Raw genomic sequence first — 56,157 nt, forward strand, 5'->3', positions numbered from 1 at the left:
GCGTCACATAGACGCTCTGCGTGCCGGACCCCCGCACCCGCACATTTTCCGCATCACTTTGCATTCGGATACCCCTCGCAGCCAAGGCTCCAATATTGCCTTTTCACATGCCCCGGCAAGGCCGGCCACCACTTGTTAAACTTTCATGCCACGCTTCTTGAGCTTTGTCGACAGTTTGTATATAAGACCTTCATCTCCAATGAGGATCGAACGATGACGACAGGATGGAAGGGCGTATTTCCCGCCGTAACGACGCAATTCAAGGAAGATCTTTCCGTTGATATCCCCGAAACGCAGCGCGTTCAGGACGCGCTCGTCAACGATGGCGTCAACGGCTTGATCGTCATGGGAACATGCGGCGAGAACAATTCGCTCGACCCGGAGGAAAAGCGCACCATCCTCAAGGCCGCCGTCGAGGTGGTCAACGGTCGGGTGCCTGTGGTCACGGGCGTCTCCGAACTCGATACGCGCCGGGCCGTCGCCTACGCCCGCGATGCCGAGAAGCTCGGCGCCGACGGCCTGATGCTGCTGCCGGCAATGGTCTATGTGCCGAAGCCTGAAGAACTGATCGCGCATTTCCGCGCTGTTGCGCAAGCGACCTCGCTGCCGATCATGCTCTACAACAATCCGCCCGCCTACCGCGTCAACATCGGCGCCGATGTGCTGCAGGCGCTTGCCGACGTGCCGAACATCAAGGCCGTCAAGGAGAGCGCGCCGGATCCGCGCCGCTTCACGGATCTCATTAATGCTTTCGGTGATCGCTTTGATATCTTTGCAGGTTTGGACGATGTCGCGCTTGAGGGCCTGATGCTCGGCGCCAAGGGCTGGGTCTCCGGCCTGACGAGCGCCTTCCCGCAGGAATCGGTGCAACTGGTTGCCGCCGCCGAACGTGGCGATTGGCAGGAAGCACGCAAGATCTATCGCTGGTTCATGCCGCTCCTGCATCTCGATGCCGAGCATGATCTAGTGCAGTCCATCAAGCTTGCCGAGCAGATCATGGGCCGTGGCTCGGAGCGCGTCCGTATGCCGCGCCTGCCGCTTTCCGGAGCCCGTCGCGCCGAGGTTACCGCGATGGTCGAAAAGGCAGCAGCCACCCGCCCGTCGAAGGTTCGTACCGCCGCCTGATTTTAAACGCCGGCGACCGCTGCGACAGCGGTTGCCGGCTGCCTCCCCCTGCGGCGACACGATCGGCCCTGTTCGATCGCTAAATTATCTGACAGCGCGGACGCCGCGGGAGTGGTTGATTGCCTCCATCGAAACCAACGGTGGAGGATCACCATGCAAAGCCCCAGCATCACAATTTCATCCGCGCGCATTCGTGTCGGCCTCAAGGTTCGGCGCACGCCCCTCTCTGCCATTGCAGCCGTCGCGCGGTTGCTGATGCACAAGATGAATGAACGGCGCAATCGAAACGCACTTCTGGAGCTCTCCGACGATCAGCTGAAGGATATCGGGCTTTCGCGCGGTCAAGCGGGAAGCGACGTTCATGTTTACAGCCGCTACTAAAAAGCCGGCGCGAGATGTGTTAGGCTCCGGCAGCGGAGCCCTACGGCTCGATGGGGATTGCGGTATGTCACAAATTTCGACGGCTCTACTGCTGAAGACGAAAACCGTCATGATCCGCGATGTCGTCTGCAATGTCGAATGCCGCCACAAGAGCGACGAGGAATGCGCTCACAAGACAAGCCTCGTCTATCCCTATCGCGGCGTCTTCAAGCGGCATGTCGGCCAGAATGACGTTGTCGCCGAGGCCAATCAGGTCATCTTCTTCAACGGCGGACAGGACTACAGGATCAGTCACCCGGTCGAGGGTGGCGATTCCTGTCTCGATCTGGCGATCGACGAGGCTGTACTCCAAGAGCTTGCGCCGAAGGAACAGGTGCAGGCCGGCGAAGGCGTCGTCTTCCGCCGCCAACGCCGTCGCGTCGACCCGCGCGCGCAGGCGCTCGTCGCCCTTCTTCGCCACGGCCTGAGCCGCAACATAGCCGAAAGCCTCGAGGGCGAGACCTTGGCACTGACCCTGGTGCGCCGCTCGCTCGGCGAGCGCACATCACATGCGGCCGGCGCCAGCTTTGGCCGGCAGAAGCTTGTCGATCGGGCGAAGCTCGTCCTGTCTTCCGATCTCGCCCGGCGATGGACGCTCGCAGAGATCGCCAAGGAGGTCGGTGTCTCGCCGGTTTACCTCACGCAGGTCTTCCAGCAGGTCGAAGCCATGCCGCTCTATCGCTATCAATTGCGGCTGCGGCTGGCCCGCGCGCTCGACCTTCTTGGCCGGTACGACGACCTGACGATGCTCGGCCTCGATCTCGGCTTTTCCAGCCACAGCCATTTCAGCGCCGCCTTCAAGCAGACCTATGGCCTGACACCCGCCGAATTCCAGCGCTCGGCGCAGCTGAAACCGAAGCGCTACATCAGTCGCTAAAGATTCCGACAGCGCCGATAGGGCCAACGGTGCTCTCATGACCCTGCCCCGATCGGGGGATCATTCAGGAAAGGGTTATGAGATGAAGAGAACCACATGCGCCGCTTGCGACTGCGAATTGGGTGCAGAGACCATCAAGGTCAACCTCGGCGGCAAGTCGGTCGAGGTCTGCTGCGAGGAGTGCGCCGCCGCACTCAGGGAAGCCGATCAGTCAACCTCGGCTGCGTTGAGCAGCAAGGAATAGAGACGGGACCGAAGCGGCTCGAGCCGCGCTTTCATCGGGCCATTATCATGGAAAGAGCCGCGCCCAAGGCGCGGCTCTTTCCATGATGATTCAAAGGAAAATATTGGCACCAGGCGCGACGGACCGCAGATTTCGCCCTTCTGCGTGTCCAACGCAGGAAAGTGGTAAAGAATTGTTGCCACGGCGCTCCCAGCAAACTTCGTTCGCAACATTCCTTCGCCAAGAAACATTCGGAAATATCGGGACCTATTGCATTCATACGGCCTCGCTAGCCTCAGCATCAGTAAATCGTAATGAAGGTACTGATCATGAGGCAACGACACATCGTCGCAACTTTGTTGATAACAGCCATCGGCGGCGTTGCCGTTTCCGCGCTCGCCGCCGAGCCGGCTGCCACGCCCGATACGCAGAAGCCCCCAGGCATCGAGGCGGCGCAACCCATGCCGGGCCGCATGGTGCCGGGCGGCTGGCCCTGCCCGGGCCCGCATCCCGAAGGGCCGATGATGGCCTTCGGCGCCGGCATGCCCATGCCGCCAAACGAGCCGCCCGGCGGCTTCCATCATGGGCCGGATCCGGCTCTCGAGCTTGCGGGCAAGCTGTCGGCCATGGAAACGCTGATCGGCATTCACAGCGCCCAGCTCGATGCCTGGCGGGACTACACCAGCGCGCTGTCGGATTTTCTGGCTTTTCCGAAACATCGTCCACCCGGCCCGCCGCTCCCGGATGACGCTGCTGCGTCGCAGCCCGATCACGACGCCGACAAGCAGAAGGAACTCTTTGGCGAACTCGTCGCCGATCACGCGCTGGATCGCGCCGCCAAGGCAACCGTCCTCAAGGACAAGGCCGTCGCCCTGCGCAACGTCCTGACCGCCGATCAACTTGCAAAGCTTGAGGATGCGGAACGATCCCTCGTTCCAGGCCCTCACGCATTCCGCTGATAGATGATCGAGGATTCGACCAGGGAACATCCGACTGCATAGTCACAACAGACCATTTCCTCTCCGCCTCCAACCGATCGAGATTCCCCCCGGACGCCCTCGTCGATTGGAAGGAGCGGCCCCTCAAAGGGCCGAATGGTCCGGGAACGCCCCGCCCGGCGTTCCCGGACCAATGACGCGTGAGCTTCATCGTCCCTTCCCGCAGAAGGAAAGCCGATTGCCTCCTCAAATGGTCCGCCTTCCGTCCGAGCCAGAACCGAGGCCGGCGCACATGATCCATGAACAGGGATAGACATCTTGCCGATATGTTCGCCTTCAAACACAGGGTTGTCGAATATTGCTGCTGCCATCGCACTCGCCGTGACGTTGACAAGCTGTGTCGTTGGCCCGGACTACCGCACGCCTGGCCTTGCCGTGCCGTCGCACTGGGGCAGCAAGGCCGGAACCAAGCCTGCGAAGGCGCCGCAATTGTCCCAATGGTGGAAGCAGCTCAAGGACCCAACGCTCGATGCACTGATCGAGGAGGCGATAGCCGGCAATCTCGACGTCGCGACTGCCAAGGCAAAGATCCGCGAAGCGCGCGCCACCTATCGCGAGCAGAGAGGCGCTTTGCTGCCGACAGCCGAGGGAACCGCATCGGCAACTCGCACGCGCACGTCAGCCGCGGCAGGCGGCGCGACCGATGCTACCTTCTCCACGTTATATGATGGAGGTTTCGACGCCAGCTGGGAGCTCGATCTCTTCGGTGGCAACAAGCGCGCAGCCGAAGCGGCAAAATATGGCGTCGATGCAGCCGACGAGGAGTTGCGCGACACGATGCTGACCCTTATCGGCGATGTCGCTTCCTATTATGTGCAGGCACGCGAATATCAGGCGCTGCGCGATCTGGCCAAGCGCACCGCCGTCTCGCAGCGCAAGAGCGCCGCCCTCACCCATGCCGAATATCTGGCGGGCAGTGCCACCGCTGTCGACACCGCCAAGGCAGACGCTCTGGCGAGCAGCACCGAAGCCGATATTCCGGCCTACGAAATCTCCTACGCCCAAGCTGTTCATCGTCTCGGCGTACTGCTGGGTAGGCCGCCGGCGGCACTTGAGGAGAGGCTCAAGGCCAGCGCTCCCATTCCCAGCCCCAAGATGAGCGTCTCGACGGGCATTCCCGCCGATATCCTCGTCTCACGACCCGACGTCCGGCTGGCCGAACGGCAACTTGCGCAATATACGGCCAAGATCGGCAAGGCCGAGGCCAATCGCTATCCATCCATTTCGCTGACGGGAGACATCTCCTCGTCCGCCGCCAGCGTCGGCGACCTTGCCAAGAGATCCTCCATCGGATGGTCGCTCGGTCCTTCGCTGACCGTGCCGATCTTCCAGGGCGGCCAGCTCAAAGCGGCGGTCGACGTCGCCAAGGCCGAGCGCGATCAATATTTCATCGCCTACCAATCAGCCGTGCTTTCGGCGATGGAAGACGTCGAGAATGCCGTCGTATCGCTCACCCAGGAGCGATTGAAATACGGCAAGCTCGTCTCCTCCAGCAGCTCCTACAACCGTGCTTCGGATTTGTCGCGTACACTCAACAAGGCTGGCGTTACCGACTTTCTCGACGTGCTCGACGCCGAACGCTCGCTCTACAGCGCCGAGGAAGCCGTCATTCAGAGTCGTGCATCGATCGCCACCGACTATATCTCGCTCAACAAGGCGCTCGGCGGCGGCTGGGACGGTGATGTCGACGTCTCCAAACCCGCGGTGGTCGATACCGACACCGGTCCACATTTGACGATGGCCAAATAATCACATGCTGAACACCCTAGACCGAGAAGCACCGGCGACCATCAATCCGAAACAAACCGCAGAAGCAGTCCCTGCGAGATCCCCCTCACGCCGAGGCTTCAAACCGATGCGGCTGGCATTTGTGATTTTGCTCCTGCTCGCCGCTATTGGCCTCATCCTCTTCTGGTACGGCTTTTTCGACCGGCAGACATCATCCGCCATTACCGCACCGGTGACACGCGGCGATGTCGAAGAAGCCGTGCTTGCCTCCGGCACGTTCAAGCCAGTCAAGCTGGTCGCAGTCGGCGCGCAGGTCTCGGGGCGCATTACCGCGCTCGATGTGAAGCTCGGCGATGCCGTGAAGAAGGACACATTGATCGCCGAGATCGACTCGACGACGCAGAGCAACGACCTCAAAATCGCGCAGGCCTCGCTTGCCAACGTCAGGGCGCAGCGTCAGGAGAGCGAGGCCGACCTTGCCAATGCGCGGCTGACCCTCATCCGCCAGCAGACCGTCTTTCGCAACCAGGCCGGCTCCAAGGCCGATCTGGACAGCGCGGAAGCCAGCGTTAAGAAGATCACGGCGCAGATCGCCGCTCTCGATGCGCAGATCACCTCGGCGGAGGTAGCGGTGGAAACGGCGCAGGCCAACCTCTCCTATACGCGCATAACCGCGCCGATGGACGGCACCGTGCTCGCGATCGTCAATCAGCAGGGCCAGACGGTGAATGCGGCGCAATCGGCGCCGACCATCGTCATTCTCGGACAACTCGATACAATGATCGTTCGCACCGAGATATCGGAAGCCGATGTCGTCAAGGTCAAGGTCGGGCAGCCGGTCTATTTCACCATTCTCGGCGATCCCGTCACCCGCCACGACGCCGTGCTGCAATCGATCGAACCGGCGCCGGAATCGATCACCAGCGATAGCAGCGTCACATCCTCTTCCACCACGACATCGTCTAGCAGCAGCACGACGTCATCCTCGTCGTCTTCGGCGATCTACTACAACGGCGTCTTCGCCGTGCCGAACCACGACAATCATTTCCGCACCTATATGTCCGCCGAAGTGCACATCGTCCTCGGCCAGGCCAGGAGCGTGCTGACCATTCCATCCTCCGCGCTCGGTGCAAGGCTGGCCGACGGTTCCTACAGCGTTCAGGTCGTCGATCAAAATGGCAAGCAGAATTCCAGAAAGGTTATGGTCGGCCTCAACAATAATGTCACGGCCGAGATCCAGTCCGGCCTGTCGGAGGGCGAGAGCGTCGTGATCGGCGAGGCCATCGCTGCGACGACGACGAACAGCAACAATGGCGGGCCGCCGCCGATGGGGTTCTGAACCATGGCTTTCCCGATCATAGAACTGCAGGGCGTGCGCCGGGAATACCAGTCGGGCGAGCGCACCATCGCCGTATTGCAGGACATCGATCTGTCCATCGACGAAGGTGAGATGGTGGCTATCGTCGGCCCTTCCGGTTCCGGCAAATCGACATTGATGAACATCATCGGCCTGCTCGATCGCCCGACCGACGGAACCTATGCGATCGCCGGCGCGCAGACGCATCGCCTCGACAACGACGCGCTTTCCAGGCTGCGGCGAGAGCATTTCGGCTTCATCTTCCAGCGCTATCATCTGCTTTCGGAGTTGACCGCGATCGGCAATATCGAAGTGCCGGCAATCTATGCCGGGCAACCGGGCGAGGCGAGACGGGTGCGCGCGGCCGCACTTCTCGAACGCCTGGGCATGGCCGAAAGGGCAGGACATCGGCCAGGCCAGCTTTCCGGTGGCCAGCAGCAGCGCGTCTCGATAGCGCGCGCGCTGATGAACAACGGCAATGTCATTCTCGCCGACGAGCCGACCGGGGCGCTGGACCGACAAAGCGGCGAAGAGGTACTGCGCATCCTTGGCGAGCTGCACGCCGAAGGCCATACGGTCGTGATCGTCACCCACGACATGAATGTGGCCGCCCGCGCCGATCGCATCATCGAAATCTCCGATGGCCGGATCGTTGCCGATAGGCGCACGCGGGAGGAAACTCCCCGGCTTCGCACAGCGGTCGCCAAGGCCGGTTTCGGCAAATCCAGCTGGCGCGAGATGTCTGGCCGACTGGCCGAAGCCTTTTTCATGGCGATGCTTGCACTTAAGGCCCACCGGCTGCGCACCTTCCTCACAATGCTCGGCATCATCATCGGTATCGCCTCGGTCGTCAGCGTCATCGCGCTTGGCGAGGGATCGCAACGCAAGGTCCTGGCAAACATCAACAGCCTTGGCACGAACACGCTGGAGATTTTCCCCGGCAAAAGCTTCGGCGATATGCGGTCGGGGCGCATAAAGACCCTGGTCGTCGCGGACGCCGACGCGCTGGCGAAGCTCACTTATGTCGCAGCCGTCACACCGACTGTCTCGACGAGCAGTACCGTGCGCTTCGGCTCAACGGAAGCAAATGCGCTGATCAACGGCGTTGGTGACGCCTATTTTACGGTGAAGGGATCAAAACTGGTCGCCGGCCGTCTGTTTGACGCTGACGGTATCAGGCGCATGGCGCAGGACGCCGTGATCGATCAGAACACCGCAACGACGCTGTTTACCGACAAAGGTCTCAACCCGATCGGGCAGACGATCTTCGTCGGCAAGGTGCCTGTGCGTGTCATCGGCGTCATTGCCTCCCAACAGGGCGGCTTCGGCTCCAGCGACAATCTTTCCGTCTATCTGCCCTATACCGGCGTGCAGGCGCGCTTCCTCGGCGATATGTCGCTGCGCAGCGTCACCGTACGCGTCGTGGACGATATCGAAAGCTCAACAGCCGAAGCGGCCGTGACGCAGTTCCTGGAGCGCCGCCACGGCACCAAGGATTTCTTCATTCTCAATACCGACGATATCCGCCAGACGATCACCACCACGACCAGGACAATGACCCTCCTCGTCTCGGCGATCGCCGTCATCTCGCTGCTTGTCGGCGGCATCGGCGTCATGAACATCATGCTCGTCTCGGTATCCGAGCGTATCGCGGAGATCGGCGTGCGCATGGCCGTCGGTGCAAGGCGCCAGGACATCCTGCAGCAGTTCCTGATCGAGGCCGTGCTGGTCTGCCTCCTCGGCGGCGCTTTCGGCATTGCCACAGCGCTCGGCTTCGGCGCCGCCTTCAATCATTTCGCGTCCAATTTCACATTGGTTTTTTCGGCGAGCTCGATCCTTCTCGCCTTCACGTGTTCGTGCGCCATCGGTCTAACCTTCGGGTACCTGCCGGCACGCAACGCCTCGCGGCTCGATCCGGTCGCCGCGCTTTCAAGAGACTGATTATAAAGGGAAATTTTAAGGATGCCCTCGGAGATAATCCGGCTTCGCCATTCGTGTTGGGGGCGTCATGGCGAAGCCGGTATGCGGGGCGATCAAAGCCTGCTCGAGCCAGGCTTGTGATCGACTGTGATACTACATCAGTCCGCGGCTCGAACATTTCTGAATGTTTCTGAAAGGAGGCATTTTCGAGAAATTTAGTGTCTCGGCTTTGCCAAAGGGCCGGCTTTATTTGGTAAGTTCTGTAACCTTATTGTAATACTATCGTCCATTGAAACTTCCGAAAGTCTTACGCAAGTAAATCTTGTTTTTCTGCAAAATGCCAGTCGCAATCCGGCACTCGGTTCGAAAATGCGACCGAGTTGTGCCCACCGCGAAAACTTGGGCGAACCGGCATGGCTTAATTCGCGGATTTACCGTCGGCGCTCTTAAATGAAACTACCTGCTCAAGCCCCGTAGGCTGCCGGTTTCGCACGGTGATTTCGCCGTCGAAGCGGGTGACGATCTCATGGGCAATGGCCATGCCGAGACCGGCGCCGGGAAAGGATCTTTGCCTTGCTATATCGATGCGGAAGAAAGGCTCGAACACCTGATTGAGCCGCTCCTCGGGGATGCCGGGACCGGTATCGATAATTCTGACCACCGCCTTGTTGCCGAGATGCGTCACGGTGACCGTTGCCGATTGGCCATGCGTGGCGGCATTGATGAGCAGATTCCGCAATGCCCTGGTGACCGCCAGCGGCCCCGCAGAGATCAGCGCAGGTTCCAGCTCGCCGCTTTTGACATTCATGTGGATCGCCTGAAGCTCCTCGACGATTTCCTCTACGGCGGTATCGAGCCTGACGCGCTCCAGGCTGTCCTTGGAAATCTCTTCCCTCACCAGGCCAATCGCGCTGTCGGCGATCCTGTCGAGCTCCTCGAGATCGGCGAGCCATTTGCGCCGCTCTTCATCGTCCTGGATGAACTCCGCCCGCAGACGCATCCGCGTCATCGGTGTCCTCAGATCATGCCCGGCAGCCGCCACGAGCCGCATCCGGCTTTCCGTGGAGGCCTTCACTCGGGCCGACAGGCCGTTGAGCGCCTGTGCGGTGACCCGAATTTCACCCGGACCGGTTTCCGGTATATGTGGGAGCGTGCCATCCGGGTTGACTTCGGCCACGGCCCGCTCCAGCAGGCGAAGCGGTTTCATGATCTTCGAAGCCGCGAAGATGGAAACCAGCACGCTGCCGATGATGATAAGGCCGAGCCATCCGACAAGAATCTTCCAGCCTCCCGGCGGTGGACCATGTTGCGGCATCGGCGTGACGAGCCAGCTGCCGTCGGAGAGCTTCAGCGACGCAATCATCTCGCCGGTCGATTGGCGCGATATGATCGCCTCGCGCATGCTGGAAATCCGAAGCAGCGCCTCGACTAGAAAGCGGGACAATTCTTCATCGCGCGGACCGTCGGCAGGCTTGGGAGCGACAATCAACCCCGCCGCGGCAGCCATGGCCCGGTCCTTCTCGGCAAAGGCGGCCAGAACGGCGAGTTGCCGTGCCTCCGGCTCGATCATCATGTCCGGCCTGGGTCCCCGCATGACAAGGCTTGCCACGAAAGACGATGAAATGACGACCAGAACGATAGCCGTCAGCAGGAGCAGCGCCAGACGCGCACCGAGGGATTTCATGGATCGCCCTTGACCGCCGTCACCGGTACGACGAGCTGATAGCCGCCATTGCGGACCGTTCGGAAGACCGGCTCCTCAGCGGTTTCGCCGAGCTTCCGGCGCAGCCGGCTCATCAGGACATCGATCGAGCGGTCGGCGGGATCGCGATCACGCCCCTGCGTCAGGTCGAGCAGCTGATCACGCGACAAAAGCCGCCCCGCCCGCTCGAGGAAGGTCTTGAGCAAATCGAATTCGGCGCCGGTCAGCGGGATCACTTCGCCATTCTCCCTGGTCACCCGGCGGAGCTGCGGATCAAGGGTCATATCAGCGAAAAGATACCGCCTTTGTTCAGGCTCGGAAGACATGTCCTCGTTGGTACGACGCAACACGGCACGAATGCGGGCAGCCAGCTCACGCGGATTGAACGGCTTGCCGAGATAATCGTCAGCGCCGATCTCGAGGCCGAGAATCCGGTCTATATCCTCCTTTAAGGCCGTCAGCAGAATGACCGGAACGCGCGGGCGCCTATTGCGCAGGTCGCGGCAGAGATCGAGACCAGATCCGTCCGGTAGCATCACATCCAGAACAAGCAGATCGGGGGAGCGCCGATTGAGGGAATCATTGCAGCCGCGGAGGTCGCTTGCCGTCGACACGCGAAAGCCCTGCTCCTCGAGATACCGGCTCAGCAGCGAGCGAATCTCGTGGTCGTCATCGACGATTAAAATATCCGGTGCGGCGATAACAGTCATGGGCTTCATTCCGTTTCTCAACTCTTATACGAACTATCAACTCCATGAAAAGACGGGTTTTGCGGCGCCAATACGGAATTTCTCGCGCCGGAAATGTTGGTTTACAAAATTCCCGACAATAGAAATGTTCAGCAACAAAATCGCATTCATGACGGGGGAAAACGCCTCCGGTGAGATCATCCGCACAGCATATCACGGTTCGGAAAAGTACGATCGGCCGATAGTCACGGCAACGCGCGCTGGATCGGCGGGATCCTCGGCTCAAGGCATCACGCCGCGCGCAGCCATTCGCCACTCCAGGCCGAAGCCGCACTTCGATGGCGCCGCTGTCCATCATGACCCGAATTTCGATAGGCGCACGCGGATTGGTGACCTCGACGGGCACTGCCGCTTCGAAAGAGCCGGTACCCTGCGGGCAGACACGCAGCTTGCCAAGCAATTCCGCAGCATGAACTTCCACGGTGAAAATCTGGCCGTGGCAATCCTCGTCGACATCGAAGAAGAATTTGGCGTTCCAGCGGCCGATCGGCAGATGAAGCTAAGGGCCACAGATCAGGCAACGCGCGCGCCCGGTCGCGACCAATGGCGAACTGGTCGGCATCGCTATCTGCTAGCCGAAGAGCATGGGATCGAACGATTTCAGGAAACGGTTGGCGACCATCTCGATCGCACGCGCACCGAACTTGCGGAGCGCCGAACTGCGCATGAACAAGGCCTTCAACGAGAACAGTCGCGCGGCCTTCGAAATAGTCGAAGGGCGCACCCGTCAAGGTGCGCCCTGCTATCAAACTATGAAAAAAGTTGAAGGTGGAACCTGCAATGCAGCGGCTATTCGCCGAAGTTTTGCCGGATCAGCCTCAGCGCCAGCCTCTATTTCGACAATTTCCTCGCTCGTGAGCCCACAGGTTTCGGAGAGATCACCGATCGTGTAACCGATGGTTTCGCGAGACTGTCGAACGGCATCGGCGATTTCTTGATGGGGAACTGTAGAAGCCTTTGAACTATCGAGATTGTTCGGAGTAATGGACATGAAATTTCTCCTTCCAAAGTCCGCCGGCAAATCAAGTGCCGGGTGAAGGCGGCTGTTGCAGCCAAGCAGCATCTCGGCCTAAACACGCGGCCGAATGCTCGCTCAATATAGGCATCAATGCGGCACTGGCAAGCGTGGAAGCGCATAGCTGCCAATCCCACAGATCTCGGCTCGTCTGACGCCCTGGAAGGATGATCGGGAGCGTCACACGCTGTGGTCACAGCCCGACCGGGTATACAGCCGATCGACCGGCAATCCTCGCCGCTGCCGAGGTCCGTTCCGGCGGGCAAATTTGCCGAGGAGGTGACCTACCCCAGCGCCTGGCTGGCCAAACCGTAGGTCAGCGGCTTTCCATCGGCAGGCGGACGCCCGTCCCCGTGCAGCCAGACCTGTCGCAGCGACATGCTCGTGACGGTGTCGTGGATCGCAAGTCCGGATCGCATGAGAAATTGCGGGAATGGACCGGTCTGCTGGCGGGTATCGAGGCGCAGGAAGCCGCCGGCGCGTTCGGCGACATACGGTCGAACAACGGCAATCGCCTCTTCGTCGCCCATCGCCACCACGGGGCCGATCACATGGCCGCGCCCGAAGCGGCGACAGAGCGCAAAGGCCACCATATTGTCACCCTGGACAAGCGCCAATCCCTCCGAGATGGCGATGAGACGTTGCAACAGGAGCGTGCGGTCCGCGCCGTAGGCGGCCAGATCCAATGCAGCGACCTCTGCCAGGTCGGCCTCGACGATCGGGCGCAGTCGCGTGCCCGGCGGCAAAAGCTCGGCAGGCGGCGCGATTGCCTCGCCTTGGCACTGGTAGACGACCTGCTCGGCATTAAAGCCGAGAGACTGATAGAGCCGCTTGGAGGAGTGGGTCGCGTTCAGTCCAAGTGGGCGCGAGCCGGTCTGCGCGATGATATGATCCATCATCCAGCGCCCCGTTCCCAGCGCCTGCAAACGCGGCGAGGTGATCACCATGCCGATGGTGGCGAAATACGGCCCGAAGTCGAAAAGCATGGCGGAGCCGAGCACACGACCGATCGAATCATGCGCCACGATCCCTTGACCCAGCTCGCGGACGATCTGCCAATCCTCCGCTCGATGCGGCCAGCTTACCGACAGCGACAGAGCATGCAGGGCATCGACATCGGCCTTTGCGATATCCCCCATGGTCAGCTCAAACGATTCCAGTTGGATCGAACTGGAATTAGTCATGACACTCCCCCATTCTCGCAGGCACATTAGAGGTGATCCGAATTGCTGCCGGGCTCGGTTTGAATTCACAATTTGCAGGCAACACTGCCTGTATCGGTTGTAGCGTCGCTTACGCAACAGAATGCGCTTGAGAGCCCCACAAATACGGAAGATTCCACCAAAGCTGCAACACTTTCAGCAGCCGGTGACATTGCGGCATATTATGTTGATGAAAGCCATCTTGGCGGCGTGGCTACGGGCAAATCAGGATATTCCAGTGATTGAAATGACTCCGGATCAGATTCTTGAACGGCTGGTGGCCTTTCCATCCGTCGTCGGCACGCCGAACCAGGCGATCGTCGGCTGGATTGCGGACTATCTCGAGCAGGCCGGCGCGCGCGTCACCCTGCTCGCCGGGCCGGAAGGTGATCGCTCCAATCTGTTCGCCACTGTCGGCCCGGCCGATCAGCCGGGCTATCTGCTTTCCGGCCACATGGATGTCGTGCCCGCGGGCGAGCCAGGCTGGACGAGCGATCCATTTTCGCTGCAGCGCGACGGCGAAAGGCTGACGGGACGCGGTACCAGCGACATGAAGGGCTTTCTCGCCTGTGCGGTCGCCGCGCTGCCGGCAATCGCACGGCGACCGCTCGAGCGCCCCCTGCATCTGGCGTTTTCCTATGATGAGGAGGCCGGATGCCGCGGCGTGCCGCACATGATCGCCAGGCTTCCCGATCTCTGCGCTCCGCCGTTGGGATGCATCATCGGCGAGCCGAGCGGCATGCGCGCCATTCGTGCCCACAAGGGCAAGGCGGCAGCCAGAGCCGCGATCGGCGGCCGCGCCGGTCATTCCTCGCGCCCCGATCTCGGCCTTAATGCCATCCACGCGATGGCAGAAATTCTCGACCAAGCCGTCACGACCGCCAGGCGTCTGACAAAGGGACCGTTCGACGAAAATTTCGAACCGCCCTATTCCTCCTTGCAGGTCGGCACCATCCACGGCGGGCAGGCCGTCAACGTCATTCCTGATCAATGCACGATCGAGCTGGAGGCCCGCGCTATCGAAGGTGTCGACCCGGTCGGTCTGCTCGCCGAAGTCGAAGCTTGTCTTACCACTTTGACGGATCGCGGCTTTACCGCCGGTTGGGAGGTGCTCAGCAGCTATCCCGCACTATCGCTGGCCGCCGATGCACCTCTGGCCGGGCTGATGGAAGAGCTGACCGGACAGACGCCACTTGCCGCCGTCAGCTACGGCACGGAGGCCGGCCTCTATCAGGCCGCAGGCATGCCTGCCATTATTTGCGGCCCGGGCGACATCGGCCGCGCGCATAAGGCCAATGAGTTCATCGAACTCGCTGAGCTCACGGCCTGCGTGCGGATGATCGAAGCGCTCGGGAATCGTCTGGTTCTGTAGGCCATCACGATTGCATTGCAAGACCGCAAAAATCCGCATCGTTATGCGGTCACGCGACCCTATTTCGATGCATCCTGCCGTGAAGGGCACGGCAAGCTGGCTCAAGCAAACCCGAAGGAAAGCCATGGCCTTCTTATTCAATTCCGATGCCGAACGGGCCAAAATCTTCAAGGCCGCTTTCGCGCGCGAGCTGCCCGGCCTTCCTTTCATCACGGATGCTGAAAGCATCGACCCGGACGCCATCAAATATCTGATCACCTGGACTGCACCCGCCGACCTTGACCGTTATCGCAATCTGGAAATCCTGTTTTCCATCGGCGCCGGCGTCGACCAGTTCTCCCTTTCGGCCCTGCCCGAAAAGGTCAAGCTCGTGCGCATGGTCGAAGACGGCATCACCCGGATGATGCAGGAGTATGTGACGCTCGGGGTGCTCGCTATACATCGCGATCTTCCAGGCTATATCGAACAGCAGAGAGCGCAGAAATGGGCCGCCCGGCCCGTGCGCCAGGCGTCCGACCGGCGTGTCGGCGTGCTTGGCCTCGGCAATCTCGGTCTTGCCGTTCTTGAGCGCCTGTGCCCCTTCGGCTTCCCGCTTCGCGGCTGGAGCCGCTCTCCACGCAGTATCGAAGGGGTCACCTGCTATCACGGGGCCGATCAGTTGCCGGAGTTCCTGGCAGGCACCGATATCCTTGTCTGCCTTCTGCCGCTGACACCCGAAACGCAAGGCATCCTTAACGCCGATCTCTTTGCTGCCCTGCCGCCGGGGGCGGGCCTCGTGCACGCCGGTCGCGGCCCGCAACTCGATGCGGCAGCCCTGATCCGCGCGCTCGACGACGGTCATCTCTGCGGCGCTATCCTGGATGTCACCGACCCCGAACCGCTGCCGGCCGGGCATCCACTCTGGCATCACCCCAGGATCGTTCTGACGCCGCATGTCGCCAGCGTCACGCAGCCCGAGACTGCCGCAAATGCCGTCATCACCAACATCCGCCGCCACGAGAGCGGGCTAGAGCCCATCGGCCTCGTCGACCGCAGCCGCGGCTACTGATTACCCCTGAAAGGAACCGCATGTCCCTGCTGAAAGCCATCGATCCGACACCGACATTCGAGCCGAAGCAATCCAAGGCCCTCCCCGAGCGGCTGATTTCGGGCGATCCGTCCTTCAAGACCTGGGCGCAGGACAGCGCCCGCGACGGAACGGTCAATACCGGCATATGGGAAGCGACGCCGGGTGAGACCCGCTCGATCAAGGGAGAGACTTTCGAATTCTGCCATATCCTGCAGGGCGTTATCGAACTGACCGAGGACGGCGGCGCGCCGGTTACCTACCGCGCCGGTGACAGCTTCGTCATGAAACCGGGCTTCAAAGGCGTCTGGCGGACGATCGAGACCGTCCGCAAAATCTATGTCACCGTGACCGGATGACACGCGTTGCGGATCTTCCCGTTCTTGAAGCCGAACCAACCGTGCAGCTTCGCTGCGTGGCGCACTTTCAGGCACCAAATCTTGCGCTGAAACATCGGGGACAAACGGGATATTCCGTCGCGACATCGCGGACGCACGACCGAAACTGCCACGGCACAGCCGTTAGACTTGCTGGAACCGCTGGCAAGGAAACACCATGACCCTCAGTTTCGACCCAGACTCCCTCGATCTTCCGAGCGGACATTTCATCGCCGGCCGCTATGTCGCAGCAAGCGGTGGCATAGACGTCCACCGGCCTTCGGATGGTGTCGCTTTCGCGCAATGCCCGATCGCGGGAAGGGACATAGTCGATCAGGCCGTGGACGCGGCCAATCAGGCCCTCAGGACAAGCGGCTGGGCCAGCCTTCGGCCGCGCGAGCGGACCAAGGCTTTGGTGCGATGGGCCGACCTCATCGAGGAAGAAGCCGTCACATTGGCGCGTCTGGAGGCCATATCCTCGACCCGGCCGGTCGGGCAGCTCATCGCCGGCGACATTGCCGTAACAGCCGAGCAGATCCGCTTCTTCGCGGAATTCGCCGACAAGGAAGGCAGCGATCTCGTGCCGACCGACGGCAACAGCCTCGGCATGATCATGACGGAACCCTATGGTGTCGTCGGCGCGATCACGCCCTGGAATTTTCCGATTTCCATGGCGGGCTGGAAGATCGGGCCGGCACTTGCGGCCGGCAATGCCATCGTGCTGAAGCCATCCGAGATGACGCCTTTTTCGACGCTCCATATGGCCGAGCTTTCGGTGCGCGCCGGCATTCCCGCCGGCCTGATCAACATCGTGCTCGGCGACGGCCCGACGACGGGGGCTGCGATGACGGGCCATCCCGGCATCGGCAAGATCAGCTTTACCGGTTCGACCGCCGCAGGGTCGGCGATCATGGAGAATATCGCCCGCACGGGCATCAAGCCGATGACATTGGAGCTCGGCGGCAAGAGCCCGCAACTCGTCTTTGCCGACGCGGATATCGCGCTGGCCGCCGAAGCGATCGCCCGCAACATCCTTGCCAATGCCGGCCAGGCCTGCGTGGCCGGATCGCGGCTGATTGCCGAGCGCAGCATCGCCGCGCCGCTGGCCGAAGCGATCCTCGAGCATATGTCCAGGATCAAGCCGGGGCCGACCTGGGACGAGAACAGCCTCTACTCGCCCATCATCTCGGAACGCCAGATCGGACGTATCGACCGGATCGTCCAGGCCGCGATCGATGCCGGCGCGGAGTGCCTGACCGGTGGAACGCAATTGGGTCGACCCGGCTATTTCTACGCGCCGACGCTGCTTGCAAGTGTCGATCAGGCCTCCCCCGCCGTCACGGAAGAAATCTTCGGCCCGGTGCTGACCTTGCAGACCTTCGAGGAGGAGGAAGAGGCTCTCGAGCTTGCCGATCACCCGATCTACGGACTTGCGGCGGGTCTCTTCACACGCGATCTTTCCCGCGCCATTCGCGTCACGCGCCGCCTGCAGGCCGGCACCGTCTGGGTCAATCGCTACGGGCGTTCGCGCGACCATATTCTGCCGACGGGCGGCTACAAGAGTTCCGGCATCGGCAAGGATCTCGGCCGCGACGCCTATCTTGCCAACCGCCGCAGCAAGTCCGTGCTGATCAACATCTGAGGAACCGACCATGAAGACCTACAGGATCGCGCTTATCCCCGGCGACGGTATCGGCAAGGATGTTATCGACGCGGCATGGCAAGTCTTGGAGAGAGTGGCCGATAAGACGGGCTTCGGGCTGGAGCCGACGAGCTTTCCCTGGTCCTGCGCCTACTACAAGGAAACCGGGGCAATGATGCCTGCCGACGGAATCGCGACGCTGCGCGGTTTCGACGCCATCCTGCTCGGCGCGGTCGGCTGGCCGGCCGAAGTGCCTGACTCCGTCTCGCTGCATGGCCTTCTTCTGCCGATCCGCAAGGCCTTCGAGCAATATGCCAATATCCGCCCTCACCGGCTGCTGCCGGGGGTTGAAGGGCCGTTGAAAGCCAAAGACTTCGACATTCTTTGCATCCGCGAGAATACCGAGGGCGAATATTCCGGCGCGGGTGGCCGCGTGCATCAGGGCACGGCGAACGAAGTCGCCGTCGAAACCTCGATCTTCACCCGCACGGGCGTGGAGCGCATCCTGCGCTTCGGCTTCGAGCAGGCGCGCATGCGGCGCGGCAAGCTCGCCTCCGTCACCAAGTCGAATGCGCAGAAATATTCCATGGTGTTCTGGGACGAGATTACTGCCAAGGTCGCAGCCGACTATCCCGACGTCGCTGTCACCAGCTACCATATCGACGCCATGGCGGCGCGCATGGTGATGGCGCCGGAAAGCCTTGACGTCGTCGTCGCCTCCAATCTGTTCGGCGACATCCTGACGGACCTCGGGGCCGCGATCCAGGGCGGGCTCGGCTTTGCCGCCTCCGCCAATCTCAACCCGGACCGAACCGCGCCGTCGATGTTCGAGCCCGTGCATGGCTCCGCCCCGGATATCGCCCATCTCGGAATCGCCAATCCGATCGCCGCCATCTGGTCGGCCGCCATGATGCTGGAGCATCTCGGCGAGAAGACTGCCGCCGACGCGATCATGGACGCCATCGCGGCGGCGACGGCGGCCGGCATCGGCACGGCTCCAGGCAAAGACAAGACCGACACCATTACCAAGGCCGTGCTGAACGCACTTAGCTGAACGACAAGGACGCAAGACATGATCGATCTCAAGGACAAGAGTCTGTTTCACCAGCAGGGTCTGATCGGCGGAACCTGGCTGGATGCTGCCTCCGGCAAGACCGTCGATGTCATCGACCCGGCCTCGCAGACGGCTGTGGGTACCGTTCCCGATATGGGCGAAACCGAGACGCGGGCGGCGATCGAAGCCGCCAATGCAGCCTTTCCCGCCTGGCGCGCGAAAACCCATGCCGAGCGGGCGCAACTGCTCGAAGCCTGGCACGATCTGATGATCGAGAACTGCGACGATCTCGGGCTGCTGCTGACAAGCGAACAGGGCAAGCCGCTCGCCGAGGCGCGCGGTGAAATCCGCTACGGCGCGTCTTTCGTCAAATGGTTCGCCGAGGAAGCCCGCCGCATCGGCGGCAGCACCATCCCCTCGCCGACACCAGATCGGCGGATCATCGTGTTGAAGGAGCCCGTCGGTGTCTGCGGCATCATCACGCCGTGGAACTTCCCGAACGCAATGATCACCCGCAAAGTCGCACCCGCCCTTGCCGCCGGCTGCACTGTCGTCATCAAGCCATCCGACTTCACGCCCTATTCGGCGCTGGCGCTTGGCGTGCTCGCCGAACGCGCCGGCATCCCCGCCGGCGTCATCAACATCGTCACTGGAATGCCAACAGAGATCGGCAACGAGCTGATGCGCAACGAGATAGTGCGCAAGATCTCCTTCACCGGCTCGACCCGTGTCGGCGCCCTATTGATGCGGGGCGCGGCCGACAGCATCAAGCGCCTCAGCCTCGAACTCGGCGGCAATGCGCCCTTCATCGTCTTCGACGATGCCGATCTCGACCTCGCCGTCGAGGGCGCAATCGCCTCGAAATTCCGCAATGGCGGCCAGACCTGCGTCTGCTCGAACCGCATTCTGGTGCAGGACAAGGTCTATGACGTCTTTGCCGAAAAGCTTTCCGCCCGCGTTTCCGCCATGAAGGTCGGCCCCGGTACGCAAACGGGAATCGACATCGGGCCGATGATCAATGCAGCGGCCATCGACAAGATCGAGCGCCATGTCAGCGATGCCGTCGAGAAGGGTGCGACGATCATCGCCAAGGCTTCAAATCTGCCGGAGGGCCGCCAATACGCCGCCCCCATCGTCCTGTCGGGTGCCACCACCAACATGCTGCTGGCAAGCGAAGAGACCTTCGGCCCGGTTGCGCCGCTCTTCCGCTTCACGACCGACGAAGAGGCGATCGCCATCGCCAACGGCACGCCGTTCGGCCTTGCGGCCTATTTCTATACGCAAGGGCTCAAGCGTTCCTGGGCCATCGGCGAGGCGCTGGAATTCGGCATGATCGGGCTGAATACGGGCGCGATCTCGACGGAAGTGGCCCCGTTCGGCGGCGTCAAGCAATCCGGTCTCGGACGCGAAGGCTCGCAGGCCGGCATCGAGGAATATCTCGAGATGAAGACCTTCCACATCGGCGGGCTTGCCTGAAAGTCGCGCCGAAACCGACTTGCGGCACGGACATCGTTGCAGCTTTCTTGGCGACAGGAATTCACGCAGGCTTCGTGAGAAGGCCCTCGGCCAAGGCATGGAATGTCTCGATGGCCTTCGGCAGCACATGCTGCGGATCGTCGCTGGCGGCGACCCAGAGAGCTGCATTGAGCGCAGCGCCGCTGAGAAGCCGGGCGGCCGCCTCCGCGTCGACCGGCTTGAGGACCTTTTGGGCGATCAGACGCTCCACTGTCCGTCTGGTTGCTTGAAGACAGCTGCTTTGACTGGGCCACTTTGACGGATCACCCAATACTGCAGGTCCATCGAGCAGAACGATGCGTTGGACCTCCGGAACGAGCGCCATCTCGATATAAGCAGCGCCTTCGGCGAGCAGGCCCTTCCAATCATCGCCTGCTCGAACGCCGATCTCTTGAGCGCGTAACGCCATTTCCGAGTCGATCTGATCGACAACCGCCGCCAGAAGCCCGCGCTTGTCACCGAAATTATGGTAAAGCGCGCCCCTTGTCAGACCGACCTCGGCGGTCAGCTCGTCCATGGAAGCGGCCGAATACCCTTTTTCAGCGAAGGCCTTTCGTGCGGCCACGATCAACTTGGCCCGGTTCTCTTCCATCGTCTCGACGCGTCGCTTCGCCATCTTGCCCTCGATTTCATATACGCGTCGTATATTAATTTGACATACGGTGCGTATATCGGCTATTTCAGATACGCAACGTATATCAGATGATCCGACAGCGTGTGAAGCTCCCGGATCGCGCTGCGCTCATCGACAGCCTGTCAACGTCTATGAAGAGAGATCGGAAATGACCAAGCGCGAAGCAATCTTCCCTGCCAACCGGCACGCCCTTTACGAGGAACACGGCTATTCGGCCGCCATCCGATCCGCTGACCTGCTTTTCGTGTCAGGACAGGTCGGCAGTCGTTCCGATGGAACGCCCGAACCCGATTTCCAACTCCAGGTCCAGTTGGCTTTCGAAAACCTCAAGGCAACACTGGATGCGGCAGGCTGCACGCTCGATGATATCGTTGATATAACGACGTTTCATACCGATCCTGAAAACCAGTTCCCAACGATCATGGCCGTCAAACAGAAGATTTTCAGCGCGCCGCCCTATCCGAACTGGACCGCGATCGGCGTGAACTGGCTCGCCGGCTTCGACTTCGAGATCAAGGTCATTGCCCGCATCCCTTCAAAGGCGTGATTCCGGCAATCCGCGGCTATTGAAAACGATCGAGGGTTTTGTAGTACATGCCGACGAGCGGCAGGAACCAGGGCTTGCCGAAATGCCCGGGAACGGCAGGCCATTCCAGCCCCTTGACCGGGTTGCGATCCGTCTTGCCCAGGATGGCGTCGGCTATGATCATGCCCATATGCGTCGCCATCTGCGCCCCATGGCCTGAATAGCCCATCGCATACCACAACCCGTCGACGTAGCCGGCGCGCGGGAACCGATCCTTGGTCATATCCACCAGGCCGCCCCAGCAATAATCGATCTCGACCTTGGCGAGATGCGGAAAGATCTCGGCAAGGCTGGCTCGCAGGATTTCGCCGCTCTTGGCGTCCGACTGCTGATCGGAGGTCGCCGAGAACCTGGCCCTGCCGCCGAAGATGAGCCGGTTGTCTGGCGCAAGCCGGAAATAATTGCCGATATTGAGCGAGGTGACGCAGGTGCGGTCGCCCGGCATTGTCGCGGCAACCTCCGCCTCCGTCAGGGGTCGGGTGGCGATGATGAAACTGCCGACGGGCACGATCCGCCGGCGAAAATAGCCGAAGATCCCCGGGGTATAGGCGCCGGTCGCGAGCAGGACATTGTCAGCCGTAAGCTTGCCGCGCACCGTCGTCAACTCGTGCTTGTTGCCGTTGATTCGCCTGTCGATCACCGCCGCATTTTCATAGACCACCGCTCCATGGCGGACAGCCGCCTCTGCAAGCCCGACTGCGTAGCGCCCCATATGCATCATGGCGCTCTTCTTCGACAGCATCGCGCCGTGAAACGAGGCCGATCCGATTTCGGCCTTCAGGTCGCTTGACGTCAGGAGTGCCGTATCCGGATCGATCTCGCGGTGAACCGCCTCGAAATTTCTGGCGATACCTTCGAAATGAGCCGGCTTCGACGCGAGCTTGAGCTTGCCGGCGCGGCGGAAATTGCAGTCGATCGCCTCTTCCTTCACGATCCGCTCGACCGTATCGACAGCATCGTCGAAGGCTCGATAAAGCGCCTTGGCCCGCTCAACCCCGAGCTCCGCCTTGGCAGCAATGAAGCTGTGAGCGATACCGTTGTTGAGATGACCACCATTGCGGCCGGAGGCGCCTGAACCGACCGTGTTCGCCTCCAGTACGACCACCTTGGCGCCGGCCTTGGCGAGCTGCCGTGCCGCGCCCAAGCCGGTAAAGCCGCCGCCGATCACCGCGACATCATAATGACCTTCGATCGGCGCTGCACTCTGGCCGGCAAAACGCGGCGCGGTATCGTGCCAGTAGGACTTGAACTGCATTGCCGTCTCCCGTCAGAGCCCGAGAACGCCGGGCAGGCCGGAAATGTCCTTGATCTCGGCGTATTCATAATAAGGGTTTGCGGGCTCATGGCCACGATTGACCCAGACCTTGTGCTTGATGCCGAGATCATAAGCCGACATCAGATCGTAGCGGAAAGAGGAAGAGCAATGCATCACGTCCTCCGGATTGCAGCCAAGCATGTCGAACATGTATTCGAAGGCTTTGAAGCGCGGCTTGTAGGCATTGGCCTGCTGTGCCGTGAAAACTGCGTGGAACGGCGCGCCGAGCTTTTCGACATTGTGCATGATCTGCTCGTTCATGGCGTTCGACAGGATGACGAGCGGAATTTCCTTGGCGACCTTCGCAAGACCGGCCGGCACATCCGGATGCGGACCCCAGCTCGGAACGGTCTCGTAGATTGAGCGGGCATCTTCGGCGTGGAAGGCGACCCCGTTCCTGCGGCAGGTACGCTCGACGGCATTATGAATTACTTCATTATAAGGCTTCCAGTCACCGAGAATTTCGTCCAGCCGGTAGGCGGCGAAGTTCTTGATGAACCGCGCCATGCGCGGCTGATCGAGCTGCTCGCCATAGATCTTCTGGGCCGCCTCGGCCATCTGGAAGTTCGTAAGGGTGCCGTAGCAGTCGAAGGTAATGTATTTTGGCCGGAACGTCGTCATGTCCTTGATCCCTTGCAGAATGCCGTGCTGGCGCTGATCTCGCCCCATCATAGGCAGCCTTTCCCCATCGGTTCACCGCATTTACGCCGTCGGGAAGCAGAAAGTTCTGTATGCTTGTCCTGCTTTGGCAGAGAGTTGCGCGCCTGACGCCTCCAGGCACCGTCATCTCGCCCGGTCGCGCCGCGTTGCCGGCATAAGATGCGGCGGGCATGTCGACGGACGGTGAAAGATACCGCTGCGGCTTCGTCGTCAGGACGATCTTCTTTCCTTGTCGGTCTATCAAAGAGATAAAGCAACAGACGGGAGAAAAGGCCTGTGCAGGCATCCGCGATCGACGTTCGCCCCCTCGACCAATCCCATCTCCCATCAGCCCTTGCCCTGTCGCGCCAGGCCAGGTGGCCGCACCGGCTCGAGGAGTGGCAAATGCTGCTCGAACTCAGCAGCGGCCTCGTGGCGATCGAAAATCAGAGAGTGGTCGCGACGATCTTCGTCACGCCCCACGGCGCCGACGTAGCGACGATCAACATGGTCATTGTCGACGAGGCCATGCGCGGGCGCGGCATCGGTCGGCGCATCATGCAGGCTGCTCTTGAGATCGTCGGAACCCGCGAGTGCCGGCTCGTCGCAACCGCCGAAGGCCTTCCGCTTTATCAAAGTCTCGGCTTCGAGAGGACAGGCGAGATCGCCCAGCATCAGGGGCCGTTGCGGGCCTGTATCGCGGCCGGGGCGGTCGATCGTGCGACGTCGGCCGACTTCGACCACATCGTCGCTCTCGATCGTCTCGCCTATGGCGCGGACCGCACGGCGCTGCTGCAGGCATTGTTCCACACCGGTCGTCTCGCCGTCTTGCGCAAGACCGACGGCCTGCGCGGATATGCGGCGTTACGCGCCTTCGGGCGCGGCGAGCTCTGCGGCCCGGTCGTCGCGGAAACGGCGGCGGATGCCCAGGATCTGCTGAGCTTCCTGTTTGCGGCCCGACCCGGTGTCTTCATGCGCGTCGATACCGGGGCAGAAACCGGCCTTGCTCCATTTTTGCTCGAACACGGCCTTGCCCATGTCGGTGGCGGCATTGCCATGCGCCGCGCCGCATCACCCGCTCCGTCAAACATTTCAAGCGTTCACACATTTGCCCTGGCGAGCCAAGCCCTGGGCTGAAGAGAGATATCATGCTGAGCAATTCCCTTGTCGAACTCGATCGCGCTCACCTCGTCCATCCGGTCGCCTCCTATCGCGGCCACGAGCGAGCCGGTGTGCGGGTCCTGAAATCCGCCAAAGGCGCTACCGTCACCGACGCGACGGGGCATCAGATGATCGACGGCTTCGCCGGTCTGTGGTGCGTCAACGCCGGATATGGCCATGAGAGCATCGTGGAGGCTGCCGCCCGCCAGATGCGCGAACTGCCCTATGCCACCGGCTATTTCAGCCTCGGCTCGGAGCCGGCCATCCGGCTTGCCGCCGAGCTGGCCGACCGTGCGCCGGGCGATCTCAACCACGTCTACTTCACGCTCGGAGGCTCGGATGCCATCGACAGCACGATCCGTTTCATCCGCTACTATTACCATTCGCTCGGCAAACCGGCGAAGGATCAGTTCATCTCGCTTGAGCAGGGCTATCATGGTTCCTCGACGGTGGGTGCCGGGCTAACGGCGCTGCCGATCTTCCATGCCGGTTTCGGTGTGCCGCTCGACTGGCAGCACAAGATTCCGACGCACTATGCCTATCGCAATCCCGTCGGCAGCGATCCGCAGGCGATCATCGCCGCCTCCGTCGCCGCGCTGCGCGCCAAGGTCGAGGAGATCGGCGCCGACCGGGCGGCAGCCTTCTATGTCGAGCCGATCCAGGGCTCCGGCGGCGTGCTCGTACCGCCGCCCGGCTGGATGAAGGCGATGCGTGACGTCTGCACCGAGCTCGACATCCTCTTCGTCGCCGATGAAGTGATCACCGGCTTCGGCCGCACCGGGCCGCTCTTTGCCTGCTCCGATGAAGACATCGTCCCCGACCTGATGACAACAGCCAAGGGTCTTACCTCCGGCTATGTACCGATGGGCGCCGTCTTCCTGTCGGAGCGCGTTTACCAGACGATCGCCGATGGTGCGGGGTCCGCGGCCATCGGCCATGGCTACACCTATTCCGCCCATCCCGTCAGCGCAGCGGTCGGCCTCGAAGTTCTGCGCCTCTATGAAAACGGCTTGCTGGAAAACGGCGTCAAGGCGGGCGCTCGCCTGATGGCCGGCCTGCACAAGCTGGCCGCGCATCCACTGGTCGGCGATGTACGCGGGCGCGGCATGCTGGCCGCCATCGAACTGGTCGTCGACAAGGAGCGCAAGACGCCGCTGCCCGCGGCCGCCGATCCCTCGCGCCGTATATTCGATCGTGCCTGGGACAATGGACTTGTCATCCGCGCCTTCGGCAACGGCGTGCTCGGCTATGCGCCGCCGCTCTGCTGCACCGATGCGGAAATCGACGCGATCATCGATCGTACGCGCAGGACGCTCGATCAGACGCTGGAAGATCCGGACGTTCGCGCGGCTCTCGCTTGAGCGCGGCGGCCGAAATACCGCTTTGCGCCCATATTCGCAATTTTGTGCCGCCACAGCTCCGCCATTCGGAGACTCCGGCAGGCCTTAACTGCGAAACTGGACGTGCTGCCACCCTCAGAGCTTAAAAAACGCGGATTTTGAGGAGATAGAACAAAACAAGCGGCAAGATCGGAACAGCATTTTCTTCTGCATTCAGTCGCGCGATCGAAATTGATGGCGCTCATTCGAGGACAGATACTTGGCCAAGAGCTTAGCGGATTTAAAATATTTCACCTTCGATGTCGTCGGAACGCTGATCGACTTCGAGGGCGGCATCAAGGAGTGTCTGGCTGGGATCGCTGAAGAGGCAGGTGTCTCCGTCGATGGCGAAGAGGCGTTGGCACTCTATCGCGCTGCGCGCTATTCCGGCGACGCCGGTCTTTTCCCCGATGATCTGGTCCGCGTCTATATGGTCATTGCGCCGAAGCTCGGCTTGCCTGCCGAAGTGAAATTCGGTGAACGGCTGCGCGATTCCGCTGGCAATTGGAAAGGCTTTGCCGACAGTGCCGATGCGCTCCGCCGTCTGTCCAAGCGCTATCGGCTGATTGCCATGACGAATGCCCGCCGCTGGGCCTTCGAACATTTCTCCAAGGAACTCGGCAATCCGTTCTATGCGGCATTCACCGCTGATGACACCGGCACGGAAAAACCCGATCCGGCCTTCTTCGAGCAGGTCTTCGCCTTCGTCGGCAAGGAAGGCGCATCGAAGGACGACATTCTGCACGTCGCCCAGAGCCAGTATCACGATATCGGCATATCCCGCCAACTCGGCATGACCAATTGCTGGATCGAGCGACGCCATGCCCAGAAGGGCTATGGCGGCACCATCGAACCTCAGGAATTCACAAAGCCCGATTATCATTTCACCTCCATGGCAGGACTTGCCGAAGCAGCGGAGGCAAGCAAGGCCGCCTGACGGAGTAACGACCCGATACTGAGCCCGCCAAAGACGGGACGACAACTCAACTTCAACAAAAAGGGGAACGCAATGAACGACAAGATCACGAATTGGACCAGCGCAGACGATGCCATGGTCGAAAATGCCATCCGCCGTGGCGCAACTCGCCGCGATCTCCTGCAAATGCTGCTCGCGGGCGGCATCGCCGCTGCGGCCGGCGGGGCGATCTTCGGTCGAACCTCCGCCGCCTTCGCAGCAACCCCGGTCTCGGGCGGTTCGCTGAAGGCGGCCGGCTGGTCGTCCTCGACCGCCGACACGCTCGATCCGGCCAAGGCATCGCTGTCGACGGATTACGTCCGCTGTTGTGCCTTCTACAATCGCCTCTCCTTCCTCGACAAGAACGGCGTCACGCAGATGGAACTCGCCGAAAGCATCGAAAGCGCCGATGCCAAGGTCTGGACCGTCAAGCTGCGCAAGGGCGTGACCTTCCACAGCGGCAAGACCCTGTCTTCGGCCGACGTCGTCTATTCGCTGAAGCGCCATCTCGATCCGGCCGTCGGCTCGAAGGTCAATGCCATCGCCAAGCAGATGACAGGCTTCAAGGCTGTCGATCCGCTGACCGTCGAGATCACGCTCGTCAATCCGAATGCCGACCTCCCGACAATCCTTGCCATCCATCACTTCATGATCATTGCCGACGGCACGACGGATTTCAGCAAGGCCAATGGCACGGGCGCTTTCGTCTGCGAGACTTTCCAGCCAGGCGTCCGCTCCGTCGCCGTCAAGAACAAGAACTACTGGAAGCAAGGCGGCCCGCACCTCGATTCCTTCGAGTTCTTCGGGATCGAGGACGATTCCGCGCGCGTCAACGCACTCATGTCGGGCGACATCCAGCTTGCCGCTTCCATCAACCCGCGCTCCATGCGGCTCCTGGACGGCCAAACGGGCGTGACGTTGTCGAAGACCACCTCCGGCAACTACACCGACCTCAACATGCGCCTCGACATGAACCCGGGCAGCAACAAGGACTTCGTTACCGGCGTCAAATATCTGCTGAACCGCGAAGCGATCCAGAAGTCGGCCTTGCGCGGCCTCGCAGAAATCGGCAATGACCAGCCCGTGCCCCCATCCAGCATCTATCACAATGCCGATCTGAAGCCGAAGGCCTTCGATCCTGAAAAGGCGAAGTTCCACTTCCAGAAGTCGGGCCTCTTCGGCCAGTCTATCCCCGTCGTCGCCTCCGACGCCGCAACCTCTTCCATCGACATGGCGATGGTGTTGCAGCAGGCCGGCGCGGATATCGGCATGAAGTTCGATGTTCAGCGTGTGCCCTCCGACGGATACTGGTCGAACTACTGGCTGAAGGCGCCGATGCATTTCGGCAATATCAATCCGCGTCCGACACCGGATATCCTGTTCTCCCTGCTCTATTCCTCCGATGCTCCGTGGAACGAGAGCCAGTACAAGTCCGCCAAGTTCGATAGCATGCTCATTGAGGCGCGCGGCTCGCTTGACCAGGCCAAGCGCAAGGCGATCTATGGCGAAATGCAGGTGATGATTGCCGAAGATGCGGGCACCGCTATCCCGGCATATATCTCCAACGTCGACGCGATCTCCTCGAAGCTGCATGGGCTGGAAGCCAATCCGCTCGGCGGCATGATGGGTTACGCCTTTGCGGAATATGTCTGGCTCGATGCCTGATCCCTGCCTTCGTACCCGGCCGGTGGTGCTTCGGCGCCGCTTGTCGGGTACAATGCCGGGAAACTGGCACATCCGCTCTCGCGATGGGGATCCGTCATGAACCGCCACGTTCTTTATCTCGTGTTCGGCCGTGTGCTCGTGGCCCTCGTCACGCTGCTCATCGTCTCGTTCACGGTGTTTGCGGCGACATCGATGCTACCGGGCGACGTTGCGCAGATCCTGCTCGGCCAGGCTGCCACTCCTGAAGCAGTCGCCGGGCTTCGCGCCGCCATGCATCTGAACGATCCGGCCATCCTGCGTTTCGTCCGCTGGCTTGCTGGCCTCGCCACCGGCGATCTCGGCATTTCCTATGCCAACAACATGCCGATCGCCGATCTGATCGGCTCGCGGCTTGGAAACTCCTTGAAACTGGCGGCGGCGACCACGCTGTTTTCCGTGCCGATCGCGCTCACCCTCGGCATTACGGCGGCGATGCTGCGCGGCTCGCTCTACGACCGCATCGTCACCATCATTTCGATCGGCGTCATCTCCGTGCCGGAATTCATGGTCGCCACCTCGGCCGTATTGATCTTCGCCGTCTATCTCAAATGGCTGCCGGCACTTGCCTTCGCCAACGAGATCCATTCCTTCGGGCAGATGCTGCGCGTCTTCGCGATGCCCGTCATCACGTTGAGTTTCGTCATATCGGCTCAGATGATCCGCATGACGCGTGCCGCCGTCATCGAGACGCTGAACACGCCCTATGTCGAAATGGCGCTGCTGAAGGGGGCGTCGCGCCGGCGCATGGTGCTGAAACATGCCTTGCCGAATGCACTGGGACCGATCGTCAACGCGGTGGCGCTGTCGCTCTCCTATCTGCTGGGCGGCGTCATCATCGTTGAAACCATCTTCAACTATCCGGGCATCGCCAAGCTGATGGTCGATGCCGTCGCCACGCGCGACCTGCCGCTGATCCAGACCTGCGCGATGATCTTCTGCGTGGTCTATCTCCTGTTGATCACCATCGCCGACATCATCGCCATCATGTCCAATCCGAGGTTGCGCTGATCATGGCCCTTACCGCCTTCACTCCCCGCAAGCTCGGCTTTCGCTTCAACATCGTCGGCATGCTCGGCTTTGCAGTCATTCTGCTATGGGCATTGGTGGCGATCTTTGCACCGCTGATCATCCCCTATTCGATCGGCGATATCGTCGACTTCGATTATTTCGGACCGATATCGGCCAAGTTCTGGCTCGGAACGGATTATCTCGGCCGGGATATCCTGTCGCGTATTCTCATGGGTGCGCGCTACACGGTGGGCATCTCGCTCGCCGCCGTTTGCGTCTCCTGCGTCTCCGGCGTCGCGCTCGGCATGATCGCGGCCGTCACCGGCGGCTGGTTCGACAGCGTGCTCAGCCGCTTTCTCGATGCTTTGAATTCGATCCCGAGCAAGCTGTTCGGCCTGGTCGTCGTGGCTGGTGTCGGCTCCTCGATCCCGGTACTGATCCTGACGCTCGCCGTCATCTACACGCCAGGCGCCTATCGCTTTGCCCGCGCGCTGTCCGTCAACATCAACACCATGGATTTCATCACGGTAGCCCGCGCGCGCGGCGAAGGCACGCTCTATCTCATTCGTTCCGAAATCCTGCCGAATATTCTGGGGCCGGTCATGGCCGATCTCGGCCTGCGCTTCGTGTTCATCGTGCTGCTCCTGTCCGGCCTCTCCTTCCTCGGCCTCGGTGTGCAGCCGCCCAATGCCGATTGGGGTGCGCTGGTGCGTGAAAACATCGGCGGCCTGCCCTTCGGCGCGCCTGCGGTGATCTTTCCGAGCATCGCGATCGCCAGCCTGACGATCAGCGTCAACCTGCTGATCGACAACCTTCCTCAGAAGATCCGGGACCGGAGCAATTGATGGCCAAACTCGTCGAAATCCGCAACCTGAAAGTCGAGGCAAAGACCGATTCCGGCCGTCGCGTCGAGATCATCCGCGGCGTCAGCTTCGATATTCAGGAAGGCGAGATCGTCGCCCTGATCGGCGAAAGCGGTTCCGGCAAGACGACGATCGCCCTGACCCTGATGGGCTACACTCGCCCTGGATGCCGGATCAGCGGCGGCGAGGTGCTGCTTGCAGGTAAGGACATGGCGAGCCTGTCCGAAAAAGCCAGAGCGAATATCCGTGGCACGGAGGTTGCATACATACCGCAAAGTGCCGCGGCCGCCTTCAATCCGGCTCAGACCATCATGGAACAGGTGATCGAGATCACCCGCATTCATGATCTCATGCCGGTCGAAGACGCGAAAGCACGCGCCGTCGAGCTTTTCAAGGCGCTCAGCCTGCCCAATCCGGAGACGATCGGCGCGCGCTATCCGCACCAGGTATCCGGCGGGCAGTTGCAGCGGCTATCGGCGGCAATGGCGCTGATCGGCAATCCGAAGCTCGTGATCTTCGACGAGCCAACGACTGCGCTCGATGTGACGACACAGATCGAAGTGCTCAAGGCTTTCAAATCGGTCATGAAGACCGGTGGCATCGCCGGTGTCTACGTATCGCATGATCTCGCGGTCGTCGCGCAGGTCGCCGACAGGATCGTCGTGCTGAAGGGCGGCGAAATCCAGGAAATCGGCACGACCGAGCAGATCCTTTCCTCGCCCTCCCATCCCTACACGCGGGAACTCCTGGCCGCGTTTGAGCCCAAGCTCTACGCCTCGCCGGCGCAGGCAACCGCCGACAAGACGCCCGCCCTGCTCGAGGTCACGGATATCGTGGCGGGATACGGCCCGATCCAGCCGAACGGCCTGCCGACGGCGGTCGCGCTCAAATCCGTGAGCGTCAGGCTGGAAGCCGGCCACAATCTCGGCATCATCGGCGAGTCCGGCTGCGGAAAGTCGACGCTTGCCCGCGTCATCGCCGGGATACTGCCGCCGGTCTCGGGAGATATCGTCTTCGACGGCAAACAGCTCGCCGCCGACGCCAGGTATCGCCGGCGCGAAGAGCTGCGCAGGCTGCAGATCGTCTTCCAGTTCGCCGACACAGCGCTCAATCCGGCCAAATCGATCGGAGATATTCTTGGTCGGCCGCTTGCCTTCTATGGCAACCCAAGCGCCAGGCAGCGCGAAGCCCGCATCGAGCAGCTGCTCGACATGGTGCATCTGCCGGCAGCCATCAAACATCGCCGTCCGGCCGAACTGTCAGGCGGTCAGAAGCAGCGCGTCAATCTTGCCCGCGCCTTGGCGGCCGAACCGAAGATCATTCTCTGCGATGAGATCACCTCGGCCCTCGATACGGTCGTGGCGGCCGCCATCATCGATCTCCTCAAGGAGCTGCAGCGCGAGCTCGGCCTGTCCTACGTCTTCATCAGCCATGATCTTTCGACCGTGCAGGCGATCTGCGACGAGATCATCGTGATGTATGCAGGCGAGAAAATCGAGCAGCTTTCCTCCGCCGATCTCGCCGGCGGCGCCAAGCACCCCTATTCGAAATTGCTGTTCTCCTCGGTGCCGAAGCTCGACACGGGCTGGCTCGACGGCCTGCAGCAGGATGACGAGCTGATCCGGGCGTTCGCTAGCCGCTGAGATTTGCGAGTTAGACTAACGGCTCAACGCCGGTCAGACCGGAAACAGGCTTGTTAGCGGCATATGCGCCTTGACGATCGGCGATTTCAGCACGACGAAGCTGAAATATTTGTCGATGCCGATCTCCATATCGATCAGCCGCTCCATCGTCGTCTGGTATTCGGCAATGCCGGCGGTAACGAATTTCACCAGATAGTCGTAACCGCCGGAAACCAGATGGCATTCCACCACCGAATCCACCTTCTCGACCGCCGCCAGAAAGCGGGCGAAATCGATCTGGCGATGGTTCTTCAGCGTCACTTCCGTAAAGACGGTCAGTGTCTGCCCGAGCTTGGCGATGTTGATCTGAGCGGAATAGCCGGAGATATAGCCCTCGGACTGCAGCTTCTTGACCCGCATCAGGCAGGGGCTGGGCGAGAGATTGACCAGCTCGGCCAGTTCGACATTGGTGATACGGCCGTTCTTCTGCAGTTCGTAGAGGATCTTGATATCGATCCGGTCGAGTTTCATCGGCACGCTCCGGTTTGCGGATGGCAGAATGGCTGCCCTGCGGAATAATCTTTCGTCATTTTAAGCGGAAAGCTTCGCTTAGCAAGCGGAATCGGGCATGTATATCTCGATATAACGACGTAAAATCCGTGCTTTAACAGAAGAATTCGTAGTCTCGGCCCTGCACAGAAGGAAATGCTGTCTGATTGCGATCTGCAGCATTTGCGGACGAAAAGCTCGATTACAATGCTGGTCTGCGAACGGAGATTGCCATGCCCGCCCCCCTTCTTCACATCGAGACCACACCGACGCTGCCCGAGACGGCGGATGCGGTGGTCATCGGCGGCGGCATCGTCGGCGTCTTCTCCGCCTATTACCTTGCACGCCGCGGCATGAAAGTCGCACTTGTCGAGAAGGGGCGGATCGGCGCGGAACAATCCAGCCGGAACTGGGGCTGGTGCCGGCAGCAGAACCGGGATGCCCGCGAGCTGCCGATGGCGACCAAGAGCCTGGCGCTTTGGGACGCATTCGCTGAAGAGAGCGACGAGGACGCCGGCTTTCGCCGCTGCGGCCTGCTCTATCTCAGCGACAATGATGCGGAACTGGCCGGCTGGGCACGCTGGGGCGAGTTTGCCCGTGGCGTCGGCGTCACCACCCATATGCTTGACAGCAAGAAAGCCAGCGAATTCGGCGCGGCGACCGGCAAGGCCTGGAAAGGCGGCGTCTTTTCGCCGACCGACGGCACCGCCGATCCCTCCCGCGCCGCGCCCGTCGTCGCCCGCGCCATCATGGCGCTCGGCGGCAGCGTGCATCAGATGTGCGCGGCCCGTGGTCTGGAAACCACAGGTGGCCGCGTCAGCGCCGTGGTCACGGAAGCGGGGATCATCCGCACCGAAACCGTCGTCATGGCGGGCGGAGCCTGGGCATCGTCCTTCTGCCGGCAGCTGGGTGTTCGTTTTCCGCAGGCGGCGATCCGATCCTCGATCCTGTCCGTCGCGCCCGGAGCCAAGAGCCTTCCGGCAGCCCTCCATACGGCCGCCGTCTCGGCGACGAGACGAAGCGACGGCGGCTATACGCTCGCCATCAGCGGCAAGGCCCGCGTCGACCCCACCCTGCAGCAGCTTCGCTTTGCCCGCTATTTCGTGCCGATGTTCGCCCGTCGCTGGAAAAGCCTGGCACCGGGAGGCATGGAGGGATTGAAGGGCGGCCACGAGACCCTTTCACACTGGCGGCTCGATCGGCCGACGCCGATGGAGCGCAACCGCATCCTCGATCCGCGCCCCGACCGCAAGCAGATCGACCTGACGCTTGCGCGGGCACGCACACTTCTTCCCGCCCTGGTTCAGACCCCCGTTTCGGCCGTATGGGCCGGCTATATCGACAGCACGCCGGATGGCGTGCCCGCGATCGGCGAGATAGCTGCAATCCCCGGCCTGATCCTGGCGGCAGGCTTCAGCGGCCACGGTTTCGGAATTGGCCCCGGTGCCGGACACCTTGTTGCCGACCTCGTTACGGGTGCAACGCCGATCGTCGACCCCAAGCCCTATTATCCGGATCGCCTGAACCGCTCCGCCTGGGGAAAAGTTGCCGATTTCTGACGGGCGGCGAGCCTCAGCCTGAGGGATAGGCGCATTTCTCGCGCCAGGCGACGGGCGTCATATCGGTGACGCGGCGAAACTCGCGGTTGAAATTCGATTTGGTCTGGAAGCCGGCCTCAAGCATGACTTCGGTCACCGGCCGATCGGTTTCAACAAGAAGACGGCAGGCCTCGGCAATGCGGTAGTCGTTGACATATTGCGAGACGTTCTTGGCCATCCGGCGATTGATGGCGCCCGAGATGCGGCGAGACGGTATGCCGGCTCTGCGGGCAAGGCGCTCGAGATTGAGATTGGCGTCGCGATAAAGCTTCTTCTCACCCATCAGCGCCTCGATGCGGGTAATCGTTTCTGCGTCTTCCGCCGTATCCGGAACCGGCGCAACGTCGACAATATCTCTCACGGTCGAATTCCGGCTGGCCGCGGCTGCTGCCATGCCGAGCATGAACAGGCCGAGAAGATTGGCGATGCTGAGGATCTTGCCGACATGAGCGCCCTGGGTCCATTCGAAATCGAACATGACAAGCGCGTCGATCCCCGCCGAAAAGCTCAGCGTCGCCGCGGCAAAGACGAAGGCTCGATGGGTCGGCTGAGCCGTCTCGAAGGAAGCAAGCGGCAGCACGTCGGGGCCGGCGCGCATCAGCCAGAGCAAGGCGCTGGCATAGCCGAGATAGATCAGGATCATCGCGATATCGATCGCCTCGGGCCAGATAATGATCAGCAGCGCGATGATCGCAGGCGGGAAACCATAGAGACCGATGCGCTCGGACCAGCGGCGCGGGCCAGCGGCACCGAGGTGCATGACACCTGCGACAACCAGTGACGGCATGATCGTCGCGAGCGCAAGCGTCAGGCGGCCGACGATCGGTAGATCGTAACCCCAGCGCAAGCCGACAAGGACCGACTGCACGCAGCAGAGTGCCAGCAGCACGAGGAAAGGCCGGTTGGTGGCCATGCCGTCATCCCGCCGCAGCATTGCCAGAAGCAGCAGCAGAAGCAGCAACGCGACGACGAACGGCAACGGCACGAACAGCATGAGACCCCTTCCACGATCAATCGTGATCGGCCGCACTATGACGTGACTCGCGACCTCAGGCGATCCAGAACGCGATCCGGGACGTCCTGAATCGTGATCAAGGTCGCATCCGCTGCCTTGAACGGCGATGTTGGCGACGAAACCCGCTGGAGACCGCGATGAGCGCCGACGCAAACATGGCTACCCGACTTCGTTCCCTGGCAATCGATCGCCCCGACAGCCCGCCCGCCAGCGCTGCGGCAAGCCGACGGCTCGCAATCCGCTGCCTCATTCTGGCGAGCGTGATCGCGATACCGGCAGCCATCGTCTACCTGCCATCGAAGCTCGCCATCGATACACCGGTAAAGTACTCGTCTTCGATCGCGACCAGTTCCGTATCGCCTGCGACGGCAGACACATCATCGCGGAATGGAGACACCGTCTCAGCCGTACCCATCGCCAGCCTTCCCCAGGCCGTGATCGGCTCCGGCTATGTCGTCGCCGGGCGCATGATCACCTTGCGGCCCGAGGTTGGCGGTAAGGTCGTCTCCCTGCCACTGGATGTCGGGGATCATTTCATTGCCGGTCAAGTCATTGCACGGCTCGATACGACGACGAGCGAGATCGAGCTGAAGATCTCAAGGTCACAGGCCGCCGCCGCCCTGATTGCCGTGCAGCGCAACCAGATTTCGCTCGCAAAGGCGCAAAGGACCCTGGCACGCACCAAGCAACTCGCCGATCGCGGCGCGGCGTCCCAGAGCAACCTCGATACGGACGAACTTGCCGTTCTGCAGTTATCCAATGATCTCGACAGCGCAAGACAGGCAGCCGAGACCGCGCGGCTTCAGGTGGAGAGGCAGGAAAACACCATATCGCTCCATCGCATCGTCGCTCCTTTCGATGGCGTGATCGTTGCCCGGCTGGCTGGTCTTGGAGACATGGTCGCCTCGGGGACGGACGGCGGCGGGCCCAGAGATGGCATTGCGACACTTCTCGATCCGGCTTCGCTGGCCATCGACGTCGATATCGCCCAATCCAACGCCGCACGCATTGAGGCTGGCCAGGCTGCGATCGCCGTTCTCGACGCCTTTCCCGACCGGCAATTCAAGATGCGCGTGACAACGATCGTACCCGTTGCGTCGATGCAGAAAGGCACCGTGACCGCGCGTCTCGAATTCCTGACGGCGCCTTCGGGCGTGCTGCCGAACATGGCGGCGAAAGTGACGCTGAACCCACCGAGCCTTCAGGCGAAGGCGGACGAGAAAGGAAACTGAGATGGACGGCATTTTGATCAGCAACGTGCGCAAGGACTACCGGCTTGGACGCAACACCGTGACGATCTTTTCCGATCTGACCATGACGATTGCGCCGGGCGATTTCGTCGCCATCGTCGGACCGTCCGGGTCGGGAAAATCGACACTATTGAACCTGATCGGCGGCATCGATCGCCCGGACCAAGGCGAGATCGATTTCGAGCATGCCCGCCTCAGCCGGATGAGCGAAAGTGCATTGGCGAGATGGCGCGCGGCCAATGTCGGCTTCGTGTTTCAGTTCTACAATCTGATGCCGATGCTGACGGCGGAACAGAATGTCGAGCTGCCGCTGCTGTTGACGAGCCTCAGTGCGCGCCAGCGTCGCGAACGAGTCGAGACGCTTCTGTCCATGCTCGGCCTTGCCGACCGGCGACGACATCTGCCTTCGGAGCTTTCAGGCGGCCAACAGCAGCGCGTCGGCATCGCCCGCGCACTGGCAAGCGACCCGAAACTTTTGCTCTGCGACGAGCCGACGGGCGATCTCGATCGTGAATCCGCCGACGAAGTGCTCACCATGCTGCGCATTCTCAATACCGAGCTTGGCAAGACGATCGTCATGGTGACGCATGACGACGCCGCCGCCCGTTCTGCCCGGCGTCAACTGCGGCTGGACAAGGGCAAATTCATCGAAGCGGAGGCTGCGTAACCGCCATGCATCGCTTGACGTTCATTCGCCGCGGCATGACGCGCAGACCGGTGCGCAGCGCGCTGCTGATCACCAGCATCGCCATCGCCTTCTTCATTTATCTCGTGCTGACGAGCTTCGAGCGTGGCTTCCTTGGCGGCGAGGTCGAGTCCGAGCGGCTCGTCGTCAGCAACAAGATCGGGGATGCCCTAACCCTGCCGATCAGCTATTCCGACAAGATCCTCGCCCTGCCTGGGATTGCCAGCGCAACCTATATGGCACGCAGCCGCGCAACCTATCGCACCCCAAGCAATTTTCTGGGGCTGACGGCGGTGGAACCCGACAGTTTCCCCGCCTTCATCGGCGACGAGTACGATATCTCCGCCGAGACTCTCGCCCGCTTCCGCCAAACCCGCAACGGCGTCATTGTCGGGCGAAGCATCGCCACCCAGGAAGGCTGGGTGGTCGGGCAGAAAATCACGCTGAACACGTCAAGTTTCTTCAGGGCCGATGGCAGTTCGGACTTCGAGTTCGAGATTGCCGGCATATTGGATGGCCGAAAATCCGCCGATACGCATTTTGTGATGGCGCGCTACGACTACATCAATTCGGAGCGCGGCGTCGATCGCGATACCGTCAGCAACTTCGGCGTCCTGCCAAGGAGCGGCGCGCATGCCGACGACGTCATCAAAGCAGTCGATACGCTCTTTGCCAATTCCGCCTATCAGACCCGGACGCGAACCGAGGCTGAATTCATGAGGGATTTCATCGCGCAGTTTGCCGATATAGCGACCATCGTGCGGCTGGTGGTCGGCGTCGCTTTCGTCACCATTCTGATGATCGTCGCCAATACCATGGTCTTCGCTATTCGCGAGCGAACGAAGGAAATCGGCCTGTTAAAGGTGCTGGGCTTCTCGCGCCGCTTCATTCTCGGCAATGTGCTCGCCGAGACATTCAGTCTGTTTGCAGCCGGCCTTGGCCTTGCGGTCTGCCTTGCCTATGCCGCGATCATCCTGCTGCGGGAGCCGCTGCACACGGTCGTGCCGGACATGTCGCTTGCCCCTGCAACCGTGCTGCAGGCCATCGGCCTATCCGCCGTTCTGGCGGTAGCGACTGCCGCAATACCGGCTTACGGCGCCATGCGAGTGCCTCCCCACGCAGCCCTGAGAGAGAAGTGACGACGATGACGACTATCATCAACCAGATCCTTGCCCTTACCGCATCCAATCTGAAATCGCTCCATCGCCGCAAATGGATGTCGTTGTCCCTGGTGTTTTCGGTCGCCATGGTCGTGACCGTTCTGCTCGGCTTCCTGGCAATGTCGAACGGCTTCCGGCTATCCCTCATGCAGGCAGGTTCCCCGGACATCGCCATCGGCCTTGGCAAGGGTGCCGCAACGGAGCTCGGGAGCCGGATCGACATCTCGCAACTTCACTATCTGGACGGTGCAGGCGGTTTCGCGACCAATGCCAAAGGCGTGGCGCTGATATCGCCGGAAATGGTCGTGCCCGTCGATATCCAGCAAAAATCCGGTGTTTCTTCCGCCACATTGTCCCTGCGCGGCATCGGTCCATTTGGCCTCGATGTGCGACCGAACGTGCGCATCGTCAGCGGCCGCACATTCACACCCGGCACCAGCGAGATCGTTGTCGGCCGCCGGCTCAGTCTCGATTACAAGGGGCTCGACATTGGCGAGAAACTGACGCTCGGCACATCGAAATGGACGGTCGTCGGCATCTTCGACGCGGGCGGATCTGCTTTCGAATCCGAAATGCTGGGCGACCTTGGCGTGGTCCAGACGCTGTTCGACCGGCCCAACCAGATTCAGAGCATCCGTGTGAAACTCGCTTCGCCGCAGGCCTTGCCCGCCCTGCAATCCATGGCGGCCGGCATGCCGCAGATCGCATTGACGCTGCGCTCGGAGCAGGACTATTTCGCAGCGCTCGCCGAACGCACGTCGAAGCTCATCCTTTTGCTCGGCTGGCCGCTCGCCGTCATCATGGCTGTGGGCGCTGCGGTTGGCGCTATGACCACCATGTCCAGCTCCGTGTCGGATCGCAGCACCGAGATTGCCACGGCGCGGGCGATCGGCTTCAGCCGGCGTGCCGCCTTTGCCAGCACCTGGATCGAAGCGATGATCCTGACTGCGCTGGGCTGCCTGAGCGGCATCGCCATTTCCTATCTCGTGCTCAACGGTTGGAGCGCATCGACGATAAGCCTCGATCGCACGCAGATCGGATTCCAGCTGATCCTTTCGCCGCCCCTCATTGGCAAGGCCGCAGTGCTGGCGCTGGCCATCGGCGCGATCGGCGGCGCCGTTCCCGCCATCGCCGCCACTCGGATCCCCTTGCGATTGGCGATGAGCGGCAGAACATGAACCGCAATGCGAGCACACCGCTCGGCTATCTCTTTGCCTTTGCCTTGGATATTTTTCGTTCGGCTGCGAGTAGAAGGCCCTTGAGTTCCGGTTCGCGCACACGGCTCGCCGCTTCGATGAAGGAAACCCATTCGCTGCGGCGCTGGCCACGTTCGGGAAAGTCCTGGAAAATCTGTGCGACCTCAAGCAGATGCAGCTCGACCACGCAAGGAACGTCCTTGCCGTCGTCAAGCTGCTTTACATAGGTGAAATAGCCGAAAGGCTTCTTCTTTACCTTTCCGCGCACGCCGGCTTCCTCAAACGCCTCGATGGCCGCTACCTCATGCGGCTTCTTGCCCTTGATCGGCCAGCCTTTGGGAACAACCCAACGGCCACTTTCGCGGCTGGTGACGACCAGGACTTCCGGTGCATCGCGCTCGGCAGACTTTCTGTAGCAGATGGCTGCATATTGCTCATAGGCGCGGCCGCGAAACAGCGCATCGGTATGGGAGGCGAGTTCGGACAGAAAGCTCCCCGAACGCTTCAAGGCTTTTTCCTGCGCTGAGATGGAAGATGCCATGCCCTCGGCTACCCGTAATAATGTCGCCAGAAGCAAGGCCAGCCCAAAGCCGGTCGGCGCGCGCTCACAAAGATTTTCTGCGACACGCTGCTCTCCTGTCCTGCATGCGACTCTGCCGAAATTCCCAACTCTCAACCCCATGCTGTGAGCCGTTGGCGTGACAGTTTTATGAAGATGGCTGTTAATTGATATGGCGAGCCCTGCAGCGATCGTCGGTCTGCGCCTGGTGTGACAATGCGGCCACGCAAACTGAAAACGGCCCCGTGAAGGAGCCGTTTTGCATTGTGGAGGATTGGCAAAAGCCTATTCGGCCGCCTGCAGCGCCGGCACCTCGATCTCTTCACTCAATTGCCCGGCCATGGCCGCGGCGAACTTCGTTTGATCGAGCTCATTCTCCCAGCGGGCAACGACGATGGTGGCCACCGCGTTGCCGACGAAGTTGGTCAGCGCGCGGCATTCCGACATGAAGCGGTCGATGCCGAGGATCAGGGCCATGCCGGCGATCGGAACCGAAGGCACGACTGCAAGCGTGGCGGCAAGTGTGATGAAGCCCGCACCGGTAATGCCGGCCGCACCTTTCGAGCTCAGCATGGCCACGAGCAACAGCAGGATTTGGTCACCAAGCGCCAGCGGCGTATCGGTCGCCTGCGCAATGAAGAGCGCCGCCAGCGTCATGTAGATGTTGGTGCCGTCGAGATTGAAGGAATAACCCGTCGGAATGACGAGGCCGACGACGGAGCGCTTGCAGCCCGCGCGTTCCATCTTGTTCATCAGGCCGGGCAATGCGGCTTCCGACGAGGAAGTACCAAGCACCAGCAGCAGCTCTTCCTTGATATAGCGGATGAGCGCCAGGATCGAGAAGCCGTTGTAGCGTGCAACGGCGCCGAGCACGACGAGCACGAAAAAGATGGACGTCAGATAGAAGGTGCCGATCAGGAACGCCAGGTTGGCGATCGCGCCGATACCGTATTTGCCGATCGTAAAGGCCATGGCACCGAAGGCACCGATGGGAGCGAACTTCATCAGCAGCGCAACCATGCGGAAGATCGGCGTGGTCAGTGCCTGCAGGAAGTCGGTAACCGGGCGGCCGCGTTCGCCGGCGGCACCGAGCGCGATACCGAAGACCACCGAGAAGAACAGCACCTGGAGAATATCGCCCTTGGCAAAGGCGCCGACGATCGTATCCGGGATGATGTTCATCAGGAAGCCGACGACCGAGGCATCATGGGCCTGCGCCGCATAATTGGTAACGGCCTTGGTATCCAGGGTTGCAGGATTGATGTGCATGCCAGCGCCCGGCTGCACGACGTTGGCAACGATGAGGCCGACGATAAGCGCCAAAGTCGAGAAGGTCAGGAAGTAGATGAACGCCTTGCCGACGACACGACCGAACTTCTTCAGGTCCGACATACCGGCGATACCGGTCGTGACCGTGAGGAAAATAACGGGCGCAATGACCATGCGCACCAGCTTGATGAAGGCATCGCCGAGCGGCTGCAGCGATGTGCCGAGCTGCGGATAATAATGGCCGAGCAGGATGCCAGCAGCAATGGCGGTCAGAACCTGCACATAAAGATGCCGGTAAAAGGGAAGTTTCGCGCGCGTTTCGGCGGCGGCGATGGGAGCAATCATGATGTCCTCCTTTAAGCCCAACCGATTTCTCGGCCCTCCGGGCGACGACTAGAATTCAACAGCCTCCGACTGTTAGGCTTTTCACTGCAACGAGCGTGCCAAATGGGAGGACCAGAAGTAACTATTTGATTTTTCAAGATTTAAGAACCCGCCGCGATAACACCCCTCACAACATGTGCGAAAATCCGCACATCCCGAATTGCGGCGCGCGCGAAATCGTGCACAATATGAGGAATGCTGCAGCGCCCGACCACGGAACGATTTCTGACGCCAGAGCAACTGGGCCGCCGCTCCCGCCGGGTCTGGTTTGTCTTTGCGTTCTTGTGCGCAGCCGTCATCGCAGCCGCCTTGTACGGCGCCAGCTTCTACGGCCGCCTCTCCGCCATCGAGACTTTGCAGAGGCAAGGACATACGGATGCGAACCTCAAAGTGGCTCTCTTGCGGGCGGTGCTTGAGCGACCCCGTGCGCTGCCCCTATTGTTGGCCGACGATCAGCAGGTGCGCGATGCGCTTGCCGGGCGACAGGCCGATGATGTCGCCGCCCTTGACCGCAAACTGGAAAGCCTGGTCTCTGGAACGAGCGCCGCGGTTCTCTATGTCACCGGCCGAGATGGCGTCGCGATGGCCTCCAGCAACTGGCGAGAGCCGCTGAGCTTCGTCGGCAACGACTATTCGTTCCGAGACTACTTCCGCAAAGCCATGGAGACGGGAACTGCGGAACACTACGCGCTTGGCAACGTCAGCAATCGTCCCGGCCTCTATATCTCCCGGCGCGTCGGTGACGCCGATTCCGCGCTCGGCGTCGTCGTGGTCAAGATGGAGTTCGACCAGCTGGAGGCTGATTGGAGCGAGACCGGACGCCCGGCCTATGTCACCGACGAGCGTGGCGTCGTCCTGATTACCAGCCTGCCCTCCTGGCGTTTCATGACGACAGCACCATTTTCGCGTGAAGAGGCCGCGACCATCCGCAAGAGCCTGCAATTCGGCGCAGCGCCCCTTTCGCCGCTGCCGATCAGCCGTCCGCAAGCAGTAGGGCCGGATGCGGCCATTGTACGCGCCGTTTTGCCCGGCAGCAGCGCCGCCGAGTATCTGCGGCTGACGACCACGATCCCATCGACACCCTGGCAGCTCGGCTATCTGATCCCGACCGATCAGGCGGTCGCATCGTCCGTAAGGGAGACACGCTTTCTCACCTTGACCGTCCTGCTGCCGATCCTGGCGTTCGCCGCTTTTCTCCTGCGCCGCCGCGACGTCTCCGCCATGCAGATCGCCGTCAACAGGATCGCCCGCGAGGAGTTGGAGCGGCGCGTTCTGGAGCGCACCGAGGATCTCAGTCGCGCCCGCGACCGTCTGGAAGCGGAAATTGCCGACCATCGTGCAACGGAGGCGAAGCTCCAGGGCGTGCAACAGGATCTCGTGCAGGCCAACCGTCTCGCCATTCTCGGCCAGGTCGCAGCCGGCGTCGCCCATGAGATCAACCAGCCGGTCGCGACGATCCGCGCTTACGCGGAGAATGCACATATCTTCCTCGACAGGCAGCAGACCGCGCCGGTCAAGGATAATCTGTCCGCCATCGCGGCGCTGACGGAGCGCATCGGCGCCATCACCGAAGAGCTCAAGGCATTTGGCCGCAAGGGCAGGACCGCGCCGGAGCCGGTGGACCTGAGAAGCGCGATCGAAGGCGCGGTCATACTGCTGCGAAGCCGGTTCGCCGGCCATCTCGATGCTCTGAAGATCGAACTGCCGCCGGTGGGGCTCACCGTCGTCGGCACGCGGATCCGGCTGGAGCAAGTCCTGATCAACCTCTTTCAGAATGCCTTGGAAGCCCTCGAGGGCCAGGATCGGGCCAAAGTCGAGGTCTCGGTGCATGAGACATCCGATGATGTCGAAATTGTCGTCTCTGACAACGGCCCTGGCATTCCAGCGGCAATCCTAGACTCGCTGTTTACGCCGTTCAATACCTCGAAGGAAAAGGGGCTGGGCCTCGGCCTCGTCATTTCCAAGGATATCGTCGTCGACTATGGCGGCCACATAGAGGTCGAAAGCAACGCTGACGGCACCCGTTTCACCATCCATTTGCGCAGGGCCACGACATGAACGACAATTCCCCGGTCTTTCTCATCGACGATGACAAGGATCTGTTGAAAGCGACGAAACAGACGCTTGAGCTCGCGGGCTTTGCCGTTTCCGCTTTCGCGGCAGCAGGCGATGCCCTCGCCGCCCTCGATCCCGGCTTCGCCGGGGTCGTCGTTTCCGATATCCGCATGCCGCAGATGGATGGGCAGGAGCTCTTCGCCCGCGTCAGGGAGCGCGACGCCGATCTCCCGGTTATCCTGGTGACCGGTCACGGCGACATTCCGATGGCGGTGCAGGCGATCCAGGACGGCGCCTACGATTTCATCGCCAAACCCTTCGCCACGGACCGGCTGGTGCAGAGCGTGCGGCGCGCGGCCGAAAAGCGCCGGCTCGTGCTGGAAAACCGCTCGCTCCGTCTCGCCGCCGAGCAGGCGCAGGGCGATCTGCCGCTGATCGGCCAGACCCCGGCCATCGAACGCCTCCGCCATACATTACGGCAGATTGCCGATACGGATGTCGATGTGCTCGTGACAGGCGAAACGGGGAGCGGCAAGGAAGTCGTGGCAAGCCTGCTGCATCGCTGGAGCCGCCGCGCGAAGGGCAATTTCGTCGCGCTCAATTGCGGTGCCTTGCCCGAAACCGTGATCGAGAGCGAACTCTTCGGTCACGAGCCGGGCGCATTCACCGGCGCGCAGAAGAAGCGCGTCGGACGTATCGAGCATGCAAGCTCGGGAACGCTGTTTCTCGACGAGATCGAGAGCATGCCGCCGGCGATACAGGTGCAGATGCTGCGTGTGCTTGAAATGCGCGAGGTGACCCCGCTCGGCACGAATGAGGTGCGCCCCGTCGACCTACGCGTGGTGGCGGCGGCGAAAGTCGATCTCGGTGATCCCAGCCAGCGCGGTGATTTTCGCGAGGATCTCTATTATCGCCTCAACGTCGTCACCCTCTCCATTCCGCCACTGCGCGAGCGGCGTGACGATATCCCCCTGCTGTTCGGCTATTTCGCGGAGCGTGCCGCCAGCCGCTTCAAACGCGATGCGCCGGCCATTTCCGCCGCCGTGCGCCGCCATTTGCAGCAGCACGATTGGCCGGGAAACGTTCGCGAACTGGCGCATTTCGCGGAACGTTTCGTGCTCGGTCTCGAGACGACGGCAATGCCGAAATCGGGCGACGCGCCTGCCACGGATTCCGGACTATCGCTGCCCACCCGGGTCGAGCGCTATGAGGCGGAACTCATTCGCGAGACGCTGTCGCAAAACAATGGCGACGTCCGCCGCACCATCGAAGCGCTCGGCATCCCCAGAAAGACCTTCTACGACAAGCTGCAGCGGCACGGCATCGTCAGAGGCGAATTCGCCGGCTTTGATGGGGATGACCGGCGGAGCTCATAGGCCGCCTGGCGGATGACAGGCTATGCGCTTGCGACCCGCATCGGCGCAACATCGCGCTCACCCGATTGCCGGGCCGCCATGTCGGCCGTTCGATCGAGAACCGTCATCGCCTCCGCAATCAAGCCGGCAAGCGCTTCGGTACTTTCGGAGGCCGCAACGATCAGCGGCGCACTCAGGCAGATTCTAAGCGCACTTGCCGGCATATCGCCAAAATCGGCACAACGAACGGGTTGACCGAGGCGCACCGCCGCCAACCCGCCCTGCTCGACGGCCAAGCCCTTGTAGACATCAGCGGTTTCCGTTGCCGTCAACAGGCCGTCATGATGAGGATGGCACAGGTAGAAGGAGAAAATCGAAGGGATCTCATCCCAACGAAGAACTGACGTTTCGCCCCACAAATGGCTCCGATCCAACGGCCGGCTGTCCAGGAGTTCGAAGGCAGGATCGCTCCTGAGCCGGATGGTTACCGCTCCGGCGAAGGCAGAGAGAACCGCAATCACCTTCTCCTCGGGAAGACCGGCAAAGCGTTCGAGCTCGAAAAGGGCCGCCTTCCAGCGCAACAATAGACCGAAGTTGGCGCGATCCGGCAGCGATTCGCGTGCTGCCCAGCCTTCCGGCCACTCCGCCTTGCCGCAATAGTCTGCAAGTGCCGCCGGCACGGTGCGATGCCTGAAACGCTCCGAGATTGCCGGCGGGCATAATAGCGCGCCGCTGAAAATCGGCCCGGCCAGGAATTTCGAACCCGTCACCGCCACCATGAAATCACGGGCGAGATAGGCGCGGATCGTTGCCGCCGACAGCCGGAACTGGCAGGCATCGATCATGATGTCGAGCACGGCGCCGAAACGCCCCTTCAGGCGCAGGACCGTTTCCAGGCTCGGCGCCAGCAAGCTGGTCTTCGACACGTCCGTCACGACAAGCAGGCACCGGAGGCCGGCCGCGCGGGCAAGCTCGATCAGCCCCCGCAGTTCCTCCTCGACCTCCTCGTCCGTGCGCAGGGAGCCGTCCTTGTTGCGGACGGCTACGGTCGTATTCCGCGTCGCCTCGCCGAGCTGCAGCTCCTCGCCCTTGGCGACGGCCCGTTCGCTGCTGACACGGTTCATGAAATGCCGTCCGGACGAGGCAGTCATCACGCCGCTGCCCGTTTCGTTGCCCATCAGCGTGATGGTCATCAGCGCGCGGTCATCCTCGCGCGCCAGAAGTGCCGCGGCAAAGAGATGGATGTCAGTGCCCGAAGTCGCCAATATTGCATCGACGCGCGCCTGCCCCGCAGCCTGATTGAGGTCGAGCAGACGCAGCAGATCATGGCGAACCTGACCGATCTCGCGCTCATAGATCTCCGTGGCCGAAGCACTTTCCATTTCGCGCAGCAGGTCGGCATAGTAGGCGCCGACCGCGGAAAACGCTGCGGCAGAAATGGTCGAGGCCGTTGACGAGCCGAAGGCGAGGTCGCGCGGACGAGGCGACGGGCCATGGCCATACATATTGAGGCCGGTAGCCTCATCGCAATCCAACCGCTCGTCGCCGCCCGAGATCAGGCTTCTCAGAAGAGCCTCCTCTCCTTTGCCCGATCGCTGCAACGGCGCGCCTGCGGCCACGTTCCTGTCCAGGGCACGGTCGTCAACGATTTGCGGCATGGAGAAGCATTCCTCTGGCATCCGGTTCGGAACGCTTTGCATGAGTGCATCGCGCTCAATTCTGCCGACAGAACCCTGCCAGCAGCCGCACATTAGGCCAAACAAGATGGAGCGAGGCTGACTTGCCGGGCATAATCACCCGGCATTCAGGACCGAACAAAACAAAAAACTCGCGGCTTTTGGGCCGCGAGCTCATGACGATCGAAAGTAAATGGAATGTCAACCGGCGGGCGCGATCTTGTCCTGCGTCTTCGTGTCGAAATCGCTGGCGTCATGGCGCTCACGCAGCTGTTCGGAAGGATCGCCGGACATGCGGTTGACCATGCGCCCGCGCTTGACGGTCGGTCGTGCGAATATCTGCTCCGCCCAACGCTGGACGTTCTTGTAATCCTGCACCTGCAGGAATTCGGCTGCTCCGTACTGCCAGCCCTTGGCCAGGCCGCCATACCATGGCCAGATTGCCATATCCGCGATCGTGTATTCGCTGCCGGCAATATATTCGCTTTCGGCCAGACGGCGGTCGAGCACGTCGAGTTCGCGCTTCACTTCCATGGCGAAACGATCGATCGCATATTCGATCTTCGTCGGAGCATAGGCGTAGAAATGGCCGAAACCGCCGCCGAGATAGGGCGCGCTGCCCATCTGCCAAAACAGCCAAGAGAAACATTCGGCTCGAGCCGGCTGTTCGGTCGGCAGGAAGGCGCCGAACTTTTCGGCGAGATAGGTCAGGATCGACGCCGATTCGAAGACGCGGATCGGCTTGGGGCCACTGCGGTCGAGCAAGGCGGGGATCTTCGAATTGGGATTGACCTCTACGAAACCGCTGCCGAACTGGTCGCCCTCGCCGATCTTGATCAGCCAGGCATCATATTCAGCGCCGCTATGACCAAGCGCCAGCAGTTCTTCGAGCATGATGGTGACCTTCACGCCATTCGGCGTTCCGAGCGAATAAAGCTGGAGGGGATGACGACCCACCGGCAATTCCTTTTCGTGGGTCGGCCCCGCGATCGGACGGTTGATATTGGCGAACTGGCCGCCATTCGCCTTGTTCCAGGTCCAGACTTTCGGCGGCGTATATTCGGCAGAACCGGTCATGGGCATCCTCTCGTTTTCAGTGAATCGAATTGAGCGTGGTCATCGATGTAGCGCGCTACGTCTGTCGCACATAGTAGCGGCTGTTCATTTTTACGAGAGGAGCACGAGCTGCTTTTGGGATGGCCCTGGGTAAAACGAAAAAAGCCTGCCGCGGGAGGAGGTGCGGCAGGCTTTCGACAATAAATGAACAGCGCACGGGAGGAGGAGTGGCGCTGTTCGCGCAGACGACCTTGGGAGGAGGAGTAGGGCGTCTGCAAAGCGAAGGGATGCGGGAGGAGGTGCATCGCTTCGATGGAAATCATAATACCTGGCTTTTGCTCACTTCATAGGCATTTATTTGCAAGGCAGTTATGCGCTATGCGAAAAGCGGAAAGCTCGACCGCATAACATTTCGGCATACAAAACAGTGACAGCCGTCATGCGGACAAAACAGAAGCGCCTGCTCGGGAGGAAGCAGGCGCTGGCAACATGCAGATTGCAGATCAGCGTTTCGAGCCGTTAGCCGGCGATGGCTGCACGGGCAACATTGCGGATTTCGCCGCGATCGATACCCAGGTCATGCAGTTCGCGCGTGGACATGCGGCCCAATTCGGCGACCGTCTGACGATACTTGCGCCAGTTGTTGAAAGAGCGTGCTACGTTCATGATGATCCCCTTTCCTCGGGCATTCGAAGCTGAGCTGCCGTCCTTGGCGCTCCATTCGCTTCGATGACAAACATATAGTGGAAGCCCCTCGCCTTTTGCAGCGCCAAGGCTTCACTGCACCCATGCATGAAGTGCATGGGTTGATGCAAAACCTGCAAGGCTGTTCCGGCACGGCCCCAATGTCTTTGCGATTTATTGATGACAGGGCAGCCTTTGTCTGCGAAAACAACGGCATTGAGAGACAGGGGCGTCTGCTATCCGGCGGGCTGAGAAGCACCCTTTGAACCTGAACCAGATCATGCTGGCGGAGGGAGTCGCTCGGGGTTCTGCAACATCCTATGCCGCCCCTCGCGTCTCGCCCGCCCGAAAGGGGCGATATGCAAGACCAAACCACTGCCGGCACTCTGTTCGGCGCCATGCGGGCGAATCCGCCGCTGGTGCAGTGCATCACCAATTTCGTCGCGATGAACATCGCCGCCAACGTGATGCTTGCCGCCGGCGCATCGCCGGCCATGGTCCATGCCGAGGAAGAAGCGGCCGAGTTCGCCGCCATCTCCGCCGCGCTGACGATCAATATCGGCACGCTGTCGGCCGAATGGCTTGTCGGCATGCTGTCGGCCGCGCAATCGGCAAGACAGGCCGGCAGGCCCTGGGTGCTCGATCCGGTCGCTCACTATGCGACCGCATTCCGGCGCAGGGCAGTCGCGCAATTGCTGGATCTGCAGCCGACGGTCATTCGCGGCAACGCGTCCGAGATCATCGCGCTCGCAGGAGGCATCAGCCACGGCCAGGGCGTCGATAGCCGCGATCCCGTCGAGCTGGCCGAGCAATCGGCCAGGCAACTCGCCGAACGACATGGATGCGTGGTTGCCGTGACCGGTGTCACCGATTTCGTGACCGATGGCCACAAGGCGCGACGCATAGAAGGCGGATCGCCGCTGATGCCGCAGGTCACGGCCCTCGGCTGCTCGCTGACCTGCCTGGTCGGGGCCTTTGTGGCGACTGCGCCCGATAATCCCTTCGATGCGACGGCGGCGGCCCTTGCCGTCTTTGCCGTTGCCGGGGAACAGGCGGGAACCGTCGCCGATGGGCCTGGCTCCTTTTCCTGGCGCTTCCTCGACGCGCTGGCCGCCCTCGATGCGGAAGCGCTCACCGCCAAAGCGAGGATCATGCTCGCATGAAAAACTTCGACCTTTCGCTTTATCTCGTTCTCGATCCGATACTCTGTGCGGATTTCGGCATGGTCGAGACAGCCCGTGCGGCGGTCGCCGGCGGTGCGACCATCGTGCAACTGCGTGACAAGCATGCTTCAACCGCAGCCATGATCGATACCGGCCTTTCGCTCAAGCGGGCGCTGGCCGGAAGCAACGCCCGCCTCATCGTCAATGACGATGTCGAGGCGGCCATCGCCATCGGCGCCGATGGCCTGCATATTGGGCAGGAAGATCTGGACGCCGAAACCGCCCGCCGTATGATTGGGCCGGAGATGATCCTCGGTCTCTCGGTGGAGACGGAAGCTCTGGCCTCGGCCGTCGATGCCGAGATCGTCGACTATGTTGGTGTCGGCCCCGTCTTTGCCACGCCAACCAAGCCTGATCACAAGCAACCGATCGGCTTTGACGGCCTTGCCCGCATCGTCAGGCTCTGCCCGGTTCCTGTCGTCGCCATCGGCGGTCTCAAGGCCGAACACACAGCCGATGTCCTGTCGGCCGGAGCGGACGGACTGGCGGTCGTCTCGGCAATCTGCGGCAAGGCCGATCCCACGGCCGCCACGGCCCTTATCGCCGAAGCCGTCAAGGAGGCGCGCAGATGATCCGCAACGTCCTCTCCATCGCCGGCTCCGATCCTTCCGGCGGCGCCGGTATCCAGGCCGATCTCAAGGCCTTTTCGGCACGCGGCGTCTATGGAATGGCTGTCCTGACGGCATTGACTGCCCAGAACACGCAAGGCGTTTCCGGCGTCCATCCGGTGCCACCGCAATTTGTCGCCGATCAGATCGAAGCCATCTTTGCCGATATACGCGTCGATGCCGTCAAGATCGGCATGATCGCGAATGCTGGGATCGCCGAAGCCGTTGCCGACATTCTGGCGCGACATCGCGATGTTCCCATCGTGCTCGACCCGGTGATGATCGCCAAGGGCGGTGCCGCCCTGCTTGCAGCGGATGCCGTTGACGTGCTCACCCGGCGGCTGTTGCCGCTGGCGACGGTGCTGACGCCGAACCTGCCGGAGGCGGCTACCCTGCTGCATGAAGCCGAGGCGAAAAGCCGCGAAGACATGGCGCGTCAGGCGCACGCTCTAGCCGATCTCGGCACGGCGGCAGTCCTCGTGAAGGGCGGCCATCTCGAAGGTGATGAAAGTCCGGACATATTGGCAAGCGCTGACGCCCTCACCTGGTTCGAAGCCGAGCGGTTGCCGACGAAGAACACGCATGGAACCGGCTGCACGCTGTCCAGCGCAATTGCGGCCGAGATCGCCAAGGGCTTGCCGCTGCCGCAAGCCGTTGCCTCCGCCAAACAGTACCTCGCAGGCGCGGTCGCAGCCGCAGGGCAGCTTTCGGTCGGCAGCGGCCATGGCCCTGTCCAGCATTTCTACGCGCTTTGGTCTGACATGGAAGGAATATCGAAGTGAACCTGCCCCTCAACGAACAAGTCGTCATCGTCTCTGGCGCCGGACGCGGTTTCGGCGCCGCGATCGCAGCAGCCTTTGCCCGCGAAGGCGCCAAAGTTGCCGTCAACTACCGCACCAGCCGGGAGCCGGCGGAGGCGCTTGCAGCACGGCTTGGCGACCACGCAAAGGCGTTTCGGGCCGACATCCGCAGCCTCGACGAAACAAAACAACTCGTGGCAGACGTGACGGCCCATTTCGGAGCCCCGACCACGATCGACCACAATGCGCTCGCCGATTTCAGCTTCAATGGCGACGCGCGTTCGAAGTTGGACGCACTGAGTTGGGCCGAAATGGCAACGCAGCTCGAAACCGCTCTGCAGGGTGCACTCAACCTGATACAGGCGGCGCGGCCGGCGATGGCGGCGGCGGGCTTTGGCCGCATCGTTACGATCGGCACCAACCTCTTCCAGAATCCGGTCGTGCCCTATCACGATTACACGGCGGCCAAGGCGGCGCTGCTGTCGCTGACGCGGACGGCCGCCGCCGAACTTGGCCCACTCGGAATTACCGTCAACATGGTCTCCGGCGGCTTGCTGCGCACCACGGATGCCAGCAGCGCCACGCCCGAAGCGGTCTTCGACATCATCGCAGCGAACACGCCGCTGCGCCGTGTCACCACGCCTGAGGAGGCTGCCGACACGGTTCTATTCTTCGCAAGCCCCTGGGCGCGCGCCGTCACCGGACAGAACCTGATCGTCGATGGCGGGCTCGTCTTCGGATAATGATCCGCAGCAAAGCGGCGCGCCGGTCGGCGATCAGAACTCCACTTCCAGTTCGATGATCTCGTCCGGCTCAGCCACGGCCCCTTCGGTCCACTCCCGCATCAGCGGCCAGGCAAGCACTGTCTCGACATAAGCGGCCAGCCTCGGTTCCAGCTCCACCGCATAGGTGCGGAAGCGCGTACAGACCGGCGCATACATCGCATCGGCGACGGTCGGCGCCTTTCCGAACAACCAGGGACCGCCGCTTGCGTCGAGGCAGTCTGTCCAGATCGTCTTCACCCGCTCCACATCGGGGCGTGCGCCCGAAAATATCTTGAAGCTCGCATGCCGCGCCTTGAGATTCATCGGCAGGGCCGAGCGCAGATTATGGAAGCCGGAGTGCATCTCGCCCGAGACGGAGCGGCAGAGAGCACGGGCAACCCGCTCAGTGGGCCATAGCCCCGCCTTCGGAGCGATTTCGCTCAGATAGTCCGCGATCGCCAGCGTGTCCCACACGGTGACATCCTCATGGGTCAGTCGCGGCACGAGAACCGATGGCGATAGAAGAAGAAGCTCCTGGCGGGCCTCATCGTTCATTTCCACCAGCATTTCGGTGAAATCCAGGCCGGCCATGCGGCATAGCAGCCAGCCACGCAGCGACCAGGAGGAATAGTTCTTCGAGGAAATCGTCAGTGTCGCCTGCGTCATCGCGATCCAATCCGTGCCGGACAAATAATGGTCTGCCATAACAATCTTCTCGCATAGCGCGGCATATTGCACTAGCTTTTTTGCACTGCCGCATTTCTCTGGCAGTGCGGGAGACGTCGGCCATGCTCTATCAAGCCTATCAATTCCAGGATGATCTCATTGCGCCCCTGCGCGATCTGGCGCGGCGCCTGCAAATATTCTCCGCGCCGATGTTCTGGGGACCGGCGGGCGAGATGGCGCAGCACTTTTCCGCCGCACTGGAAATGATCTCCCGCTACGAGATCACCCACAAGCGGCCCGACTTCGCCATCGACGTCGTCAGGGTGGGAAATCGCGACGTACCCATCACCATTGAAACCACGCTCGATCTGCCCTTCGGCAAGCTTCTGCGCTTTGCCGCCGATATCGATACACCGCGACCGAGGATCCTCGTGGTCGCGCCGCTTTCCGGCCATTTCTCCACGCTCCTGCGCGGTACGGTGAAAACCCTGCTTCGCGACCACGACGTCTACATAACCGACTGGGCGAACGCCCGCGATGTGCCTGTCTCCGCCGGACTCTTCGGCATGGACGATTATGTGGACTACATCATCCGCTTCCTGGAGAAGATCGGCCCGGGCGGGCACGTCCTTGCCGTGTGTCAGCCCTGCGTGCAGGTACTGGCGGCGGTTGCCGTCATGTCGGAAGACGAGCATCCGGCGACGCCTCGGACCATGACCCTGATGGCCGGTCCGATCGATCCGCGAGAAAGCCCGACCGAGGTCAACGAGCTTGCCGTGTCGAAGTCGCTCGCCTGGTTCGAAAATTCGCTCATCAGCAATGTGCCGTGGCGCTATTCGGGCGGCGGCCGACGTGTCTATCCTGGCTTCCTGCAGCTCGTTGCCTTCATGGCCATGAACATGCAGCGCCATCAGGACGCCCATCGCAAGCTCTACGAGCATCTGGCCAAGGGCGAGACGGCCGAGGCCGCCAAGATCAAGACCTTTTATGACGAGTATTTTGCCGTACTCGACATGACCGAGGAATTCTATATCGAGACCATCGACCGGGTGTTCCAGAAAGCCGAGCTGGCGACGGGAGATTTTACCTATCGTGGCCAAAAGGTCGATCCCGGCATGATCCGCAAGACGGCTCTTTTAACGGTCGAGGGCGGACGCGACGACATCTGCGCCCTCGGCCAGACCTCGGCCGCACACGATCTCTGTCGATCGCTGCGGCCGCATCTGAAACGGCACCATCTTCAGGCCAATGTCGGACACTACGGTGTATTCAACGGCCGCCGCTGGGAAACGGAAATCTATCCCATCGTCCGGAACATGATCCTCGCGATGGAATAGCGCAGCCGCTCAAGCCCAACCCAGGGTCAGAACGCCGAAGAGAATGACGACGCCCAGCACGATGCGGTAGATCACGAAGGGCCAGGTGGAGAAGCGTTCCAGGAAGCGCATCAAGCCCCAGATCGCCACGAAGGACGAGATGCTGCCGACAATAAGCCCGACGAGCAGCACCGACCACGCCTCCATTGGAATATGAGCCTTGTAGAGCGTGAACAGCTCCTTCAGCCCGGCAAGAGCGATGGCGGGAAGTCCGAGCAGGAATGAAAACCGCGCCGCTTCGTCGCGCTTCAGGCCAAGGAAGAGGGCGCCTGTCAGCGTGGAGCCCGAACGAGAGACCCCTGGAACGAGGGCGCCGACCTGAGTGATGCCGACGAACAGGGCATCCATCAGGGTCATCTGTTCCATGTCCTTCGTATGTCGGCTGTAGAGTTCCGCGACGGCCAGAAGAATGCCCATGACGAGACAGGCGAGACCGATGACCCAGAGGCTGCGAAACGACGTGCCGCAGGCATTGAGCGAAGACGATAGCAGCAGGCCGGCAATGACGATCGGGATGGTGGCGATGATGATGGCAATCGCAAGCCGCATCGCGGGCGAGCGCCAATCTCTCTGCCTGATGGCATCGAGCGATCCGAAGGTGACATAGCGGACATCGCTCCAGAAATAGGAGATGATCGCCGCCAGCGCGGCAAGCTGCATCGCCGCCGAGAACGCCGAGCCCGGATCCTGCCAGCCAAGCAAGGCCGGCACCAGGCGCATGTGGGCCGTCGAGGAGACCGGCAGCAGCTCCGTCAGCCCCTGCACGACGCCCAGAAAAGCTATTTTGGCATAACCCAGGGCGACGAAGCCCGTGTCCACGCCCTGCGTACAAACATCAGCCACGTTTCGATATCCTCAGCTCTTAAGTGCGGGGCTTAGCGCCGGAAGGGCGCGATGAACTTTGCTGCGAAACAGTTTTCCGACGCGTTATCGGTGGCACATGTCGAATGCATTACCGATCTCGCGCTCAGAATCGAGGCGACGATAGTCGGGCAGGCTGAACCCTATCTGAAATTATCAGCTTTATTTTCCAAAGTCTGATGGAATTCTAGCTATCGTCCTCGGGCAGCGACTGCATGTAGCGGATGATGCCATAAAACACGATGCAAAGGACGACGGCGCCGATCACATGATGAAGACCATGCAGAATGTTGTGATGATGCCTGACCAGCAGGGAAAGCAGATTATAAAAAGCTATGGCGAGCACCGTCATGACGGGAGCCAGGACAAGCGCCATGTTCCGATGAATAAAATTGATCATCACACACCTCTTCTACATTTCGGCAGATACTACGAAGATTGAGGAAAAATTGCGACAAATATACGGGCCCACACGAACCGTAAATGGCGGGCGTCCTGAAGAAAAAGCGCCTATTTGGTATAAAGGGCGCGCGACCGCTCCAGATGCTTCAATACCGCCGCCTCCGCGCCATCCGCATCGTTTTCGGCGAGCCGTCCAAGGATTTCCTCGTGCTCGACCAGGGTGAACTTTTCCTTGCCCGTCCAGATCAGCATGTCCGTATGGTAGGTCTTCAGCCAGGCCAGCATGGCTTCGCTGACGGCTGCGAAAATCGGGTTGCCGGAAATCTGCGCGATGCGCGTATGAAACTGCATGTCGGCTGAAATGAACTCCTCGGCATGACCGAGAAAGGCGCGCTGCCGTTCGATGATCTCCTGGAGATCGGCAATATCCTCTTCGGTTGCGCGCACCGCTGCCTCGCGCGCCATGCCGCGCTCGAAGAAAATGCGGGCGCTCTTCAAATGCTCCAGCGAATCCGTCGATTGCGACAGCATGATTTTCGCCGTCAGATCGACCTGCCGGAAGAGTGACTTGGCGGTGAGTTGCAGCACTTTTGCCCGCTCACCATGGGAAATGTTCACCAACCCCATATTGGCAAGTGCCTGCATCGCCTCGCGGATCGCCGGACGCCCAACGCCGAAACGCTCCATAAGGACGCGCTCGGATGGCATTTCGTCGCCCGGCTTGAGTTCTCCCGATGTAATCAACCGTTCGAGCCGAT

55 protein-coding genes and 1 riboswitch (2 of these 56 running past the window's edge) are annotated in these 56,157 nt (G+C 61.5%); of the genes, 36 read left to right on the forward strand and 19 right to left on the reverse strand.

Translation table 11 applies throughout. The features are described from left to right. On the reverse strand, positions 1–64 hold the start of the coding sequence (locus tag GA0061101_RS26570) for a GntR family transcriptional regulator (RefSeq protein WP_037197484.1). It extends 641 nt beyond the left edge of the window; the window shows 64 of its 705 coding nt (coding positions 1–64); its start codon is at positions 62–64; the stop codon falls past the left edge of the window. A 149-nt stretch (positions 65–213) separates the two neighbouring features. Here GA0061101_RS26570 and GA0061101_RS26575 point away from each other — a divergent pair, with 149 nt between their 5' ends. From GA0061101_RS26575 to GA0061101_RS26605, 8 genes are all read left to right on the forward strand, one after another. Next, entirely contained in the window at positions 214–1,125 is a 912-nt protein-coding gene (locus GA0061101_RS26575; RefSeq protein WP_037197482.1) for a dihydrodipicolinate synthase family protein, read from the forward strand. A gap of 153 nt (positions 1,126–1,278) precedes the next feature. Then, positions 1,279–1,506, forward strand: coding sequence for a DUF1127 domain-containing protein (locus tag GA0061101_RS26580; RefSeq protein WP_037197481.1), 228 nt, complete (start codon positions 1,279–1,281; stop codon positions 1,504–1,506). 64 nt (positions 1,507–1,570) lie between these two features. Beyond that, positions 1,571–2,422: a helix-turn-helix transcriptional regulator gene (locus GA0061101_RS26585; RefSeq protein WP_092575747.1), complete on the forward strand. Its 852-nt coding sequence runs from the start codon at positions 1,571–1,573 to the stop codon at positions 2,420–2,422. 82 nt (positions 2,423–2,504) lie between these two features. Continuing rightward, on the forward strand, positions 2,505–2,666 hold the full coding sequence (locus tag GA0061101_RS39550; RefSeq protein WP_167669603.1) for a hypothetical protein: 162 nt from the start codon (positions 2,505–2,507) through the stop codon (positions 2,664–2,666). A gap of 308 nt (positions 2,667–2,974) precedes the next feature. Next, the gene (locus GA0061101_RS26590; protein ID WP_037197573.1) at positions 2,975–3,604 is read left to right on the forward strand and encodes a hypothetical protein; all 630 of its coding nucleotides are present in this window, start codon (positions 2,975–2,977) and stop codon (positions 3,602–3,604) included. A 297-nt stretch (positions 3,605–3,901) separates the two neighbouring features. After that, on the forward strand, positions 3,902–5,392 hold the full coding sequence (locus GA0061101_RS26595) for an efflux transporter outer membrane subunit (RefSeq protein WP_051963580.1): 1,491 nt from the start codon (positions 3,902–3,904) through the stop codon (positions 5,390–5,392). Positions 5,393–5,498: 106 nt separating this feature from the next. Continuing rightward, complete coding sequence (locus tag GA0061101_RS26600) at positions 5,499–6,710, forward strand: efflux RND transporter periplasmic adaptor subunit (protein ID WP_037197479.1); 1,212 nt, start codon at positions 5,499–5,501, stop codon at positions 6,708–6,710. Between the two features lie 3 nt (positions 6,711–6,713). Then, positions 6,714–8,669, forward strand: coding sequence for a MacB family efflux pump subunit (locus tag GA0061101_RS26605; RefSeq protein WP_037197478.1), 1,956 nt, complete (start codon positions 6,714–6,716; stop codon positions 8,667–8,669). A gap of 397 nt (positions 8,670–9,066) precedes the next feature. On the opposite strand, the gene GA0061101_RS26610 is transcribed toward GA0061101_RS26605, so the two are convergent. Then, positions 9,067–10,332, reverse strand: coding sequence for a sensor histidine kinase (locus tag GA0061101_RS26610; RefSeq protein WP_037197476.1), 1,266 nt, complete (start codon positions 10,330–10,332; stop codon positions 9,067–9,069). Then, positions 10,329–11,060: a response regulator gene (locus GA0061101_RS26615; RefSeq protein WP_037197569.1), complete on the reverse strand. Its 732-nt coding sequence runs from the start codon at positions 11,058–11,060 to the stop codon at positions 10,329–10,331. The genes GA0061101_RS26610 and GA0061101_RS26615 overlap by 4 nt, the downstream gene beginning before the upstream one ends. Before the next feature lie 124 nt (positions 11,061–11,184). On the opposite strand from GA0061101_RS26615, the gene GA0061101_RS39555 reads away from it, so the two are divergent. Then, positions 11,185–11,865, forward strand: coding sequence for a hypothetical protein (locus tag GA0061101_RS39555; RefSeq protein WP_037197475.1), 681 nt, complete (start codon positions 11,185–11,187; stop codon positions 11,863–11,865). On the opposite strand, the gene GA0061101_RS26625 is transcribed toward GA0061101_RS39555, so the two are convergent. Together GA0061101_RS26625 and GA0061101_RS26630 are read right to left on the reverse strand one after the other, a co-directional pair. Beyond that, complete coding sequence (locus GA0061101_RS26625; protein ID WP_080760624.1) at positions 11,845–12,090, reverse strand: helix-turn-helix domain-containing protein; 246 nt, start codon at positions 12,088–12,090, stop codon at positions 11,845–11,847. The genes GA0061101_RS39555 and GA0061101_RS26625 overlap by 21 nt on opposite strands. A 308-nt stretch (positions 12,091–12,398) precedes the next feature. Next, complete coding sequence (locus GA0061101_RS26630) at positions 12,399–13,298, reverse strand: GNAT family N-acetyltransferase (RefSeq protein ID WP_037197474.1); 900 nt, start codon at positions 13,296–13,298, stop codon at positions 12,399–12,401. 265 nt (positions 13,299–13,563) lie between these two features. On the opposite strand from GA0061101_RS26630, the gene argE reads away from it, so the two are divergent. From argE to GA0061101_RS26660, 6 genes are all read left to right on the forward strand, one after another. Continuing rightward, positions 13,564–14,688 carry an acetylornithine deacetylase gene (gene argE, locus GA0061101_RS26635; protein ID WP_197072763.1) on the forward strand — a complete coding sequence of 375 codons (1,125 nt, stop codon included), beginning with the start codon at positions 13,564–13,566 and terminating at the stop codon, positions 14,686–14,688. A gap of 124 nt (positions 14,689–14,812) precedes the next feature. Continuing rightward, the gene (locus GA0061101_RS26640) at positions 14,813–15,736 is read left to right on the forward strand and encodes a 2-hydroxyacid dehydrogenase (protein ID WP_037197473.1); all 924 of its coding nucleotides are present in this window, start codon (positions 14,813–14,815) and stop codon (positions 15,734–15,736) included. Between the two features lie 20 nt (positions 15,737–15,756). Next, positions 15,757–16,113 carry a cupin domain-containing protein gene (locus GA0061101_RS26645; RefSeq protein WP_037197472.1) on the forward strand — a complete coding sequence of 119 codons (357 nt, stop codon included), beginning with the start codon at positions 15,757–15,759 and terminating at the stop codon, positions 16,111–16,113. A 196-nt stretch (positions 16,114–16,309) separates the two neighbouring features. Next, positions 16,310–17,773: an aldehyde dehydrogenase family protein gene (locus GA0061101_RS26650; RefSeq protein WP_037197471.1), complete on the forward strand. Its 1,464-nt coding sequence runs from the start codon at positions 16,310–16,312 to the stop codon at positions 17,771–17,773. Between the two features lie 10 nt (positions 17,774–17,783). Beyond that, positions 17,784–18,827, forward strand: coding sequence for a tartrate dehydrogenase (locus GA0061101_RS26655; protein WP_037197469.1), 1,044 nt, complete (start codon positions 17,784–17,786; stop codon positions 18,825–18,827). 18 nt (positions 18,828–18,845) lie between these two features. After that, the gene (locus GA0061101_RS26660; protein WP_092575750.1) at positions 18,846–20,303 is read left to right on the forward strand and encodes an NAD-dependent succinate-semialdehyde dehydrogenase; all 1,458 of its coding nucleotides are present in this window, start codon (positions 18,846–18,848) and stop codon (positions 20,301–20,303) included. Positions 20,304–20,364: 61 nt separating this feature from the next. On the opposite strand, the gene GA0061101_RS26665 is transcribed toward GA0061101_RS26660, so the two are convergent. Further along, on the reverse strand, positions 20,365–20,958 hold the full coding sequence (locus GA0061101_RS26665) for a TetR/AcrR family transcriptional regulator (RefSeq protein WP_037197466.1): 594 nt from the start codon (positions 20,956–20,958) through the stop codon (positions 20,365–20,367). A 166-nt stretch (positions 20,959–21,124) separates the two neighbouring features. On the opposite strand from GA0061101_RS26665, the gene GA0061101_RS26670 reads away from it, so the two are divergent. Further along, a complete protein-coding gene (locus GA0061101_RS26670; RefSeq protein WP_037197464.1) occupies positions 21,125–21,523 on the forward strand; it encodes a RidA family protein in 399 nt (132 codons plus the stop codon). 16 nt (positions 21,524–21,539) lie between these two features. On the opposite strand, the gene GA0061101_RS26675 is transcribed toward GA0061101_RS26670, so the two are convergent. Both GA0061101_RS26675 and GA0061101_RS26680 read right to left on the reverse strand, forming a co-directional pair. Further along, positions 21,540–22,817: an NAD(P)/FAD-dependent oxidoreductase gene (locus GA0061101_RS26675; RefSeq protein WP_037197461.1), complete on the reverse strand. Its 1,278-nt coding sequence runs from the start codon at positions 22,815–22,817 to the stop codon at positions 21,540–21,542. A gap of 12 nt (positions 22,818–22,829) precedes the next feature. Then, positions 22,830–23,498 (reverse strand): haloacid dehalogenase type II, encoded by a 669-nt coding sequence (locus tag GA0061101_RS26680; RefSeq protein ID WP_037197565.1) that lies wholly within the window; start codon positions 23,496–23,498, stop codon positions 22,830–22,832. Positions 23,499–23,813: 315 nt separating this feature from the next. Between GA0061101_RS26680 and GA0061101_RS26685 the strand changes: the two genes are divergently transcribed. The 7 genes from GA0061101_RS26685 (at position 23,814) to GA0061101_RS26715 (ending at position 32,229) form a co-directional block, all read left to right on the forward strand. Continuing rightward, positions 23,814–24,653, forward strand: a complete 840-nt coding sequence (locus tag GA0061101_RS26685; RefSeq protein WP_037197460.1) for a GNAT family N-acetyltransferase — start codon at positions 23,814–23,816, stop codon at positions 24,651–24,653. A gap of 11 nt (positions 24,654–24,664) precedes the next feature. Further along, on the forward strand, positions 24,665–26,038 hold the full coding sequence (locus tag GA0061101_RS26690; RefSeq protein ID WP_092575752.1) for an aspartate aminotransferase family protein: 1,374 nt from the start codon (positions 24,665–24,667) through the stop codon (positions 26,036–26,038). A 238-nt stretch (positions 26,039–26,276) separates the two neighbouring features. Next, positions 26,277–26,993, forward strand: a complete 717-nt coding sequence (locus tag GA0061101_RS26695) for an HAD-IA family hydrolase (RefSeq protein ID WP_037197458.1) — start codon at positions 26,277–26,279, stop codon at positions 26,991–26,993. A gap of 72 nt (positions 26,994–27,065) precedes the next feature. Beyond that, a complete protein-coding gene (locus tag GA0061101_RS26700; protein WP_037197457.1) occupies positions 27,066–28,676 on the forward strand; it encodes an ABC transporter substrate-binding protein in 1,611 nt (536 codons plus the stop codon). Between the two features lie 96 nt (positions 28,677–28,772). Next, positions 28,773–29,723, forward strand: coding sequence for an ABC transporter permease (locus GA0061101_RS26705; RefSeq protein WP_037197456.1), 951 nt, complete (start codon positions 28,773–28,775; stop codon positions 29,721–29,723). 2 nt (positions 29,724–29,725) lie between these two features. Then, the gene (locus GA0061101_RS26710; protein WP_037197455.1) at positions 29,726–30,568 is read left to right on the forward strand and encodes an ABC transporter permease; all 843 of its coding nucleotides are present in this window, start codon (positions 29,726–29,728) and stop codon (positions 30,566–30,568) included. Continuing rightward, complete coding sequence (locus GA0061101_RS26715; RefSeq protein ID WP_037197454.1) at positions 30,568–32,229, forward strand: ABC transporter ATP-binding protein; 1,662 nt, start codon at positions 30,568–30,570, stop codon at positions 32,227–32,229. The genes GA0061101_RS26710 and GA0061101_RS26715 overlap by 1 nt, the downstream gene beginning before the upstream one ends. 33 nt (positions 32,230–32,262) lie before the next feature. On the opposite strand, the gene GA0061101_RS26720 is transcribed toward GA0061101_RS26715, so the two are convergent. Beyond that, the gene (locus GA0061101_RS26720; RefSeq protein WP_034510479.1) at positions 32,263–32,739 is read right to left on the reverse strand and encodes an Lrp/AsnC family transcriptional regulator; all 477 of its coding nucleotides are present in this window, start codon (positions 32,737–32,739) and stop codon (positions 32,263–32,265) included. 251 nt (positions 32,740–32,990) lie between these two features. Here GA0061101_RS26720 and GA0061101_RS26725 point away from each other — a divergent pair, with 251 nt between their 5' ends. Then, entirely contained in the window at positions 32,991–34,316 is a 1,326-nt protein-coding gene (locus tag GA0061101_RS26725; RefSeq protein WP_037197564.1) for an NAD(P)/FAD-dependent oxidoreductase, read from the forward strand. A 13-nt stretch (positions 34,317–34,329) separates the two neighbouring features. On the opposite strand, the gene GA0061101_RS26730 is transcribed toward GA0061101_RS26725, so the two are convergent. After that, the gene (locus tag GA0061101_RS26730; protein ID WP_037197451.1) at positions 34,330–35,349 is read right to left on the reverse strand and encodes a helix-turn-helix domain-containing protein; all 1,020 of its coding nucleotides are present in this window, start codon (positions 35,347–35,349) and stop codon (positions 34,330–34,332) included. Between the two features lie 158 nt (positions 35,350–35,507). On the opposite strand from GA0061101_RS26730, the gene GA0061101_RS26735 reads away from it, so the two are divergent. The 4 genes from GA0061101_RS26735 to GA0061101_RS26750 are packed head-to-tail and all read left to right on the forward strand — an operon-like array spanning position 35,508 to position 39,643. Further along, on the forward strand, positions 35,508–36,602 hold the full coding sequence (locus GA0061101_RS26735) for an efflux RND transporter periplasmic adaptor subunit (protein ID WP_037197450.1): 1,095 nt from the start codon (positions 35,508–35,510) through the stop codon (positions 36,600–36,602). A gap of 1 nt (position 36,603) precedes the next feature. Continuing rightward, on the forward strand, positions 36,604–37,287 hold the full coding sequence (locus GA0061101_RS26740; protein WP_037197449.1) for an ABC transporter ATP-binding protein: 684 nt from the start codon (positions 36,604–36,606) through the stop codon (positions 37,285–37,287). Between the two features lie 5 nt (positions 37,288–37,292). Then, entirely contained in the window at positions 37,293–38,444 is a 1,152-nt protein-coding gene (locus GA0061101_RS26745; RefSeq protein WP_092575755.1) for an ABC transporter permease, read from the forward strand. A gap of 5 nt (positions 38,445–38,449) precedes the next feature. Then, positions 38,450–39,643, forward strand: a complete 1,194-nt coding sequence (locus GA0061101_RS26750) for an ABC transporter permease (RefSeq protein ID WP_037197563.1) — start codon at positions 38,450–38,452, stop codon at positions 39,641–39,643. 25 nt (positions 39,644–39,668) lie between these two features. Here the strand turns inward: GA0061101_RS26750 and GA0061101_RS26755 are convergent, their stop codons facing one another. Together GA0061101_RS26755 and GA0061101_RS26760 are read right to left on the reverse strand one after the other, a co-directional pair. Then, entirely contained in the window at positions 39,669–40,169 is a 501-nt protein-coding gene (locus tag GA0061101_RS26755) for an NUDIX hydrolase (RefSeq protein ID WP_312865301.1), read from the reverse strand. A 336-nt stretch (positions 40,170–40,505) separates the two neighbouring features. Beyond that, positions 40,506–41,834 carry a dicarboxylate/amino acid:cation symporter gene (locus tag GA0061101_RS26760; protein WP_037197446.1) on the reverse strand — a complete coding sequence of 443 codons (1,329 nt, stop codon included), beginning with the start codon at positions 41,832–41,834 and terminating at the stop codon, positions 40,506–40,508. A gap of 234 nt (positions 41,835–42,068) precedes the next feature. Here GA0061101_RS26760 and GA0061101_RS26765 point away from each other — a divergent pair, with 234 nt between their 5' ends. Next, the gene (locus GA0061101_RS26765; RefSeq protein WP_047560230.1) at positions 42,069–43,931 is read left to right on the forward strand and encodes a sensor histidine kinase; all 1,863 of its coding nucleotides are present in this window, start codon (positions 42,069–42,071) and stop codon (positions 43,929–43,931) included. After that, positions 43,928–45,304, forward strand: coding sequence for a sigma-54-dependent transcriptional regulator (locus tag GA0061101_RS26770; RefSeq protein WP_047560233.1), 1,377 nt, complete (start codon positions 43,928–43,930; stop codon positions 45,302–45,304). The genes GA0061101_RS26765 and GA0061101_RS26770 overlap by 4 nt, the downstream gene beginning before the upstream one ends. A 20-nt stretch (positions 45,305–45,324) precedes the next feature. On the opposite strand, the gene GA0061101_RS26775 is transcribed toward GA0061101_RS26770, so the two are convergent. The 3 genes from GA0061101_RS26775 to GA0061101_RS26785 form a co-directional block, all read right to left on the reverse strand. Further along, positions 45,325–46,941: a hypothetical protein gene (locus GA0061101_RS26775; RefSeq protein WP_047560299.1), complete on the reverse strand. Its 1,617-nt coding sequence runs from the start codon at positions 46,939–46,941 to the stop codon at positions 45,325–45,327. 219 nt (positions 46,942–47,160) lie between these two features. Then, positions 47,161–48,036: a glutathione-dependent disulfide-bond oxidoreductase gene (gene yghU / locus GA0061101_RS26780; protein ID WP_037197562.1), complete on the reverse strand. Its 876-nt coding sequence runs from the start codon at positions 48,034–48,036 to the stop codon at positions 47,161–47,163. 498 nt (positions 48,037–48,534) lie between these two features. Further along, positions 48,535–48,681 (reverse strand): DUF1127 domain-containing protein, encoded by a 147-nt coding sequence (locus tag GA0061101_RS26785; protein WP_077468184.1) that lies wholly within the window; start codon positions 48,679–48,681, stop codon positions 48,535–48,537. A 233-nt stretch (positions 48,682–48,914) separates the two neighbouring features. Next, positions 48,915–49,011, forward strand: a riboswitch (TPP riboswitch). 47 nt (positions 49,012–49,058) lie between these two features. On the opposite strand from GA0061101_RS26785, the gene thiM reads away from it, so the two are divergent. Genes thiM through GA0061101_RS26805 form a run of 4 tightly spaced genes read left to right on the forward strand, consistent with a single transcriptional unit; the run spans position 49,059 to position 52,073 of the window. Further along, positions 49,059–49,862, forward strand: coding sequence for a hydroxyethylthiazole kinase (gene thiM / locus GA0061101_RS26790; protein WP_037197442.1), 804 nt, complete (start codon positions 49,059–49,061; stop codon positions 49,860–49,862). Next, positions 49,859–50,494 (forward strand): thiamine phosphate synthase, encoded by a 636-nt coding sequence (gene thiE, locus GA0061101_RS26795; protein WP_037197441.1) that lies wholly within the window; start codon positions 49,859–49,861, stop codon positions 50,492–50,494. Before thiM ends, thiE begins: the two co-directional genes overlap by 4 nt. Next, a complete protein-coding gene (thiD, locus tag GA0061101_RS26800; protein WP_037197439.1) occupies positions 50,491–51,312 on the forward strand; it encodes a bifunctional hydroxymethylpyrimidine kinase/phosphomethylpyrimidine kinase in 822 nt (273 codons plus the stop codon). Before thiE ends, thiD begins: the two co-directional genes overlap by 4 nt. After that, positions 51,309–52,073, forward strand: a complete 765-nt coding sequence (locus tag GA0061101_RS26805) for a 3-oxoacyl-ACP reductase (protein WP_037197437.1) — start codon at positions 51,309–51,311, stop codon at positions 52,071–52,073. The genes thiD and GA0061101_RS26805 overlap by 4 nt, the downstream gene beginning before the upstream one ends. A gap of 33 nt (positions 52,074–52,106) precedes the next feature. On the opposite strand, the gene GA0061101_RS26810 is transcribed toward GA0061101_RS26805, so the two are convergent. Beyond that, a complete protein-coding gene (locus tag GA0061101_RS26810) occupies positions 52,107–52,760 on the reverse strand; it encodes a glutathione S-transferase (RefSeq protein WP_037197561.1) in 654 nt (217 codons plus the stop codon). A 122-nt stretch (positions 52,761–52,882) separates the two neighbouring features. On the opposite strand from GA0061101_RS26810, the gene GA0061101_RS26815 reads away from it, so the two are divergent. Continuing rightward, entirely contained in the window at positions 52,883–54,097 is a 1,215-nt protein-coding gene (locus GA0061101_RS26815) for a polyhydroxyalkanoate depolymerase (RefSeq protein ID WP_037197436.1), read from the forward strand. Positions 54,098–54,106: 9 nt separating this feature from the next. On the opposite strand, the gene GA0061101_RS26820 is transcribed toward GA0061101_RS26815, so the two are convergent. Beyond that, the gene (locus GA0061101_RS26820) at positions 54,107–54,979 is read right to left on the reverse strand and encodes an undecaprenyl-diphosphate phosphatase (RefSeq protein WP_037197435.1); all 873 of its coding nucleotides are present in this window, start codon (positions 54,977–54,979) and stop codon (positions 54,107–54,109) included. 51 nt (positions 54,980–55,030) lie between these two features. Here GA0061101_RS26820 and GA0061101_RS39560 point away from each other — a divergent pair, with 51 nt between their 5' ends. After that, on the forward strand, positions 55,031–55,177 hold the full coding sequence (locus tag GA0061101_RS39560) for a hypothetical protein (protein WP_156143649.1): 147 nt from the start codon (positions 55,031–55,033) through the stop codon (positions 55,175–55,177). Between the two features lie 7 nt (positions 55,178–55,184). Here GA0061101_RS39560 and GA0061101_RS26825 read toward each other — a convergent pair whose 3' ends face one another. Together GA0061101_RS26825 and GA0061101_RS26830 are read right to left on the reverse strand one after the other, a co-directional pair. Continuing rightward, a complete protein-coding gene (locus GA0061101_RS26825) occupies positions 55,185–55,397 on the reverse strand; it encodes a hypothetical protein (protein ID WP_037197434.1) in 213 nt (70 codons plus the stop codon). 110 nt (positions 55,398–55,507) lie between these two features. Then, positions 55,508–56,157: the 3' portion of a transcriptional regulator NanR gene (locus GA0061101_RS26830; RefSeq protein WP_092575758.1), read on the reverse strand. Its footprint extends 55 nt past the window's final position; the window shows 650 of its 705 coding nt (coding positions 56–705); the start codon falls outside the window, past its right edge; its stop codon occupies positions 55,508–55,510.

Source organism: Martinezella lusitana, assembly GCF_900094565.1.
In the GTDB taxonomy this organism is placed as follows: domain Bacteria; phylum Pseudomonadota; class Alphaproteobacteria; order Rhizobiales; family Rhizobiaceae; genus Rhizobium; species Rhizobium lusitanum.

Coding starts and splice junctions, on each gene's coding strand:
- GA0061101_RS26575 (WP_037197482.1), top strand. CDS start 214: ATGACGACAGGATGGAAGGGCGTATTTCCCGCCGTAACGACGCAATTC.
- GA0061101_RS26580 (WP_037197481.1), top strand. CDS start 1,279: ATGCAAAGCCCCAGCATCACAATTTCATCCGCGCGCATTCGTGTCGGC.
- GA0061101_RS26585 (WP_092575747.1), top strand. CDS start 1,571: ATGTCACAAATTTCGACGGCTCTACTGCTGAAGACGAAAACCGTCATG.
- GA0061101_RS39550 (WP_167669603.1), top strand. CDS start 2,505: ATGAAGAGAACCACATGCGCCGCTTGCGACTGCGAATTGGGTGCAGAG.
- GA0061101_RS26590 (WP_037197573.1), top strand. CDS start 2,975: ATGAGGCAACGACACATCGTCGCAACTTTGTTGATAACAGCCATCGGC.
- GA0061101_RS26600 (WP_037197479.1), top strand. CDS start 5,499: ATGCGGCTGGCATTTGTGATTTTGCTCCTGCTCGCCGCTATTGGCCTC.
- GA0061101_RS26605 (WP_037197478.1), top strand. CDS start 6,714: ATGGCTTTCCCGATCATAGAACTGCAGGGCGTGCGCCGGGAATACCAG.
- GA0061101_RS26610 (WP_037197476.1), bottom strand. CDS start 10,332: ATGAAATCCCTCGGTGCGCGTCTGGCGCTGCTCCTGCTGACGGCTATC.
- GA0061101_RS26615 (WP_037197569.1), bottom strand. CDS start 11,060: ATGACTGTTATCGCCGCACCGGATATTTTAATCGTCGATGACGACCAC.
- GA0061101_RS39555 (WP_037197475.1), top strand. CDS start 11,185: ATGTTCAGCAACAAAATCGCATTCATGACGGGGGAAAACGCCTCCGGT.
- GA0061101_RS26625 (WP_080760624.1), bottom strand. CDS start 12,090: ATGTCCATTACTCCGAACAATCTCGATAGTTCAAAGGCTTCTACAGTT.
- GA0061101_RS26630 (WP_037197474.1), bottom strand. CDS start 13,298: ATGACTAATTCCAGTTCGATCCAACTGGAATCGTTTGAGCTGACCATG.
- argE (WP_197072763.1), top strand. CDS start 13,564: ATGACTCCGGATCAGATTCTTGAACGGCTGGTGGCCTTTCCATCCGTC.
- GA0061101_RS26640 (WP_037197473.1), top strand. CDS start 14,813: ATGGCCTTCTTATTCAATTCCGATGCCGAACGGGCCAAAATCTTCAAG.
- GA0061101_RS26645 (WP_037197472.1), top strand. CDS start 15,757: ATGTCCCTGCTGAAAGCCATCGATCCGACACCGACATTCGAGCCGAAG.
- GA0061101_RS26650 (WP_037197471.1), top strand. CDS start 16,310: ATGACCCTCAGTTTCGACCCAGACTCCCTCGATCTTCCGAGCGGACAT.
- GA0061101_RS26655 (WP_037197469.1), top strand. CDS start 17,784: ATGAAGACCTACAGGATCGCGCTTATCCCCGGCGACGGTATCGGCAAG.
- GA0061101_RS26660 (WP_092575750.1), top strand. CDS start 18,846: ATGATCGATCTCAAGGACAAGAGTCTGTTTCACCAGCAGGGTCTGATC.
- GA0061101_RS26665 (WP_037197466.1), bottom strand. CDS start 20,958: ATGGCGAAGCGACGCGTCGAGACGATGGAAGAGAACCGGGCCAAGTTG.
- GA0061101_RS26670 (WP_037197464.1), top strand. CDS start 21,125: ATGACCAAGCGCGAAGCAATCTTCCCTGCCAACCGGCACGCCCTTTAC.
- GA0061101_RS26675 (WP_037197461.1), bottom strand. CDS start 22,817: ATGCAGTTCAAGTCCTACTGGCACGATACCGCGCCGCGTTTTGCCGGC.
- GA0061101_RS26680 (WP_037197565.1), bottom strand. CDS start 23,498: ATGACGACGTTCCGGCCAAAATACATTACCTTCGACTGCTACGGCACC.
- GA0061101_RS26690 (WP_092575752.1), top strand. CDS start 24,665: ATGCTGAGCAATTCCCTTGTCGAACTCGATCGCGCTCACCTCGTCCAT.
- GA0061101_RS26700 (WP_037197457.1), top strand. CDS start 27,066: ATGAACGACAAGATCACGAATTGGACCAGCGCAGACGATGCCATGGTC.
- GA0061101_RS26705 (WP_037197456.1), top strand. CDS start 28,773: ATGAACCGCCACGTTCTTTATCTCGTGTTCGGCCGTGTGCTCGTGGCC.
- GA0061101_RS26710 (WP_037197455.1), top strand. CDS start 29,726: ATGGCCCTTACCGCCTTCACTCCCCGCAAGCTCGGCTTTCGCTTCAAC.
- GA0061101_RS26715 (WP_037197454.1), top strand. CDS start 30,568: ATGGCCAAACTCGTCGAAATCCGCAACCTGAAAGTCGAGGCAAAGACC.
- GA0061101_RS26720 (WP_034510479.1), bottom strand. CDS start 32,739: ATGAAACTCGACCGGATCGATATCAAGATCCTCTACGAACTGCAGAAG.
- GA0061101_RS26725 (WP_037197564.1), top strand. CDS start 32,991: ATGCCCGCCCCCCTTCTTCACATCGAGACCACACCGACGCTGCCCGAG.
- GA0061101_RS26730 (WP_037197451.1), bottom strand. CDS start 35,349: ATGCTGTTCGTGCCGTTGCCGTTCGTCGTCGCGTTGCTGCTTCTGCTG.
- GA0061101_RS26735 (WP_037197450.1), top strand. CDS start 35,508: ATGAGCGCCGACGCAAACATGGCTACCCGACTTCGTTCCCTGGCAATC.
- GA0061101_RS26740 (WP_037197449.1), top strand. CDS start 36,604: ATGGACGGCATTTTGATCAGCAACGTGCGCAAGGACTACCGGCTTGGA.
- GA0061101_RS26745 (WP_092575755.1), top strand. CDS start 37,293: ATGCATCGCTTGACGTTCATTCGCCGCGGCATGACGCGCAGACCGGTG.
- GA0061101_RS26750 (WP_037197563.1), top strand. CDS start 38,450: ATGACGACTATCATCAACCAGATCCTTGCCCTTACCGCATCCAATCTG.
- GA0061101_RS26760 (WP_037197446.1), bottom strand. CDS start 41,834: ATGATTGCTCCCATCGCCGCCGCCGAAACGCGCGCGAAACTTCCCTTT.
- GA0061101_RS26765 (WP_047560230.1), top strand. CDS start 42,069: ATGCTGCAGCGCCCGACCACGGAACGATTTCTGACGCCAGAGCAACTG.
- GA0061101_RS26770 (WP_047560233.1), top strand. CDS start 43,928: ATGAACGACAATTCCCCGGTCTTTCTCATCGACGATGACAAGGATCTG.
- GA0061101_RS26775 (WP_047560299.1), bottom strand. CDS start 46,941: ATGCCGCAAATCGTTGACGACCGTGCCCTGGACAGGAACGTGGCCGCA.
- yghU (WP_037197562.1), bottom strand. CDS start 48,036: ATGACCGGTTCTGCCGAATATACGCCGCCGAAAGTCTGGACCTGGAAC.
- GA0061101_RS26785 (WP_077468184.1), bottom strand. CDS start 48,681: ATGAACGTAGCACGCTCTTTCAACAACTGGCGCAAGTATCGTCAGACG.
- thiM (WP_037197442.1), top strand. CDS start 49,059: ATGCAAGACCAAACCACTGCCGGCACTCTGTTCGGCGCCATGCGGGCG.
- thiE (WP_037197441.1), top strand. CDS start 49,859: ATGAAAAACTTCGACCTTTCGCTTTATCTCGTTCTCGATCCGATACTC.
- thiD (WP_037197439.1), top strand. CDS start 50,491: ATGATCCGCAACGTCCTCTCCATCGCCGGCTCCGATCCTTCCGGCGGC.
- GA0061101_RS26810 (WP_037197561.1), bottom strand. CDS start 52,760: ATGACGCAGGCGACACTGACGATTTCCTCGAAGAACTATTCCTCCTGG.
- GA0061101_RS26815 (WP_037197436.1), top strand. CDS start 52,883: ATGCTCTATCAAGCCTATCAATTCCAGGATGATCTCATTGCGCCCCTG.
- GA0061101_RS39560 (WP_156143649.1), top strand. CDS start 55,031: ATGAACTTTGCTGCGAAACAGTTTTCCGACGCGTTATCGGTGGCACAT.
- GA0061101_RS26825 (WP_037197434.1), bottom strand. CDS start 55,397: ATGATCAATTTTATTCATCGGAACATGGCGCTTGTCCTGGCTCCCGTC.